Origin of the sequence: Rhodanobacter sp. OR92 (genome assembly GCF_000427545.1) — a bacterium.
In the GTDB taxonomy this organism is placed as follows: domain Bacteria; phylum Pseudomonadota; class Gammaproteobacteria; order Xanthomonadales; family Rhodanobacteraceae; genus Rhodanobacter; species Rhodanobacter denitrificans.
In genome coordinates this window covers 55,209-112,879 of the sequence record NZ_ATYF01000014.1, presented here as the reverse complement: position 1 = coordinate 112,879, position 57,671 = coordinate 55,209, and the positions used below count along the sequence as shown (strand labels likewise).

Genomic DNA, 57,671 nt, shown 5'->3' with positions numbered 1-57,671 from the left:
AGCGCACTGGCGCGGCGACACCGACGCACGGGCCCTAAAGGACGCCGCCCGCACCCTGCGCCTTCGCCACTGGCAACTGGCGCACGCTGCCGGCGCCGATGTCGTGCCGTGCAACGATTTCAGCCTGTACGACCACGTACTCGATACCGCCGTGCTGTTCGACGCCATCCCCGAGCGCTACCGGCCGGTGTTTGCGGAAAACGCGCTGGACGGCTACTTCGCGATGGCCCGCGGCCACAAGCGTGGCGGCCACGACCTGCACGCGCTGGAGATGACCAAGTGGTTCGACACCAACTACCACTACCTGGTGCCGGAGCTGCAGGCCGGTCAGCGCTTTGCACTCAACGGCGACAAGCCGCTGGCGGAATTCCGCGAGGCAAGGTCGCTCGGCCTGCATGCGCGGCCGGTGCTGCTCGGTCCGGTGTCGTTCCTGCTGCTCTCCAAGACGGTGGACGGCAGCGACCGGCTCGCCCTGCTCGATGCCCTGTTGCCACCCTACGCCGACCTGCTCGGGCAACTGGCCGACGCCGGCGCCGACTGGGTGCAACTGGACGAGCCCTGCCTGGTACTCGACCTGGAGGACGTCGACCGCGCGGCGTACCGTCATGCATACGCGACACTCGCCGCAGCGCGCACGCCGCGGTTGCTGCTGGCCAGCTATTTCGGCGCACTGGGCGACAACCTGGCCATGGCCGCCGCGTTGCCGGCCGATGGCCTGCACGTCGACCTGGTGCGCGCACCGGAGCAACTCGATGCCGTGCTGGATGCGCTGCCCGCCGACCGCATCCTCAGCGCCGGGGTGGTCGACGGCCGCAATATCTGGCGCAGCCATCCCGGACGCGTGCTGCCGTTGCTGCGCAAGGCACGGGCGCGGATCGGCGACGAACGCCTGTGGCTGGCGCCATCGTGCTCGCTGCTGCATGTGCCGATCGACCTTGAGGCGGAAACCGGGCTCGACCCGCAGCGACGCGCGTCGATGGCGTTCGCGCGGCAAAAGATCGAGGAGCTGCGCGTGTACGCCGATGCCCTCGCCGGCCAGCCCGAAGCCGATGCCGCGCTCGCCGCGCAACAGGGGCTGCTGGACGCGCAGGCGAATGCGCCCGGCGTGGTCGTTGCCGGCGTGCGTGGCCGCCTGCACGCGCTCGGCCCGCAGGCCTGCCTGCGCCGATCCGCCCACGCGGTGCGCCGGGCGTCCCAGGCCGAAGTCCTCGACCTGCCACCGCTGCCCACCACCACGATCGGCTCGTTTCCGCAGACCGACGACCTGCGCAAGGCACGCGCCGCGCATCGCGCCGGCAAGCTCGACGACGAGGCCTACGAGCAGCGGCTTCGGGCGGAAATCGAACGCGTGGTGCGCTTCCAGGAGCGCCTCGGGCTGGACGTGCTGGTGCATGGCGAGCCCGAGCGCAACGACATGGTCGAGTACTTCGGCGAACAGCTGGACGGCTACCTGTTCACCCGGCTCGGCTGGGTGCAGAGCTACGGTTCGCGCTGCGTGAAGCCGCCGGTGATCTGGGGCGACGTGGCCCGGCCCGCACCGATGACGGTGCGCTGGTCGCGCTATGCGCAGTCGCTCACCGACAAGCCGATGAAGGGCATGCTGACCGGCCCGGTGACGATGCTGCAGTGGTCGTTCGTGCGTGACGACCTGCCGCGCGAAACCGTCTGCCGGCAGATCGCGCTGGCCTTGCGCGACGAGGTGCACGATCTGGAAGCGGCCGGCATCGGGCTGATCCAGATCGACGAGCCGGCCCTGCGCGAAGGCCTGCCGCTACGTCGCGCCGACTGGCCCGGCTACCTGGCGTGGGCGGTGGAGTGCTTCCGCATCGCCGCCGGCGGCGTGCGCGATGCGACCCAGATCCACACCCACATGTGCTATTCGGAGTTCAACGACATCATCGAGGCGGTGGCGGCGATGGATGCCGACGTGATCTCGATCGAGACCAGCCGTTCGCGGATGGAACTGCTCGACGCCTTCGCCCGCTTCCGCTACCCGAACGGCATCGGTCCCGGCGTTTACGACATCCACTCCCCGCGCGTGCCCGGGCAGGAGGAAATCCTCGACCTGCTGCACAAGGCGCTCGACGTGCTGCAGCCCGGGCAGCTGTGGATCAACCCCGACTGCGGCCTGAAGACCCGCGGCTGGCCCGAAGTGGAGCAGGCCCTGCGCCATATGGTCGACGGTGCGCGGCAGCTGCGCGCCGAGCTGGAAGCCATTCCCGGATAGCGCGTCGCCGGCGATCGTCCGCTCCCGCCGGAGCGGACGGTCCTGCGGCCGTCCAAACGGCTGAACCCGGAACCAACCCCGCAGGACCCGGAATCGCCGCGGGCTGCAAAACCGGAGGCAGCGATGTATCATGCCCGACTTCTTTTATCTTTCTATCCGAACGAAAGGATATAAACCGCGATGTCCAACTACCTGTTCACCTCCGAATCGGTCTCCGAAGGCCATCCGGACAAGGTCGCCGACCAGATCTCCGACGCCGTGCTCGACGCGATCATCGCGCAGGATCCGCGCGCCCGCGTGGCCTGCGAAACCATGGTCAAGACCGGCGTGGCGATCGTCGCCGGCGAAATCACCACCAGCGCGTGGATCGACCTCGAAGCGATCACCCGCAAGGTGATCGTCGACATCGGCTACGACTCCAGCAACGTCGGCTTCGACGGCGCCACCTGCGGCGTGATCAACCTGATCGGCAAGCAGTCGCCGGACATCAACCAGGGCGTGGACCGCAAGAACCCGGAAGACCAGGGCGCCGGCGACCAGGGCCTGATGTTCGGCTACGCGACGAACGAGACGAAGGACATGATGCCGGCGGCGATCTACTACTCGCACCGCCTGGTCGAGCAGCAGGCGAAGGTGCGCAAGAGGAAGAATTCGCCGCTGCCGTGGCTGCGCCCGGACGCCAAGAGCCAGGTTACCCTGCGCTACGAGCACGGCGTGGCCACCGCGATCGACGCCGTAGTGCTGTCGACCCAGCACGACCCGGGCGTGAAGCAGAAGGATCTGATCGAGGCCGTGCGCGAGCACATCCTGAAGCCGGTGCTGCCCGCCAAGCTGCTGCACAAGGGCACCAAGTTCCACATCAACCCGACCGGCAAGTTCGAGATCGGCGGCCCGGTGGGCGACTGCGGCCTGACCGGCCGCAAGATCATCGTGGACACCTACGGCGGCTGGGCCCGTCACGGTGGCGGCGCGTTCTCCGGCAAGGATCCGTCCAAGGTCGACCGTTCGGCCGCCTACGCCGCGCGCTACGTGGCCAAGAACATCGTGGCCGCCGGCATCGCCGACCGCTGCGAGGTGCAGGTGAGCTACGCGATCGGCGTGGCACACCCGACTTCGATCTCGGTCACCACCTTCGGCACCGGCAAGATCAGCGACGAGAAGATCGAAAAGCTGATCCGCAAGCACTTCGACCTGCGCCCGTACGGCATCCTGCAGATGCTCGACCTGATCCACCCGATGTACCAGCAGACCGCCAGCTACGGCCACTTCGGCCGCACCCCGCACCAGATGAAGGGTCCGGACGGCAAGGCCTTCACCGCGTTCTCGTGGGAAAAGACCGACCGCGCCGAGGCGCTGCGCAAGGATGCGAAGCTGAAGTAGGCAGGCATCGCACGCTGTACCGGAATCGGGCCGCCTCGCGCGGCCCGTTTCTTTTTGGATGGCAACGCGGGTCGCAGCGTTGCTGCCGCTACAATGCGCGGATGTCCCTTATCCAACTGCAACGCGTCGACTTCAGCATCGGCGGCCCGCTCCTGCTCGAGCACGTCGATCTGTCGATCGAGGCGAACGAGCGCGTGTGCATCGTCGGCCGCAACGGCGAAGGCAAGTCCACCCTGATGAAGCTGATCGCCGGCGAGCTGCACGCCGACGACGGCGAGGTGCGGGTGCAGAACGGCGTGGTAATCGCGCGGATGGCGCAGGAAGTGCCGCACGGCACCGAAGGCAGCGTGTTCGACGTGGTCGCCGAGGGGCTGGGCGATCTCGGCCGCCTGCTGGCGCGCTACCACCATCTGCTCAATGAAGGCGACTTCGACGCGCTCGGCGACGTGCAGCACCAGATCGAGGCGCAGCACGGCTGGGACCTGGACCGCCGCGTCAGCGACGTGCTGACCCAGCTGGAACTGCCCGGCGAGACCGACTTCGCCGCGCTGTCCGGCGGCATGAAGCGGCGCGTGCTGCTGGCCCAGGCGCTGGTGCGCAAGCCGGATGTGCTGCTGTTGGACGAGCCGACCAACCACCTCGACATCGAAGCGATCGGTTGGCTGGAAAGCTTCCTCAAGCAGTTCCCCGGCAGCATCGTGTTCGTCACCCACGACCGCAGCTTCCTGCGCGCGCTGGCCACGCGCATCGTCGAGATCGACCGCGGCGCGCTGACCGACTGGCCCGGCGACTACGACAACTACCTGCGCCGGCGCGAGGAACGCCTGCACGCCGAGGCGCAGGCCAACGCGCTGTTCGACAAGAAGCTGGCGCAGGAGGAAGTGTGGATCCGCCAGGGCATCAAGGCCCGGCGCACCCGCAACGAAGGCCGCGTGCGCGCGCTCAAGGCGCTGCGCAACGAGCGCGCGCAACGCCGCGAACTGGGCGGCAACGTGAGGATGACGGCGGCCAACGCGCAGGCTTCGGGCAAGAAGGTGATCGAGCTCAAGCACGTGCACCACGCCTACGACGGCCGCGTGCTGATCGACGACCTCACCACCACCGTGATGCGCGGCGACCGCATCGGCATCATCGGCCCGAACGGCGCCGGCAAGAGCACGCTCTTGAAGATCATGCTGGGCGAGCTCAAGCCGCAGCGCGGCAGCGCGGAGCTGGGCACCGGCATCCAGGTCGCCTACTTCGACCAGCACCGGCTGCAGCTCAACGACAACTTGAATGCACTGGACAACGTGGCCGAAGGCCGCGAGTACATCGAGCTCAACGGCCAGCGCAAGCACATCATCGGCTACCTGCAGGATTTCCTGTTCTCGCCCGAGCGCGCGCGTGCGCCGATCACCCGGCTGTCCGGCGGCGAGCGCAACCGCCTGCTGCTGGCCAAGCTGTTCGCACAGCCGTCGAACCTGCTGGTGATGGACGAACCGACCAACGACCTCGACGTCGAGACGCTGGAGCTGCTGGAAGAACTGCTGACCGACTACCAGGGCACCCTGCTGCTGGTCTCGCACGACCGCGCCTTCCTCGACAATGTGGTCTCCAGCACCCTGGTGCTGGAAGGCGAAGGCCGCATCGGCGAATACGTGGGCGGCTACAGCGACTGGCTGCGCCAGCGGCCGGCTTCACGCAGCACGGCCACCGCCGGCAAGCCTGCCACGCCGTCACCGGCACCGGCCGCGGCGGCCGCGCCGAAGCGCAAGCGCAGCTTCAAGGAGCAGCACGAACTGGAACAGCTGCCAAAACGCATCGAGCAACTCGAAGGCGACATCGTCGCACGCACCGCGGCGATGAACGAACCCGCGTTCTTCCAGCAGGACAGCGCCGCCATCGTCAAGGCGAACGAGGCGCTGGTGGCACTGCAGGCGGAGCTGGATGCGGCGTATGCGCGCTGGTCGGAGCTGGACGGCTGAGAAGAGGAGCGAGTGGAGGGAGTGGGAAGCGAGAGGGAGCCAAAGCAGGCGCACTCCTGCCTTCTCTCACTTCCCACTCCGCTCCTCGCACTCCTGCTGCAACGCCCCGGCGTATCATTCGTGGATCATCCCCGCGGACAACCACCCATGTACACGCTCTACTACGCTCCCGGCTCGGCCAACCTGCTGGTGCACCTGGCCTTGCTGGAAATCGGCGCGCCGCACACGCTCAAGCGCATCGACATCGAGAAGGGCGAGCAGCGCAGCGCGGAGTACCTGGCGATCAACCCGAACGGCGTGGTGCCGACCCTGGTGGTCGACGGCGTGCCGCATGGCGAGGCCGCGGCGCTGGCGATGCTGCTGGCCGAACGCCATCCCAAGGCGGTGCTGACGCCGGCCGCGGGGAGTGCCGGGCGCGCAGACTACCTGCAGTGGATGCTGTACCTGGCCAACAACCTGCAGCCGCTGTTCCGGCAGTGGTTCTACCCCGGCGACCACCTGCCCGAAGGCGCCGACACGATCAAGCAGGCCGCCCGCGCCGGCATCGAGAAATGCTGGACGAAGGTCGATGCGCACCTCGCCGCCCACGGTCCGTACCTGCTCGGCGACCACTTCAGCGTGGTCGACCTGTACGCGCTGATGCTGATGCGCTGGTCGCGCAACATGCCCAAGCCCGCCACCGAATGGCCGCAGCTGGCAGCGCTGGCCACGCGCCTGAAGGCGCGCCCATCGTGGAAGCAGGTGTGCGCGGCCGAGGGCCTGGTCGAGTGGGCCTGAACGCATGAGCGACGGCGCCGGCGCCTGGGCCGTCTACCTGCTCGAATGCGCCGACGGCCGCGTCTACACCGGCATCGCCCGCGACCCGGAGCAACGCTACGCCAAGCATCTCAGCGGCAAGGGCGCCCGCTTCACCCGTTCCAACCCGCCGCGGCGGTTGCTGGGCTGGGTGTGGGTCGCCAGCCGCAGCGAGGCGCTCAAGCTGGAGATCAGCTGGAAGCGACTGCCGCGCGACGAACGGATTGTCGCGCTACGCGCGAGCCTCAGATTGTAGAAGCGCACTCTACAAGGCTGGATCCAGCGGCAACCACAGTTGTGCGATGGCACCGGGCATACCATCACGGGCAAGCAGGCTAACGCCGCCCTCATGGGCTTCGGCGATCTGCCGCACCAGGGCGAGGCCGATGCCTGACCCACCCGGCTTGGTGGTGAAGAACGGCACGAACAGGTTGTCGCTGCTGGGCAGGCCGGGGCCGTCGTCAAGAATCTCGATCAATGCACGCTCACCTTCGCTGCGCCAGCGCATCCGCACATGGCCATCACCGGGCAGGCTCGCTTCGACAGCGTTGCGCAGCAAGTTGATCAACGCCTGCTCGAGTTGGTCGGGATCGGCCTGCACGGGCAGCGGTGTGCCCGCCTCCACTTGCACGGCCACACGTTGCTCCAGCCGCGCCACCGCCGGCACCAGTACGGCCAGGTCGAGTTCGCGTTTCTGCGGCGCCGGCAACGCGGCGAGTCGGCTGTAGCCGGCGAGGAAGCGCGTCAACGATTCGGCACGGTTGCCGATCACCTGCAAGCCGCCGCGCGCATCCTCGCGCCAGTCCTCGGCCAACGGCTCGCGCGCGATCACGGTGGCCAGCGTGTTGGCCAGCGAATGGATCGAGGCCAGCGAGTTGTTGACCTCATGGCCGAGCACACGCAGCAGGCGCTGCCAGGCCTGGCGTTCTTCCTCGCGCAGCACGCGGCCGACGTCGTTGATCACCAGCAATCGACCGCTGCGGCCCTCATTGCGCAGCGGGGCGTGGCGGATGTCGAAGCGGCCGCTGCGGCCGGGGAACGTGTGCCTGATGACGCGCGCGCGCGGTGCTGCCAGCAGTACATCGAGCGCAAGCTCGCAGGCCTGTCGACCGATCAAGCTGCTCCGGTCACCGGCGAACAGACGCTGTGCCGCCGGATTGAGCAGACGCAGCCGCGTGTCGTGATCAAACACCAGCACGGCGCTGTCCAGCGCGGCCAGCGTCTTGCCGAGCAAGCGTGCGGAATCCTCGAATTGCAGGCGCTCCTTCTGCAGCCGGTCGGCCAGCGCATTGACGTCGTAGATCGCGTCACCAAGCACCCCGCCCTGCACCCCGCGCATGCTGTAGTCGCCCTCGCGAAGCGCTTCCAGCAAACCGGCCAGGGTGTACAGCGGATGCACCACGCGGCGGTGCTGCCAGCGTGCGATCAGGGCGGTGGTCACCACGATGGCAACGAGCAGGCTCCAGCACAGCATGCGGTCGGGAATGCCGGTCAGCAGAAAAACCACGACGCCGAGCAGCGCCGGCAGCGCCACCAGCCAGCCGCCGAGCAGCACGCGCCGCTCGAACACCGGCATCCGGGCACGATGCCGACGCGCAGGTGGCGTGGAGGAATCAATCGGCATCGTCGGACGAAGGGTCGCGCAGTGAATGTTTCTCCAGCCGTCGATACAACGTCTGCCGTGTGATGCCGAGCGCGTCGGCGGCGTGCTGCAGGTTGCCGTCGTAGCGCTCCAGCGCACGCCGCACCAGATGCGCCTCGGCCTGATCGATGGTCATGTCGTCGATGTCCTGCGCGGATGCCGTTGCCGCCGGGCCAGGCCCAAACGCAAGTGCGGAATCGCTGACCAGGTCGTGCTCGGCCAGCAGCGCGGCGCGCTCCATCAGGTGACCCAACTCGCGCACGTTGCCCGGCCAGAGCCACGCCAGCAGTGCGCGTTCGGCCGACGGCGCCAGCCGCAGGCCATGGCGGCCGTAGCGCGCCGCGCTGCGTTCGAGAAAGCGGCGCGCCAGCGGCAGGATGTCGTCACGGCGCTCGCGCAGCGGCGGCAGGCGGATCTCCAGCGTGTTGAGGCGGTACAGCAGATCCTTGCGGAAACGGCCCGCTTCCACCTCGACGGCAAGATCGGCATTGGTGGCCGAGACCAGCCGCACGTCCACGCTCTGCGTGCGCGAGGAACCGAGCCGTTCGAATTCACCGTCTTCCAGCACACGCAGCAACTTCGGCTGCTGCGACGGCGGCACGTTGCCGACTTCATCGAGAAACAGGGTGCCTCCATCGGCCAGCTCGAAGCGGCCAATGCGCTCGCTCTTCGCATCGGTGTACGCGCCGCGCACGTGGCCGAACATCTCCGACTCGAACACGTTCTCGGCGATGCCGCCCATATTGACCTTGACCAGCGCCCGCGCCGCCCGGCGCGACTGCGCATGCAACTGCTGCGCGATGACGCCCTTGCCGGTGCCGTTCTCGCCCAGCACCAGCACGTTGGCATCGCTGGGCGCGATCCGCGCCACCAACTCCATCACCCGCCGCATCGCCGGCGACTCGGCGATCAAGGCCTCGTTGCCGCCGCGCAGCAGCGCATTCTCCGCCTCCAGCCGGCGCTGCCGACGCGCGCCTTCGCCCAGCGCGATCTGTGTGCGCACGATGCTGAGCAGGCGCGTGTTGTCCCACGGCTTCTCGATGAAATCGCCGGCACCGCGGCGCAGCGCATCCACCACCAGCGGCACGTTCCCCCACGCCGTCATCACCACCACCGGCAACTCCGGCGCGTGCTGGCGCAACTGATCGAGCAAGGCCAGGCCCTCCTCGCCCGAGGTGGTGTCGCGGGTGTAGTTGAGGTCGATCAGCGCGCAACTGAAATCGCGCTGACGCACGGCATCCAATGCCGCGACCGGGTCGTTCACGCCGACGCTGGCGATGCCCTCAGATTTCAGCAGCAGGCGCAAGGCCTCGCGCACATCGGCCTGGTCGTCGACCAGCAGCACGGTGGGATGGGATTCGCGCGTCATATCGTTCCGTTTATCCAATGGCCCTCGCCAGGCTGCGCCACATTGTAGGAGCCCGCTGGCGGGCGATGCGTTTGATCTGAATCCCTAAACCCAGCCATTAAAGCAAGAGCATCGCCCGCGAGCGGGCTCCTACTCGTATCTCAAGGCAATCGCCGGGTCGACGCGCAACGCCCGGTACAGCGGCACCAGCGCAGCCAGCAGCGCGATGCCAAGCACCAGCAACAGTACCGGCACGAACACCGCCGGATCATGCGCCTGCGTATGCAAACCGGGATCGGCCAGCAGTTGCGACCACGGCCATGCCAGGACAGTGCCGACGAGCAGGCCGATGCCGAGCTGCCACGACAGTTGCCGCCCCACCTCGCGCACGATCGCGCCGTTGCCCGCGCCGATCGCGCGACGGATGCCGATCTCGCGTGTGCGCTGCGCCACGGAGAAGGCCAGCACGCCATACAGGCCGGCCGCCGCCAGCAGCAGCGCGATCAGGCCGAGCGCGCTGAATATCTGCGTCAGCACCATCAGCTTGACGCGCTCCATCGCCATCGCCTTCGTCTGGCTATACACCGCTGTCACGGCTGCCGCGGGGTCAACGCCGCGTATCACCTGTGCCAGTCGTTGGGCATAGGTTTCGGCTGCCGCATGCGTGCGTACGGCCAGTCGCAATCCTCGCAGAGGCGAATTCCCGGCCGCTTGCCGCAAGGGCATCAACAGCCTCGGCAGCACCCTCTCCAGCGGGCCATCGAGCTGCAACGGCTCGATCACCCCGATCACCGTCACCGTGCGCGCCCACGATTTGCCGGGATACAGGGTCAGGGTGCGGTTGAGCGGATCGTCGTGCGGCCACATCGCCGTAGCCATCTTGGCGTCGATGACCGCCACGGAGACGCTGTCGGCGCGCTCGCGTGCGTCGAAGAAACGACCCGCGGTGAGACGCACGCCATAGGTGTCGAGAAAGTTCGCATCGACGATGCCCACCTGCGCCCGTGGCCAGCCCCCGGCCGGGCGCGGCTGGCCCGGCAAGGCCACGTCTTCGTGACTGCCGAGCCGCGCACTGGGAATGGTGTTGGACGCCGTCGCCGCCACCACGCCCGGCTCGTGGCGCAGGCGCTCGACGGCGGTCTCGAAGAAACGGATGCGCTGTTCATCCTGCGGGTACAACAAGGGCGGCAGCGACACATACGCGGTGAGGACATGCGCGGCGTGGGCGGCGCCTGCGGAGCGTTGATCCAGCAGGCCGCCCAGCGCTCGGACGAAGGTGCCGGCCCCGACCAGCAACAACACGGTCAGGGCGACCTCGGCGATCACCAGGATCTTCGTCACCTTCACGAAGCCGCCGCCGGAACCCTTGCCGCCGTCGCGCAAGCTGTCCTGCAGGTCGGCACGCGCGGCGCGCCACGCTGGAATCAAGCCGGCCAGGCCGGTGCTGAGCACGGCGATGCCGACCGCGAACAGCGGTACCCAGCCATGCGCACCGAACCGATAGAACGCATTCGGCGGATCGCCGTTGGCGATGAAGGTTGCCACCAGCCAGCGATTGCCCCACTGCATGATCGGCCAGGCGGCAGCGAGCGCACCCGCGCTCAACAACAGACTCTCCATCAAGGCACCGGTCATCAGGCGAACACGGCTGCAACCCAGCGCGCTGCGTAGTGCCAGTTCACGGCGGCGGTTCAAGGTCTGCACCAGTTGCAGGTTCGCCACATTGACGCAGGCCAGCAGCATCACCAGCGCCGTGGCCGCGAACATCATCCAGACCCAACTGCGCGTGTCCTCGGGGATGAAGCTCAGCGCCAGCGGCTTGATCGTCAGCGGGCGGGCCGGTTGTCCGACGGGAAGCACGCGTTGCAGGTCGTCTGCCCGCGCTGCCAGTTCCGCCCGCGCCTGCGCCACGTCCGTCAAGGGCCGCAACCGCGCCACCCCCGACAGGCCGCGGTGCTGGCCCTCGGCCAGACGCAGCGGCATCCACAGCTGACTGACCTGCGGAAAGCTGAAATCCGCTGGCAGCACGCCGATCACTGTGGCCCACGCACCGTCCACCCGCACGGCTCGACCGATCACCCGCGGATCGGCCTGAAAATCGTTCCGCCACAGCGTCTCGCCCAGCAACAGCACCGGCGCCGCGCCGGGCGCGTCGTCACCGGCACTGAAGCCACGCCCCAGGATCGGTTTGACTCCAAGCAGATCCATCATCGACGCCGTGAACAACGAGCCCCGCCGATAACTCGCCCCGTTGCCGCTGTCGACATTGAACCCGCCGTCGACGTAGGCGCCGAGTTTCTCCACGTTGCGCAAGCGCCCCCGCAACAGCAGATACTGGTCGCTGTCGAGATCGCCGATGCCGTAGCCGTTGCTCGACTGCGCGCCGATCGCCATCAACCGCTCCGCCTGCGGATACGGCAGCGGCTGCAGGATCAGCGTATTGATCAGGCTGAACACGAACAGCACCACCCCCAGCCCAAGCCCCAGCACACCCACCGACAGCGCCGCGTACCCCGGCGGCCGGGCCAGGCGCCGCCACGCATGGCGCAATTCACGTAGCAACATCATCTACTCCCCTCGCAGCGCGCGCATCGGCGACACACGGCTCGCACGCCACGCCGGCACCAGACAAGCCAGCAACCCGACCGTGCCCAATATCACGCACGCGCCCAGCAGGGCGACCGAATCCAGGACGGCGGTGTGACCAAGCAAAGACATGAGCAAGTGTTTCAACGCGCCCGATGCGGCTACAACGACGCCAACACCAAGCATCAGCCCCACCCCAATCTGAAAAAAACCACCGCGCAACACCCATCGCACCAGCCGCGCCGGCGAAGCACCCAATGCCATGCGCACGCCGAATTCGCGTTCGCGCGCAGCGACCGCCACGGCCATCACCGCATATATGCCGGCTGCTGCAAGGAGCAATGCCAGCGAGGCGAATACACCGATCAACAACAGATTGAGGCGTGCATCCGCCGTGGTCGTATGCACGATGCTGCTCATCGTCCGCAGATTCGCAATGGGCTGATCAGGCGCCATCTCCGCTACCGCCGCACGTACCCCCGCGCGCCAGTCGTCCGAACTGCCATGGCCGCGCAGGACAAAACGCAAGGGCTCAAAGCGGCGAAAAACCGCCAGCAAGGGCTCGGGCATCTGCTCCAGCGGCACGTACAGCACGGGTTGCTTCGGCTGCAACGGACCGTTCTGCCAGGTGTCATCCACCACACCGACGATGCGCACCGGCCACACGACGTTGTCGCGGCTTTCCACTTCGATGATCTTGCCCAGTGCCCGTCCGCCGTAGTTCGCATCTGCCAGATCCTGGCTGACGATGGCCACCGGCTCGCCACCTCGCACATCATGGCGGGTGAAGTGACGGCCTTCACGCATAGTCATGGACAGCAGTTTCATGAAGTCGGGACCGACGCCGTGATACTGCGCATTGAACGTCGTGCCGCCCGGCACATGCATGGCCGAGCTGAACTGCCCAAAGCTGCCAATGCTGTCCGTGCTAGTGGGCAGGTTGGTGGTGACAGCGGCATCGGTAACACCAGGTATGGCGCGCAGTCGCTGCACCAATCGCTGCGTCAGGTGCTTTACCGCGGTCACGTCCGGGTAGCTCGCCTCGACCGGTGCCAGCTCGAAGGCAAGAACGTTGTCGTCGACAAACCCCAGATGAAGTCGCGACGCGTCATGAAGCGCATGCGTGAACAGGCCCGCCGCACATAGCAGCACGGCCGCCAAAGCTACCTGCGCCACCACCAGGGTGCGACCGAGGCGACCGGCATGACGACCGATGCCGCTGCGACCACCTTCGCGCAGCTCATCCACCGAGGTCGCCGTGCGACTGCGCCACAGACCGAGCGCCGCAGCCAGGAGTGCCGCCAACACGCCGATGGCCAAGGCCAGCCCCCACGCGAATGCACCCACGTGGACGCGCCCACCCACCAGCCACTTGGCCGGAATGAATGCCTGCAACAGGCCCAACCCCGCCGCCGCCAGCGCCATGCCCAGCAAGGCGCCGCCCAACCCGACCAGCAGCCCCTCGCCCAGCGCCGGCAACATCAGCCGCAGCAAGGGCGCGCCCAGCGCACTGCGAACGGCGGCATCGTGGCTGCGCGACAACGTGCGCAGCAGCATCAGATTGGTCAAGTTGACCAACGCAATCAGCAACACGAGCAACGCACTGATCAGGAACAGAACCAGGATCGGCCGCGAACCGTGGTGTTGCCACGCGTGGAGGCTTTCAACGCCATAACGGGTTCGCGCCATGGTGTCACCGCTCCCCGCCGTGGCCAGATCCAGCGCATGCAGGCGCCCATCGACTTCCGCCGACACGGCGCCCATGCCGGCTCCGTCAGCAAGCCGCGCAACGACCATGTAATTGGCGCCATCGTCGTTGCTTGCCGCTGGCAACGCCATCGGCACCATAATGTCGCCGGCCCCGGCCAGCTCGTCAAAGCTGGCCGGCAAAACGCCGACAATGCTGCGCACCGTGCCTTCCACCCGCATGCTGCGGCCGATGACGCCCGCGTCGCCGCCATAACGGCGTTGCCAGAAGCCATGGCTGAGCATGACCGCCTGCGGCCCGCCCGGGTGATCTTCCTGTTCGTTGAAGTTGCGTCCGATGATCGGCTGCAATCCCAGCGTGGGCAACAGGTGCCGGTCCGCATAGAGCCTCGGCACCTGCTCCGGCACACCGTCGCTGACAATGTTTGCCACCGAGCCGGCCTGCTTCAGCGCCATGGATTTCACGCCCTTGAGTGCGGCCAGTTGCTGATACTGATGCGGGGAAATCGTGCCGACGTCGCTGCCACGCATACGCCCAACTACCACCAGCCGCGACGGCTCCGGCGCCGGCAACGGCCGCAGCAAAGTACTGTCGATCAGCGCGAACACCGCCACGCTGGCGCCCACGCCCAGCGCCAGCACGCCGGTCGCCAGCAGCAGGAAGCCGGGGCGGCGCAGGCTAGCCCGCCAGGTGCGCCAGATTTCTGCCAGCCACACGTTCATGCACCCGCCTCCACTCGCGACACCATGCGGCATTCACGCAGGATCATCGACCTACTCCCCGCGCAACGCGCGCATCGGATGGACCCGTCCGGCACGCAGCGCCGGCAGCAGGCAGGCCAGCAGGCCGGCGATGGCCAGCAGTACGCAGACGCCGACAAGCGCCACGGGGTCGACCGCACTGCGGCCAATGTCTTCCAACACCGCACGCAACACACCGGACAGTGCCAGCGCCAGGCCGACGCCAAGCGCAAGACCTAGCGTGATTTGCCACAGGCCACTGCGCAGCACCAGCCGCGTCAATCGCGACGGCGCGGCGCCGAGCGCGCTGCGCACACCGAACTCGCGTTCGCGTGCGGCTACCGCCACCGCCATCACCGCGTACATGCCAGCGGCCGCAAGCAACAGCGCCAGCGCGGCGAAAATGCCGACCAGCAACAAATTGAGGCGCATGTCGGCAGTAGTGCTGCGCACGATGTCCTGCATGGTGCGCAGGTTGGCGATCGGCTGGTTCGGCGCGACCTCCGCCACTGCTTCGCGCAGGGCGTCGCGCCAGGCGTTCGGGTCGCCATGTCCGCGCAGCGCGAAGCGCATCGGTTCGAAGCTGCGGAAGACTCCCATGGCGTTGTCGGTCATCTGCGCCAGTGGCACGTACAACACTTCCGGCGGCTCTTCCAGCGGGCCGTACTGGTTGGTGTCGCCGACCACACCGACGATGCGCGCCGACCACATGCCGGTGCCGTCGCCGCGCTGGATCGTCTGGCCGAGAGCATGGCCGCCGTAGTGCTGCCGCGCCATCGCCCGGTTGATGATCGCCACCGTCTCGCCACCGCGGATGTCGTTGCGGCCAAACGCGCGTCCTTCGCGCATGGCAATGCCGAACAACGCGAAGAAATCGGGGCCGACGCCGTGATACTGTGTGCCGAACTCTTCCCCGTTGCCTGGCACGTGCAGGCCACCGAGGTTGAACTGTCCGCTACGCAGATCCGCCGGAAGATTGGTGGTGGAGGTGACGGCGGTCACGCCGGGAATGGCGCGCAGACGTTCCAGCACGCGCGTGGACAGGCCGTCCACCGCCGCGGCATCGGGATAGTCGGCAAGCACCGGCGCCAACTCGAAGGTGAGGATGCCACCGCTGGTGAAACCCAGCGGCGTGCGCGCGGCGTCGTACAGCGTGTGCAGGAACAGGCCGGCGGAGCTGAGCAGCGCCGTCGCCAGCGCCACCTGCGCCACCACCAGCACGCGGCCCAGCCGTCCGCTGTGCCGGCCGAGTCCGCTGCGCCCGCCTTCGCGCAATTCGTCGATCGCCGTCGCCCGGCGGCCGCGCCACAGGCCGAGCGCCGCAGCCAGCAGGGCACCACCCAGGCCGATCAGCAACGCCAGCAACCATGTCGCGACACCGAAATGCAGTTGACTATCCGGCAGCCACTCCGCCGGCATGTGGCTTTGCAGCGCGCCCAGGCTAACCCTTGCCAGCAGCATGCCAGCCAGGGCGCCGAAGATACCAACCAGCAACCCTTCGGCCAACGCCGGCAGCGCCAGCCGCAACATCGGTGCGCCCAGCGCACCACGCACCGCGGCATCGTGGCTGCGCGACAGCGCGCGCAGCAGCATCAGGTTGGTCAGGTTGACCAACGCGATCAGCAGCACGAACAGCGCGCTGGTGAGAAACAGCATCAGCACGCGCCTGGCATCGCCACGCTGCCACGCACTGAACTGCTGCGCGCCAAAGTGGGCACGCTTCCAGTAGTCGTTGCCCATCGCGACGTACATCGCGTGCAGGCGCGTGTTGACCTCGGCGGCCACCGTGGCGGCGGCAACGCCTTCGTTCGGTCGCAGCAGCGCCATGTAGTTAGTGCCGTCATTGACACTGTTCACCGGCAGCGCAGTCGGCAACATGATGTCGCCATCGAAACCCAGCGCGGCGAAACCCTGCGGCAGCACGCCGATGATGGTGCGAGGCGTGCCTTCCACCTCGATGCTGCGGCCGATCACGCTGGCGTCGCCGCCATACCGACGCTGCCAGAAACCGTGGCCAAGGATCACCACGTGCGGCCCGTACGGCCGATCCTCCTCCACGCTGAAGCCGCGACCCAGCCGCATCGGCAAACCGATCGTCGGCAACAGGCCGCGGTCAGCGTAGAGCGCCGGCACCAGTTCCGGCTGACCATCGCCGGCGACGTTCAACTTCGGGCCGTCCTGTATCAAGCCGATGGATTGCACGCCACGCAGCGACTGCATGTGCTGGTACTGCTGTGGCGACACCGCGCTGACGTGGTCGCGATCCCAGGGACCGGCCACTAGCAACCGCGAGGCCTGCGGCACCAGCAGCGACCTCAGCAGCACCTGGTCGATCAGCGTGGACACCGCCGCGGTGCAACCGACGCCAAGCACCAGCACGCCGGAGGCCAGCAGCAAGAAGCCCGGGTGGCGCAGACTTGCGCGCCAGGCGCGCCAGATCTCTGCCAGCCACACGCTCACTCGCCCATCTCCAGCCGCGCCGCCAGCAGCCCGTCGAGCCGCTGCTCATCTTCGTGGCGCAGGCGCTCATAGGTTTCCTCATCGACCACGCGACCGTCGAACAGGCGGATCTTGCGCTGGGCCAGTTCGGCGTAGCGCGCGTCGTGGGTGACCATGCAGATGGTGGCGCCGCCGTTGTGCAGTTCGTCGAGCAGGGCCATCACCGCTTCGCCATTGCGCGAGTCGAGGTTGCCGGTAGGTTCGTCGGCGAGCAGGATCGCCGGCTTACCGACCAGGGCGCGCGCCACCGCCACGCGCTGCTGCTGGCCGCCGGACAACTGCGCCGGGTAATGCCGCATGCGATGGGCCATGCCGACGCGCTCCAGCGCTTCCTGCACGCGCTCGCGCCGTTCGCCGGCGCCGATGCCGTTGCGATAGGTCAGCGGCAGTTCGACGTTCTCCTGCACGTTCAAGTCGCCGATCAGGTTGAAGGCCTGGAAGATGAAACCGATCTCGGCATTGCGGATGCGGGCACGCGCGGCGGTGTTGAGCGCGGCCACGTCGTGGCCGTTCAACACGTAGCTGCCGGCGCTGGCGGTGTCGAGCAGGCCGAGGATCGACAGCAAGGTGGTCTTGCCGCAACCGGACGGGCCGGAGATGGAGACGTACTCGCCGCGCGCGATATGCAGATGCACGTCGCTCAATGCATGGGTTTCCACTTCGTCGGCCTGGAACACCTTGCGGATGCCGCCGAGGGCGATGACGGAGGTCGTTTCGTTCATGCGGTTGTCCTTGCTCGAAGTGGATGGTGGATCAGCGGATCGGTGCCGTCAGCGCACACGCAGGCGGTCATATTTATCCCATTGGCTGGTCTCGGAAAGGATGACGCGGTCGCCCGGCTGCAATCCCTGCAGCAGTTGCACCCGGTCTACCGAGATGGCGCCCACGCGCACCTTGATGCGGGTGGCCGTGGCACCGGAAGCATCCAGACGGAACAGGCTCACCTCGCTGTTCGCCTCGACCTGGGCGGGACGGCCCAGCGACAGCACCTGGTCGAGTTTTGCGATGCGGATGCGGCCGTCCACCGACAGGTCGGGGCGGGCACCGGCCGGCAGCGACCCGGTCGGGGTCACGTCCACTTGCACGCTGCCGTCGACCACGGCCGGATCGATCCGCGTGACGGTGCCGTCGATCATGCCGTTATAGGTATTCACTTGAACCGGCATGCCTTGCGCCACGTCCTTGGCCTGCACCTCAGGCACGCGCAGCCGTGCGATCAGCACGTCGCCGCGCGCGACCCGTGCCAGATTGGTGCCGGCGGCGACCTGCTGGCCTTCCTGCACGGCCATCTGCTGCAGCGTGCCGGCGATGCCGGCGCGCACGTCGAGCGCGTCAGACTGGCGCTGGCGCAAGGTCAGGTTGCTGCGCTGCAGTTGCAGCTCGGCCTGCACGGCGGCCATCTGCGCCTTGATGCCGGCATCGAAGGTCTGCACCCGCTGCTGCTCGACCTCGATGCGGTGCTGCAACTGCTTCAGCGCGATCTGCTCCTGTTCGTATTGCACGCGCGGAATCAGGTTCTTCGCCATCGCCTTCGCATCGGCCTCGCTCTTCACCTGCGCCGAGGCGTATTCGGCCTGCGCCTGCGCCAGCGAGGAGCGCTCGTCCAGCAACTGCGATTGCAGTTCCGCGTGCTTGGCCGCCACCCGCGCCTCGGCCGCCACAACCTGGGCCTGCGCGTTGCGCAAGTCGTTTTCCACCTGCGGGCTGGCCAGTCGCAGCAGGATGGTATCCGCCTCGACATGGGTGCCGGGCCACACTTCGATCTTCGCCACCTGCGCGCTGGTTTCCGCCGCCAGCCAGTGGATGTCACGCGGTACCAGGGTGCCCGGCGCGCGCACCTCGCGCAGCATGTCGCCGCGTTGCACGGTGTCGATCCACAGGCTCGAGCGCTCGACCGCGGGCAGCGCCGGGCCGAGGTTCATGGCGCCGATGGCCAGAGCGGCGAGTAGCAGGGCCGCGGCAACGACGGCGATGCGTCGGCGTCGGCGTTTACGTTGGGCGGCGAGGGGGTTGGCAATATCCATGAGTCTGCTTGAGCAAAGCCCATGCCAGGCATGCAAACGCCTGTTTCATAACGTTTGCACCGACTTCGGTCGGCCGACCGCGATGCATACCCGGACACCGCCGTCCGCTGGCGTACACGCTCCCTTGCCGGAGAAATGGCCCGCGGCAATCAGCCGGTGTTCTGCAGCCCTTGCGCCACGCCGTTGACGCAGGCGACCAGGGCCTGCAGCACGGCGTCGTCCTGGCGCTCGCTGGCGCGCCAACGCTGCAGCAGGTCCACCTGCAGCAGGCTCATCGGATCGACGTAGGGGTTGCGCAGGCGGATCGAGGCGGCCAGGCGCGGCTCATCACGCAGCAGCACCTCGCTGCCCTTGAGCCGCAGCAGCCAGTGGCGGGTGCGCGCGAACTCGGCGCGGATCAGTCCGAAGAACTCCTCGTGCAACGGGCCGGACAGTTTCGAGAACGCCTCGGCGATGGGCAGGTCGCACTTGGCCAGCACCATTTCCACGTCGTCGAGCAGGTTGCAGAAGAACGGCCAGTCGCGCGCCATCTCCGCCAGCGCCGCTTCGCCGAACTGCTGCACGCCCTGCTCCAGCGCGCTGCCCAGGCCGTACCAGCCGGGCAGAATCGAGCGGCACTGGGTCCACGCGAACACCCACGGGATCGCGCGCAGGTCCTGCACGCCGCGCATGCTGCGGCGGCTGGCCGGGCGCGAGCCCAGGGTCATCCGCTCGATCACGTCGACCGGCGTGGCAGTGCGAAAGTAGTCGACGAAGCCATCGTGCTCGACGAACGCGCGGTAGGTCTTCCGGCTGGCGGCCGCCAAGGCGTCCATCTGCTCGCGCCAGCGCGCTTCGCGTGGCTCGTCTACGCGCGGACGCAGGCTGGCGCGCAGCACCGCACCCACGGTCTGCTCCAGGTTGCGCAGCGCCAGCGCACGGATGCCGTACTTGCGATGGATCACCTCGCCCTGCTCGGTCACCCGCAGCACGCCGGCCACCGCGCCGCGCGGCGAGGACATCAGTGCCGGCGTGATGCGCGCGCCGCCGCGGCTGGCCGAGCCGCCGCGGCCGTGGAAGAACGCCAGCTGGATGCTGGCCGCATGCGCCACCTCGAGCAATTCCACCTGGGCGCGCTGCAGGCCCCAGCGCGAGGCCAGCGTGCCGCCGTCCTTGCCGCTGTCGGAATAGCCCAGCATCACCCACTGCTGGTCGCCGCGCGCCGCGAGGTGGCGGCGGTAGACCGGGTCGTCGAGCAGGGCGCGCAAGGTGGCCGGCGCATTCTTCAGGTCGTCGACGGTCTCGAACAGCGGCGCGATGTTGAGCGGCACGTTGTCGTCCTGCACCAACCCGCCGTAGCGCGCCAGCGCCAGCACCGCCAGCACGTCGGCGGCGCTGCGCGCCATGCTGATGATATACAGCCCCACCGCCTCGCCGCCGTAACGCCGGCGGGTGTTGCCGAGGGTGGCGAACACGTCGTACAGCGCGACGACCACCTCGGCATGGCTGATCGCGAAGCGTGCGCCGCCGCTGGCGTAATCGCGCAATTGCCGCGCGCGCTCGTCAGCCGGGCGCGCGGCCCAGCCATCGTCGGCCAGCAGCGCGGCCAGCGCGTCGTCGTGCACGCGCGAATCCTGCCGCACGTCGAGCCGCGCCAGGTGGAAGCCGAAGCTGCGCACGCGGCACAGCAGGCGTTCCACCGCGTAGGCGCCGGCGTGCACGCCGCGGTGCTGGAACAGGCTGTCGGCGATCAGCTGCAGGTCGTCCAGCAGTTCGCCACTGGACGGATAACCGTCCGAAGATTCGTCGCCGGTCAGCGCCAGCCGCGCGCCGACCAGCTGCAGCAGGCAGCGGTACGGCATGTCGGCGTGGCGCGGGCGGATCTGCGCCGCGGCGGCCGGGAAGCGGGCGCGATAGTCCGCCAGCCGCGCGCGCAGCGCCGCGGACGCCGCCACGCGACCCTCGGTCTGGCTGAGCAGGCGCGCCAGCGTGGCGACGTCCTCGCGGTAGCGCTCCAGCACCAATGCGCGCTGCGAGTCGAGGCAGTCGGCGATGGTGTCGGCGCCCACGTTGGGGTTGCCGTCCATGTCGCCACCGACCCAGCTGGCGAAGCGCAGCAGCCGCGGCAGCTTGATCGCCACGCCGTAGGTCGTCTGCAGCGCCTGCGCCAGCGATTCGTACAGCGCCGGCACGATGCGGTACAGCGGATGGGCCAGGTAGAAGTCCACGTGCTCGCGCTCGTCCTGCACGCTGGGCCGCACCGGCGAGGCCTCGGCGGTCTGCCAGCCGGCGGACAGCGCCATGTAGATGCGGTCGTCGTCCTCCTGACGCTCCTGCGGCGTGCGCTCACGGTCGAAGCCGTCGATCAGCGAGGCGACGATCGCCTGCTCCTTCTCCAGCAGCGAGCGGCGCACCGCCTCCGTCGGGTGCGCGGTGAACACCGGCTCGATCCACAGCCGATCAAGCCAGCCGACCAGCTCGTCGGCGCCCACGCCCGCAGCCTTCAGCCGGCCCAGCACGTCGAGCAGCGATTCCGGCTGCGGCGCGCTGCCCTCGCGCTGGTAGTCGCGACGACGACGGATGCGGTGCACCCGTTCGGCGGTGTTCACCGCCTGGAAGTAGGTGGCGAACGCGCGCGCCAGCGCTTCGGCGTCGTCGGCGTCGAGACCGGCCAGCGAGGCGGCCAGTTCCTCCACCGAGGCACCTTCGCGGCGACGGCGGATCGCCGCCGTGCGCACCTGTTCGACCCGCGCGAAGAATGCGTCGCCGCCCTGCTCGGCCAGCATTCGCCCGACCATCGCGCCCAGGCGGCTGACATCCTCGCGCAACGGGCCGTCGGGCGGCAGAAACTCGGGTTCGCGACTGGGTTCCACGCAACTACTCCACGGCAGGCCTGATCCCCAGCGTAACCAATCCCGACGCGGGCGACACCCAACCATGCGGCATAAGCTCATGTCTGCCGTTACAATGCCCCCTCTGCACTGCCCGCCGAGGGGCGCTGCGACCGTTGCCGTGAATGAACTTCACGGGAACCGGCCAGGCTCGGCGCGGCACGTTCCACAACGGCGCCCGGTTGTTTGTACGCGAGTCCCTTCGCGCAAGAACCGGCCATCCATGGCCGGACTCTTCACAGAAGCCTCGCCCTGACCGGAGATATCCATGAACGCCGCACTGAAAGAAAACACCCACGACTACAAGATCCGCGACATCGCCCTGGCCGACTTCGGCCGCAAGGAGCTGGACATCGCCGAGCACGAGATGCCGGGCCTGATGTCGATCCGCCGCAAGTACGCGCCGCAGCAGCCGCTGAAAGGCGTGCGCGTGACCGGCTCGCTGCACATGACGATCCAGACCGCGGTGCTGATCGAGACGCTGAAGGACATCGGCGCCGACGTGCGCTGGGCCTCGTGCAATATCTTCTCGACCCAGGACCATGCCGCCGCCGCGATCGCCGCCACCGGCACGCCGGTGTTCGCCTGGAAGGGCGAGACGCTGGAGGAATACTGGGACTGCACGCTGGACGCGCTGTCCTTCCCCGACGGCAAGGGCGGCTTCCTCGGCCCGCAGCTGGTGGTCGACGACGGCGGCGACGTGACGCTGCTGATCCACAAGGGCTACGAGCTGGAGAACGGCTCGAACTGGGTCGACGAGAAGGCCTCCTCGCACGAGGAGCAGGTGATCAAGAACCTGCTCAAGCGCGTGCACGCCGAGCGCCCGGGCTACTGGCACACCGTGGTCAGGGACTGGAAGGGCGTCTCCGAGGAGACCACCACCGGCGTGCATCGCCTGTACCAGCTGGCCGAGGCGAAGTCGCTGCTGGTGCCGGCGATCAACGTCAACGACTCGGTGACCAAGAGCAAGTTCGACAACCTGTACGGCTGCCGCGAGTCGCTGGCCGACGGCCTGAAGCGCGCGATGGACGTGATGCTGGCCGGCAAGGTGGCCGTGGTGTGTGGCTATGGCGACGTGGGCAAGGGCTGCGCACACAGCCTGCGCGCCTACGGTGCACGCGTGGTGGTCACCGAGATCGACCCGATCAACGCGCTGCAGGCGGCGATGGAAGGCTTCGAGGTCAACACCGTCGAGAGCACGCTGGGCCGCGGCGACATCTATGTCACCACCACCGGCAACAAGGACGTGCTGACGCTGGATCACCTGAAGGCAATGAAGGATCAGGCGATCGTCTGCAACATCGGCCACTTCGACAACGAAATCCAGGTCGATGCGCTGAATGCGATGGCCGGCGTGAGCAAGCTCAACATCAAGCCGCAGGTGGACAAGTACACCTTCAAGGACGGCCGTTCGATCTTCCTGCTGGCCGAAGGCCGCCTGGTCAACCTGGGCTGCGCCACCGGCCACCCGAGCTTCGTGATGTCCAACTCGTTCTCCAACCAGACGCTGGCACAGATCGACCTGTGGGCGAACAAGGACAGCTACGAGGCGAAGGTCTACATCCTGCCGAAGAAGCTCGATGAGGAAGTCGCCCGCCTGCACCTGGAGAAGATCGGCGTGAAGCTGACCACGCTCACCCCGACCCAGGCCGCCTACCTCGGCGTACCGGTGGAAGGCCCGTACAAGCCGGATCATTACCGCTACTGAGCCGCTAGCGGATCATCGGTCGGTTGCAGCAGAACGGGCGCGCAAGGCGCCCGTTCTGCTATCGCCGGCTCACCACCGGGCAGCGTGCACCGTGCGGCCTGCGCTGCGCTGGATCATACTTTCGTACCGATCCAACACGGTCGAATCCACGGGAGACGGCGTCGATGTCGCCAAAGCCAAGCAGCGCCGACCGGCGATTGTTCAGCCAGCTTCGCAGTGAAATGGACCGGATGACCGCGTCCGAACGGGTGATCGCGAACTTCCTGCTCACCAACCGGCAGGCGGTGCCGTTCGAGACCGCCAACTCGCTCGCCGCCAAGCTCGCCATCAGCGCCGCGACGGTGGGCCGGTTCTGCCGTCGCCTCGGCTACCGGAACTTCCGCGAGCTGAAGGCGGCTTTCAAGTTCGACGTGGCCGTCGCGCCATGGCCGATCGGCGAAGGCCTGCGCTCGATGCTGCAGACCGGCGGCGGCGAACCGGCGCTGCAACGCGACCTGGACCTGACCATCGCCGGCATCATCGAGGTCTACCGCCGCGCGGAAACGCGCGAATGGCAGGATATCGTCGCGCTTCTGGCGCACTGCTCGACACTGCACATCGTGGGATTCCAGACCGAGCGCGGGCTTGCGGCCCACTTCGCCAGTTTCCTGCAGTACGTGCGCCCGCGGGTGCGGGTGGCCGATCTGGCTACCGGAAGCTTCTCGGAGGTGCTGCTCGACGGTACCGACAAGGATTGCGTCGTGATCGTGGAGACGCGCCGCTACTCGCGCCAGGCACAACTGCTCGCCCGTCATTGCCGGCAACGCGGGCTGCCGCTGGTGATGATCACCGACAAATATTGCCACTGGGCCGGCGAATACACGCCGCACATCCTGGCATTGCCGACGGAAAGCGGGATCTTCTGGGGCACCACCGTTCCGATCCACGCGGCGCTGGCGCTGCTGGTCAACGGCGTGGTTCTCGCGCTCGGCGACCGCGTGGAGCAACGCCTCGCCCACGTCTCCGACCTCTACCAGGAATTCGTCGGCCACGTCGGGAAACCCGCGCGCGGGCAGCGCAAGAGGGGCGGCGACATCGAGCCTTGAGCACGCAGCGCACCGTCGGGCCGAGGCCCGACGCTTCTGCGGAACCATGATCGCCGCTCCCGTTCAGCGCGACCGCACGTAAACCACGTAGATGACCAGGCCGGCCGCGAAATAGCCGCCGACGATCGCCAGCGGCAGCACGTCGCCGCGCGTTGCGCGCAGCACCATGTCGATCAGCAGCGGCAGGCCCATCAGCACGGCAAAAGCGATGCCGAGCGCCGGAATGATGCCGATCCACCAGCCACCTACACGGATGCCGCCCAGCGGCACCCGGAACGAACGCGGGCGATCGGGCTCGACCACGCGCAGGCGCATGACCGCCGCACAAACGATCGCGAACGCGACCGCCGTGCCGAGGCTGATCAGGTCGCCGAGCAGGCTGATCGGCAGGCACGCCGCGAGCAACGCCATGGCCACGCCGGTATAGATGGTACCGACCTGCGGCGTGCGCGTTCTGCCGTCGATCCGCGCGAACACCGGCGGCAGCATGCGATCGCGCGCCATCGCGTAGAAGATGCGGGTCTGGCCGTAGATCGACGTCAGCAGCACCGAAAGCAGGCCGATCACCGCGGCGGACTTGACTGCGATGCCGAACATCGGCAACTGCATCGCGTCGACGGCGACGGCGATCGGGTCGGCGACGCCGAGCCGGGTGTAGGGCACGATGCCGGTCATCACCGCGGCGACGGCCATGTACAGTACCGTGCAGACCGCCAGCGTCATGAAGATGCCGATCGGCAGGTCGCGCTGGGGGTTGCGCGCCTCGGCTGCGCTCGTGGACACGGTCTCGAAGCCAACGTAGGCGAAGAAGATCGCCGAGGCGCCGCGCAGCACGCCGGGCCAGCCGAACTCGAAATCGCCCCGCGCCGGCGGCACGAACGGCGTGAGGTTGGCCGGGTCGATGAAGGCGATGCCGACCAGCACGAAGGCGACCAGCGCAGCAATCTTGAGCAGCACGATGGCCGTGTTGAACGCGAACGACTGCGTCACCCCGCGCAACAGGACAGCCGTCACCACCAGGATCGCGCCGGCGGCGACGAGGTTGATGCCGCCGCCGAACTGCAGGCGGTTGGTGCCCCCATCGGTCCGAAAGTCGAGCATCGGCGTGGTGATCGACGCCGGCAGGTGCAGACCGAACTGGTCGAGCAACGCCACCGCGTAGCCGGCGAAGCCGACCGCGACAGTCGCCGCGGCAATGCCGTACTCGAGCAGCAGCAGCCAGCCGGCGCACCACGCGGTGAAGCGGCCAAACGTGAGCAGAGCATACGAATAGCTCGAACCGGACAACGGCATCGTGCCGGCAAGCTCGGCATAGCAGAACGCGGTGAATCCGCAGGCGATCGCCGCCACCACGAACGACAGCACCACCGCCGGCCCGGCATGGGTCGCCGCCGCGGTGCCGGTCATGACAAAGATGCCGGCGCCGATGACGCAGCCGACACCGATCATCGTCAACTGGAGCGGGCCGAGCGTGCGCGCCAGCCCGGGTTCGTCATCATTCACTGGTTGCAAGTTTTCTTTCATAGGAGTTACTATGATATAAATTGTGCATACACGTCCAGAGGCCGGCTTGCATGCAGACCGAGGTTCGCCACGAACGCTGGGAGCTCGCCGCGCCATTCGTCATCGCGCACGAGACCTACCTGCATGCCGATGTCATCGTGGCAACGCTGTCGTGCGATGGTGCCGTCGGCCGCGGCGAATGCACGCCCACGGCGTTCTACGGCGAGAGCGTGGACGGCGTGATGGAGACCGTGCGCGAACTGCTCGCCCGCCTCGCCCGCGGCGAGTCCTGGGACCGCATCCACGATCGCGTGCCGGCCGGCGCCGCGCGCAACGCGGTCGACTGTGCGTGCTGGGATCTGCGCGCGAAACTGGCGAAGCGGCGTGTCTGGGAACTGGCCGGAGTCCCCGCCCCGGGCCAGGTGCGCACCGCGCAGACCATCAGCGTGGGCGAAGCGGCGCAGCAGGCGGACAAGGCGCGCGCGATCGTCGTCACCGACGGCGATGGCGCCCTGATCAAGCTGAAGCTCGATGCGCACGACGTCGTCGCCCGCGTCGCGGCCGTGCGCGACGCCGCTCCGGCCGCGACCCTGGTCATCGACGCGAATGAATCCTGGGACCCGGTGCTGCTCGATGGCGTCATGCCTGCGCTGCAGGCCGCACATGTCGCGATGGTCGAGCAGCCGCTGCCCGTGGGCAAGGACGACGCGCTGGCGCGGATCGAACGCCGCGTGCCGGTCTGCGCCGACGAATCGGCACACGTCGGCGCAGACCTCGACGCGCTGCGCGGCCGCTACGACCTGGTCAACGTGAAGCTGGACAAGACCGGTGGCCTGACCGAGGCGCTGCGCATGACTGCCCGCGCGCGCCAGCTCGGCTTCGGGTTGATGGTGGGCTGCATGGAGGGGACGTCGCTCGGCATGGCGCCGGCGACGCTCGTCGCCGGCGCTGCACGCTTTGTCGACCTCGATGGCCCGCTCCTCATCGGCCGCGACCGCGACCCGGGCCTGCACTACCAGCGTGGCCTCGTCTCGCCGCCCAGCGCGGCGCTGTGGGGTTGAGCCGCATGTTTTCCAGGAGAACCGATTCCATGACGAGCCGAACACTGATCTCGCTGCTGCTGATCGCACCGCTGGTCGTGTTGCCAGCCGGCCATGCAGCGGCGGCCGATTTCATCGTGCGCCATGCCGTCGTCGTCGACGGCACCGGCGCCCCGGCGCAGCACGTCGACGTGCGCGTCGCCGACGGCCGCATCGCCGCCATCGGCGAACTCGAACCGCAACGCGGCGAACAGGTGGTCGACGCCCGCGGGCTGGTGCTCGCGCCGGGGTTCATCGACACGCACAGCCACCACGACCGCGGCCTCGACAGCCAGCTCGACGCGCTGCCGGTGACCAGCCAGGGCGTCACCACGATCGTCATCGGCCAGGATGGCTTCTCGCAGGGGCCGATTGCCGACCTGTTCCGCCGCTACGGCGCCAGGCCGGCGGCGATCAACATCGCCTCGTACGCGGGCCACAACTCGCTGCGCGCGGAGGTGATGGGCGCCGACGCCAGCCACGCGGCGACGCCAGCGCAGGTGCAGGCGATGCGCCACCTGCTCGCCGCCGACATGAAGGCCGGCGCGCTCGGCCTGTCGACCGGCCTTGAATACGACTCGGGCCTCTACTCCACGCGCGCCGAGGTGCTCGCGCTCGCCGACGCCGTCGCACCCTACGGTGGCCGCTACATCAGCCACATGCGCAGCGAGGACCGCAAGATCTGGGACGCGCTCGACGAACTGCTGACGATCGGCCGCGAGGCGAAGATCCCGGTGCAGGTCAGCCACGCCAAGCTGGCGATGACCGACTGGTGGGGCCAGGCCGACCGCTTCCTGGGCATACTCGACAAGGCGCGCGCCGAAGGCGTCGACGCGACGCTCGACGTCTATCCCTACGACAGTTGGCACAGCGAGTTGATCGTGCTGTGGCCCGAGCGCGACTTCGGGAACCGCGCGACCGCCGAATTCGTGCTCAAGCACCTCTCCCCGGCCGACGGCCTGCGCCTGTCGCAGTTCAAGCCCGAACCGGACCTGGTCGGCAAGAGCGTGGCCGATATCGCGCACCTGCGCGGCACCGACGACGCAGATACGGTGATGGCCCTGATCCGCGAATCGGAAGCGGCCCACAGCACCGCGCAGGTCATCAGCCGCAGCATGGACGAGCGCGACATCGCGAAGTTCATCGCCTGGCCGCAGGCGAACATCAGTTCCGACGGCAGCCTCGACGGCCTGCACCCGCGCGGCTACGGCACGTTCCCGCGCGTGCTGCGCATCTACGTGCGCGAGAAGAAGATGCTGACGCTCGAGCAGGCCGTGCACAAGATGACCGGACTGGCCGCGCAGCACATGAGCTTGCGCGACCGCGGCCAGATCCGTGTCGGCGCGGCGGCCGACCTCGTCCTGTTCGATCCGCGTACGGTGGCCGACCGCGCCACCTACGAGAAGCCGCACGAGCTGTCGGTCGGCATCGCGCGGGTATGGGTCAACGGCACCCTGGTCCTCGCCGACGGCAAGGCGACCGGCGCCCATCCGGGCCAGATGCTGCGCCGCCAGGAGGCAGGTTGACATGCAGATCGCCGCCCCCTACCTGCTCTTCCTCGGCAACACCCCGCACCGCCTCGACGCCAAGACGGCCAGCGGCATTCTCGACTGGCGCCCGCAACTGTGTGCCGGGCAATGCCGGCTCGATGCCGGCACGGTCGACCTCGGCCTGCCTGACATGACGCCGGCCGCCGCCGCCGCCGCCGGCGTGCGCACGCTGGTGATCGGCGTGGCCACCTTCGGCGGTGCGCTCGACGAGGCGTGGATCGACACTCTGCTGGCCGCGATCCACGCCGGCCTCGACATTGCCAGCGGCATGCATGCACGCCTCGGCGAGAATCCGCGGATCGCCGCGGCTGCGCGCCAGGCCGGCGTGCGGCTGTTCGACGTGCGCCACGCCGACGCGCGTTTCGACGTCGGCTCCGGCCGCAAGCGCAGCGGCCGCCGGATGCTGATGGTCGGCGTCGATTGCGCGGTCGGCAAGAAGTACGCCGCGCTGGCCATCCACCGCGCCTTGGCGCGACGCGGCATGGCCGCCGATTTTCGCGCGACCGGGCAGACCGGCATCCTCATCGCCGGCGCCGGCATCGCGATCGACGCGGTCGTCGCCGATTTCGCCGCCGGCGCGGCCGAAGCGCTGTCGCCCGACAACGAGCCCGGGCACTGGGACGTGATCGAAGGCCAGGGCTCGCTGTTCCACCCGGCCTATGCCGGCGTCAGCCTCGCCCTGCTGCACGGCTCGCAGCCGGACGCACTCGTGCTCTGCCACGACCCGCGGCGCACCCACATCGACGGTTATCCGGACTATCCGCTGCCGACGCTCGCCGCCTGCATCGCCGCCAACGAACAGGCCGCGCGCCTGACCAACCGCGCCGCACGCTGCATCGCCGTCGCGCTCAACACGCGCGACATGGGCGAAAGCCAGCGCGCGGACGCGTTCGCCCGCGCGCACGGGGAAACCGGCCTCGTCGTCTTCGACCCGATCGCGACCGGTGCCGACGCGGTCGTCGAAACGCTGCTCGCGGAAGCGCGCGAGCTTCCGCAAGCCAGTCCGCACACCCCGGGGGATCACCCATGAAACGCAAGACTGTGGCCATGACCACCGTGCTGGCCTGTTCCCATGGCGACGCGCCTGCCGGGCTCACGGGTCATTTCATCGGATTGAGGTGTTGCACGGCGGCGAAGGTGGCATGGATTCGGGGTGGGTCGGATGGACGTCCATATCATGATGAACGGCCAGCGTATCCCCGGACATCGTTGAGATGGCGACACTGACAGCGTGTAAACGCAGCGTTGAAATCGGCTGGTTTCCGCTACGTGCTCCACGTGAAGAGGCTCGGCAGGTTTGGTTGCTCCGTTACGGTCTGTGGGGAGGTAGCAGGTCATGTCCAAAGGACATTTCAAGTGTGGTGGCAAGGCGCAACGGGTGATTTTGGCGCGCTTGCCGCTCGCGGCGGCGATCAGTTTCGCCGTGGCCGCACCAGCGCTCGCTCAGGATGTTGCCGAGCAGCCCGCATCGGCCACGACGACCTCTGCGACAGCGCAAAAGGTCAAGACCTTGGGTACGGTCACGGTGACCGCGCAGAGGCGCACCGAGGATCTGCAGAAGGTGCCGATCAGCATCAACGTGCTGGCACAGGATCAACTTGAGGCCCTGCACGTCCAGAACTTCAAGGACTACGTGAAGTATCTGCCCAGCGTGTCCTTTCAGGACAACGGTGGCGGCAATGGCGCGCAAGGCTTTGCCATCATCTACATGCGCGGTGTCAGCAGCGGCAGCGGCGGGGACTATACCGGGTCGCGGCCGAGCGTCGGCGTGTACCTCGACAACCAGCCGATCACCACGATCCAGGGGCCGGTCGACATCCACATGTACGACATCGCCCGCATCGAGGTGCTGGCAGGACCCCAGGGTACGTTGTATGGCGCCAGCGCCGAAGCCGGCGCGTTGCGCATCATCACCAACAAGCCCGACCCCGGCGCTTTCGCGGCAAACTACGCGCTCGGCGTCGACAAGGTTGCACACGGTGGCATCGGCTCCACCGCCGAAGGCATGGTCAATATCCCGCTCAGCAAGAGTGCCGCCATTCGCCTCGTGGGTTGGCGCGAACACGACGCGGGCTACATCGACAACAAGCCCGGCACGCGTACCTACCCGTCCTCCGGCATTACCATCAGCAACGCCGACGACTGCTCCCCCGGCGTGCTGCTGCAATGCCACGGACACGCCCGCAAGCACTACAACGACGCCGACACCCAGGGCGCACGCGCCGCGCTGAAAGTGGACCTGAACGATAACTGGTCGATCAGCCCGACACTGATGGGGCAACAGACGATCTCCCATGGTTCATCTTCCAGCGATCCGAGTGTGGGTGATCTCGCCGTCACGCACTTCTTTCCCGAGCGCAACAACGATCGCTGGTGGCAGGGCGCGTTGACCGTGCAAGGCAAGGTCGGCAATTTCGATTTGACCTATGCCTATGCGCATCTCAAGCGCAACCAGGAGCAGCAGTCCGACTACACGGACTACTCATTCTGGTACGACACGCTGAACGGCTCCGGTGTCTATTTTTATGATAACGGCGGAAGCCTGATCGATCCGTCGCAGCATCCATTTTTCCGCGATCACTACACCGACAACAGCCACGAACTGCGTCTTGTCTCACCCAGCGACGATCGCCTGCGTCTGGTCGCCGGCGCGTTCTGGCAGAAGCTGAAGCACGACATCCAGTACCAGTACAAGATCAGCGATCTGGCCGATTCGCTGACGGTTACCGGCTGGCCGGACACCCTCTATCTGAGCCGGCAGATCCGCTACGACCGTGACCGGTCGGTGTACGGCGAACTGTCCTGGGACTTCATCCCCGACGTCCTCACCGGCACGATCGGTGAGCGCTATTACCGCGACAGCGGCAGCTTTTACGGCTTTTTCGGTTTCAGCGAGGGCTATTTCCCCGGTTCCAGTTACGGCGAGGCCGGCTGCATCTCGCCCGAGCCATTCGAGGGCGCGCCCTGTCTGGACTTCAACAAGCGGGTGAAGCAAAGCGGGTCGCTCAACAAGGTCAACCTGACCTGGCATGTCACGCCCCAAGCCATGGTCTATTTCACCCGGTCTGAGGGCTATCGCCCGGGTGGCATCAATCGCAACGCGTCGCTGCCGCCCTATCAGGCGGATTTCCTGACCAACGTCGAACTCGGCTGGAAAACCTCATGGTTCGACCATCGGCTGACCTTCAACGGGGCCGTGTTTCGCGAGACCTGGAACAATTTCCAGTTCGACATCACGGGTCCGAACGGCATTTCCGAAATCCTCAATGCCAATTCGGCCCGCATCAACGGACTGGAGTCGCAGCTGAACTGGCAGGCGACCTACAACCTGCAGCTGAGCGCCGGCATCGCGTTGTATGACGCCAAGTTGACCGCCAACTACTGCGGCTTCACCGGCAACGACAACCGCCCCGTCACCGACTGTCCGGCCGGCTCGATCAATACACAAACCGGCGACACGGTGGACGGACCGCTGGCACCCACGGGCACCCGCCTGCCCATCACGCCACGGTTCAAGGGCAACCTCATCGCGCGTTACACCTTTGATGTCGGCAACAAGAGTGGCTTCGTCCAGGGCGCATTGACCCATGTGGGGAACCGCACGACGAGCCTGCTCCTGCTCGATCGCAGTCTTTACGGCGGGCTGCCCGCCTACAATTCGGTCGACCTCTCCGCCGGCCTCCAGGGGGGCAACTGGTCGGTGAGTGTCTACATCAACAATGCGTTCGACAAGCGCGCCGCACTGTACAAGTTCTCCGAGTGTGCGGTAACGGTTTGTGGTGCGCACGGCGTGGTGCCGGAATACCCGAATGGGCAGGTGTACACGGGTTTCAGCCAGCCGCGCACGTTCGGCATCACCTTCACGCAGGATATCTAGTCGAGCGGTCGATTGCCGCACCGGATGAGCGCCCTGGCGTCAGCCAGGGCCTTTCGCTACCCGCCTGATGGCGAGCAACGTCTCTCCGACAGATGATCATTTGACGGGAGTGGTTCATGCCCATCTTCATTCGCACCGCCTGCATGTGGATTGTCGCGGCCATCGGGCTGTTGACAGCGACGCCATCTTCGGCTGCCGGCGTCGAGTACGACACGATCATCCGCAACGGTCACATCATCGACGGCACGGGTTCGCCCTGGTACGCGGCCGATGTCGCCGTGAAGGACGGTCGCATCGCCGCGATCGGCAACCTCGCCGACGCGCATGCCAGGCAGGTGATCGACGCCCACGGTCTGGTTGTGGCGCCGGGATTCATTGACATGCTCGGTCAATCAGAAATCACCCTGCTGGTCGATCCGCATGTGCCGTCGAAGATCTTCCAGGGCATCACCACCGAGATCACCGGAGAAGGCGAGTCGGTGGCGCCGCTCGACGCCGAGATGATCAGGCAACGCCAGGCGGCTTACGCGCATTATCAAGTAACGCCGGACTGGCGCACGTTCGAGCAATATTTCACGCGTCTGCAAAAGCAAGGCATGGGCATCAACGTGGGCACGTACGTGGGCGCCACTTCAGTGCGCGAGATGGTCATGGGTTACAAGAATCGCGCACCCACGCCGGACGAGTTGAAACAGATGCAGATGCTGGTCGCGGACGCGATGAAGCAGGGTGCGCTGGGGCTGTCCACTGCGCTGGAGTACACGCCGGCGCCTTATGCCGGAACCGACGAATTGATCGCCCTGGCGAAGGTTGCCGCACGCCATGGCGGCATTTACGCGACCCACATGCGCAACGAGGGCGACGCAGAGATGGCGGCGCTGGACGAAACCTTCCGGATCGGCCGCGAGGCGGATATTCCGGTGGAGATTTTCCATCTCAAGGCCACCGGCAATCTCAAGGGCAAGATGGCACAGGTGATCGCGCGCATCGACGCGGCTCGTGCCAGCGGTGTCGACGTGGCGGCGGACACCTACGCCTATACCGCGTGGCAGAATGATCTGTCGGCCTTCATCCCGCCTTGGGCCCATGACGGCGGCAACCTGAAACTGATCGAACGCCTGAAGAATCCAGCCACGCGTGCGCGCATCCGCAAGGACATGCTCACTCCCAGCGATGCCTGGGACAACGAGTGGCTCGCGGCCATCGAGCGGGCGCACGGCATCATGATCGGCAGTGTCGACAACAAGGCGTTGCAGAAGTACGTCGGCAAGCGGGTCAGTGAGATTGCGGCGGAGTGGCACGAGGATCCGATCGACACGATCTGCGACTTCCTGATCAAGGACAACGCCGCCACCAGTTCGGTGGTGTTCGGCATGCAGGAGTCTGATGTCGAGCTGGCGCTGAAGCAGTCGTGGGTTTCGATCGACACGGACTATGAGGGAACCTCGCCGGATGGCCTGCTCGGCAAGGATCGTCCGCACCCGCGCGCCTACGGCACCTTTCCGCGCATTCTCGCCAAGTACGTGCGTGAGCAGAAGCTGCTCACGCTTCCGGACGCCATCCGCAAGTTCAGCGCATTGGCGGCCCAGCGTGAGCATCTGACGGATCGTGGCGTGCTCAAGCAGGGCATGTGGGCAGACATCGTCGTGTTCGACCCGGAGACGATCCGCGATGTCGCCACCTTCACCGACCCGAACCAGCTGTCGGTCGGGATGCAATATGTGCTGGTCAACGGGGTACCGGTGATCGATGGCGGCAAGATGACGGACGCGCTGCCGGGGGCGGTATTGCGCGGCCCGGCTTACTCCGGCAAATAGCTGAATTCCGACAGGAACTGGTGTAGCGCCTTGCGGGGTTCCCGAATGGGATCAGCCTGTTGATTTCCACCGAAAACCGAGCCGTGCGCGCCGCGTCCTCCCCTGCTTGCGGGGGAAGGCCGGGATGCGGCTGTTCTTGATCTATCGCTCCATCGCGAAACGAAGATATATACTCGCCGGCACCGCCACCAGGAACCCGTGCGATGCCGTCGATCAGCTTCGAATTCTTCCCGCCCAAGACCGACGAGCAGCGCACGCAGCTGGACCGTGCCGCACAGGCGTTGAAGGCGCACCAGCCGGAATACGCCTCGGTCACCTTCGGTGCCGGCGGCTCCACGCTCAGCTACACCGGCGACACGGTGGCGCGGCTGCACACGCAGCATGGCCTGAACGTGGCGCCGCACCTGTCTTGCATGGGCGGCACGCGGGCGGAGATCGCCGCACTGCTGGACGGCTACCGCGCCGCCGGCTACCGGCGCATCGTGGCGCTGCGCGGCGACATGCCCTCGGGCATGGCCAGCGCGGGCGACTTCCGCTATGCCGCCGAGCTGGTGGGCTTTATCCGCGAGCACTGCGGCGACCACTTCCACATCGAGGTGGCGGCGTACCCGGAGACCCATCCGCAGGCCGACGATGCGCTGCGCGACCTCCAGCATTTCAAGGCGAAGATCGACGCCGGCGCGAACGGCGCGATCACCCAGTACTTCTTCAACCCGGACGCCTATTTCCGCTTCGTCGACGACGTGCGCCGGCTCGGCGTCGAGGTGCCGATCGTCCCCGGCATCATGCCGATCGCGAACTTCAGCCAGCTGAAGCGCTTCTCCGACCTCTGCGGCGCCGAGATCCCGCGCTGGATCGCCAAGCGCATGCAGGCGCACGGCGACGACGCCGATTCGATCCGCGCGCTCGGCGCCGAGGTGGTGGCGCAACTGTGCCGGCGCCTGCTCGATGGCGGCGCGCCCGGCCTGCACTTCTACACGCTGAACCGGGCCAGGGCGACGCAGGCGGTACTGCAGCAACTTTCCTGATCGGAGCGGCGGGTATGCTGGCGCGATGCACCGGTTGGCTGCCCCGCTGTGCCTGATCCTGCTGGCCTGTACCGCACCTGCCGCGGCGCAGTCGCCGATCCATCGCTGCATCGGCGCGAACGGCGGCGCGGTGTTCACCGACCAGCCCTGCATGGCGCTGCAGGCGACGCCGCTCGGCCCGAGCACCACCCCGTCCGCGCCGGCCTCCCCGCAGGCCGCACCACCGCCGATCCTGTGTGCCGCCAATGCCGGTGAACTGCGCCAGAGCGTGATCGACGCCTTCGCCAGCCGCGACGCCAACCGCCTGGCCGGCCTGATGCTGTGGGACGGCTACGGCCGCGGCGCGGCCATCGCGGACATCCGCTCGCTGGCCGAGCTGATGAAACAGCCGCTGCTGGGCGTGGACGTGCCAGGCGACGACGCGCCGGCCGCGCCCGCCAGCGCCGCCGCCCCGCCACCCATGGATGCCGCGCCGGCGACGCCGTCGCCCGGCCAACAGCTGGTGCTGCACACCAGCGGCAACGACGGCAGCGGCAGCCCGCGGGAACTGCGTTTCGACCTCGTGCGCCAGGCCGGTTGCCTGTGGCTGCGCAGCGCAAATTGACGCAGCCACTGACGCCGACCCGGCGGCCAGCAGTTATCATGGGCGGTCCCCAATGGAGAATCGACATGGCCCAGCAATACCCCGAGTGGATCTGGCAGAACGGCAGCATCAAGCCCTGGGCCGAGGCGACCACCCATGTGATGTCGCACGCGCTGCACTACGGCTCGTCGGTGTTCGAGGGCATCCGCAGCTACGTCACGCCGGACGGCGCGGCGATCTTCCGCCTCACCGATCATCTGAACCGGCTGTACATGTCCGCCAAGATCTACGACATGGCGCTGCCGTACACGGTCGATGAACTGGCCGCGGCCTGCCGCGAGGTGATCCGCCGCAACGGCCTGGGTGCTTCCTACCTGCGCCCGGTCGCCTGGCGCGGCCTGGGCGGCTTCGGCCTCTCTGCCGAAACCCCGATCGACATGGCCGTGGCCGCCTGGCCGATGGGCCCATACCTCGGTGCCGAGGCACTGCAGAACGGCATCGACGCCTGCGTATCGAGCTGGCAGCGCTTCGCGCCGAACACCATCCCGGCCGGCGCCAAGGCCGGCGGCAACTACCTCTCCGGTCAGCTGATCGCGCGCGAGGCGCGCCGCCTGGGCTTCGGCGAAGGCATCGCGCTGGCCTCCACCGGCCTGCTCAGCGAAGGCGCCGGCGAGAACCTGTTCCTGGTCTTCGACGGCGTGCTGCACACCCCGCCGGCCAGCGCCTCGCTGCTCACCGGCATCACCCGCAACACGCTGATGACGCTGGCCCGCGAGGACGGCATCGAAGTGGTCGAGCGCGACATCCCGCGCGAATACCTCTATCTCGCCGAGGAAGTGCTGATGTGCGGCACCGCCGCCGAGATCACCCCGATCCGCTCGATCGACGGCAAGCAGGTCGGCACCGGCAAGGCGGGCCGCGTCACGCTGCGCCTGCAGGAACTGTTCTTCGGCCTGTTCGACGGCCGCACTCACGACAAGTGGGGCTGGCTGGAGCAGGTGTGAGCAGGGAGCAACTGCACTGATTGGCGAAAACGCCCCGCGATGCGGGGCGTTTTCGTTTGTGCCCCGCCTTGATTTGCTCTCTCTCCCTTGCGCAGCAGGAAGGAGAGGTGTCAGCTGAACCTGATGCTGGCGATCGCGCCGTTGGCGTCGGTGCGCGGGCGCATCGAGACGTCCCAGCCGTAGAGTTCGCACAGGCGGCGCACGATCGCCAGGCCAAGGCCGGCGCCGCTGCCGCCGGCGCCTTCGCCGCGCACACCGCGCTGGAACAGCCGCTCGGCGTCCTCCGGCTTGATCCCGGGGCCGGTGTCGATCACCTCGATGCGGCCATCGCCCACTTCGACGCGCACGCTGCCTTCGAGGGTGTACTTGATCGCGTTGCCGATCAGGTTGGTCAGCGCCACCGACAGCACCGAGGCCGGCGCGTTGACGCTGACCGGTGCGTTGACGGCAAGCTCGATGCTCAGCGGCTTGCCGCGCATCTGCGGGCGCTGGCTCTCGATCACGTCGGCGGCGACCTTGCCCACCTCGGTGGTCTCGCCGCGGGTGGGACCGCGCCGCTCGGCGCGCGACAGCAGCAGCAGCGCCTCGATCAGCTCGGTGGCCTGGCGCGAGGCGCGCTCGATGCGCTTCAGCCGCTCGCTCAGTTTCTCGGTGAGGTCGGGCGAACCCTGCAGCAATTCGGTGGTGGAGGCGATGACCGCCAGCGGCGTGCGCAGCTCGTGACTGACGTCGGAATTGAACTCGCGGTCGCGCTCGACCATCGCGGTGAGCCGCGCCGAATACTCATCCAGCGCATGCGCCAGCTCGCCCACCTCGTCGTCGGCGAAATGCGGTGCCAGCGGCTCGGCCTTGCCGGCCTTGCGGAAATCGCGCAGGCGGTTGGCCAGCTCGCTGACCGGCTTGAGCACCTTGCGCGACAGCCACAGGCCGATCGCCAGCGAGAGCAGGCCGAACAGGAATACTGCACCGATGACGCTGAAGAGCAGTTGCTGCTTGCCGAGCTCTTCGCGCGACACGTCGTATTGCAGAAAGCTGATGATGCCGCCTTCGCGATAAACGGCCAGCTTGTAATGGTGTTCCTCGCCGTCCGGTCCCGGTTCGAAAATGTCGTGCACCCCGTTTTCGAGGCTCTGCCAGGTCAGCGGTGCCTTGTACAAGGTGCGATCACTGAGCACCGTGCCGGTGAGCAAGCGGGAGCCGCTGGGGGCACCGGGATGCTCGCGCGCCTGCTGATTCGCCCATTTGGCGTCGTCCATCAGGCTGGCGTTGACCAGCTGATCCTCCACCCGCGTGCGGATGTTCAACGCCGCAAATGCGAACAGCGCACTGAGGCCGAAGCCGAACAGCGCGAACGAGACGATGAGGCGGAACCGCAGCTTACGCCTGGACTGCATCCGGCTCGACCATCCGATAGCCAATGCCGTGCCGCGTGTGGATCAGCGGCTTGTCGAACGGCTTGTCGATCGCCGCGCGCAGGCCGTGGATGTGCACGCGCAGCGAATCGCTGTCCGGCAGCTCCTCGCCCCACACGCGCTGCTCCAGGTCCTGCCGGGTCACCACCGACGGGCTCGCTTCCATCAGCGCCTGCAGCAGCTTCAGGCCGATCGGGTTCAACTGGATCGACTTGCCCTCGCGGTTCACCGTCAGCGTGTCGAGGTTGAAGGTGAGGTCGGCCACCTTCAGCACGCGGCTCTGCGGGCCCTTGCCGCGGCGCGCCAGCACTTCCAGCCGCGCAGCCAGTTCCTGCAGCGCGAACGGCTTGGTCATGTAGTCGTCGGCACCGGACTCGAAGCCGGTCAGCTTCTGTTCCAGCGCGTCGCGCGCGGTCAGCATCAGGATCGGGGTCTGCTTGTGCGCCTCGTGGCGCAGCTTGCGCGCTACTTCCAGGCCGTCCATGCCGGGCAGCGTGAGGTCGAGCACGATCACGTCGAAATCGTGCACCACCGCCAGGTGCAGGCCGGTCACGCCGTCGCCCGCAAAATCGACCACGTTGCCGCGGTCCTCCAGATAATCGCCGATGTTGGTCGCGATATCGCTGTTGTCTTCGATCACCAGTACGCGCATGGGTTACTCCTGCGCAGCCGGCGCACGGGCCGGCTGGAGCTGCAAGCTTAACAATCTTGGGTGAAGCCGGTGCGCCGGCCGCGCCGTGAAACTGAATGGGGCGCCGCGCAGGCAAGAAAAAGGCCCAGATGCACGACTTGCCGTCGCCACCTGGGCCCAAGCTACTGCCCCGATACCATTGTCTGCCTCACCGGGCCGTGCCGGCCGCCGTGCCGCAAAAAACAGTGGCTGCTTTATAGGGGGTCCGGGGTTACGGTGCGGTTAACCCGGTCTCATCCCGCCGCGATGCCTCGCCATGGGAGAGCCGCTTCCGCGGCGCGCGGGTCCGCTCAGGCCCTGACCGGCCTGCGATGCGGACGGGTTTCCGCAGACCCCTCGCGCGCCTGCGCCTCCAGCAGGCCCATGATCGCGCCGGCCACGTCCACACCGGTGGCGGCCTCGATCCCTTCCAGCCCGGGCGAGGCATTCACTTCCAGCAGCAGCGGGCCGCGCTTCGAGCGCAACAGGTCGACGCCGGCGATGCCCAGCCCCAGCGCGCCGGCGGCGCGTACCGCGATGCGCTTCTCCTCGGCACTCAGCACGGCCGCCAGCGCGGTACCGCCGCGGTGCAGGTTTGCGCGGAAATCGCCCGGTATGGCGTCGCGCTGCATCGCCGCCACCACCTTCTTGCCGACCACGAAGCAGCGCAGGTCGCTGCCCTTCGCCTCGGCCACGAACTCCTGCACCAGGAAGTTCGCGTACAGCCCGCGGAACGCCTCGATCACGCTCTGCGAGGCGGCGCGCTTCTCGGCCAGCACCACGCCGGTGCCCTGGCTGCCCTCGTTGAGCTTGATCACGTGCGGCGGGTCGCCGAGCAGGGCCAGCACGTCGTCGGCGTCGTCCGGGTTGTCGCCGAACACCGTCACCGGCATGTCGATGCCCTGTGCGGCGAGGATCTGCAGGCAACGCAGCTTGTCGCGCGCGCGCAGCACCGCGTCGGACGGATTCGGCGTGTACACGCCCATCATCTCCAGCTGGCGCAGCACCGCAGTGCCGTAGAACGTGCTGGTGGTGCCGATGCGCGGGATCACCGCGTCGATGTCGCGCACCTCCTTGCCCTTGTAGCGGATCGACGAGGCGCCCGGCGCGATGCGCACGTAGCAGCGCAGCGGATCGAACACGCGCACCACGTGCCCGCGCACGCGCGCGGCCTCGACCAGGCGCTTGGTCGAATAGAGTCGGGTGTTGCGCGACAGGATCGCGATCTTCATGGAGTGGCCGTCATCGAAGGTCCGTGGCCGCCGTCACTGGCCGCGGCTGGGTGTAGGAACGCGCCGGGTCCACCGCAAAGCGCCCGCTCAGCGCGCTGCGGCCCAGCAACAGCGGAAACAGCATATGCCGGCGATCGGTCAGGTTGATGTCGACGCTGAACTGCTGCCCGGCCAGTTGTACTTCACTGCGGATGAACCAGCGCTCGGTGCGCCGGCCGCCGGTGTCGGTGACCGTGCGGCGATCCCATGCCGGCGCCTCGCAACGGGTTTCCACCGGCTGGCGCCGCCCGACATGCAGGGTGAAACGCAGCCAGGTCGCGCCGTCGCGCTGGAACTCCTCGAGGGTGTCCACATGCAGCGAACTGCTGCGCGCGCCGGTATCGAGCTTGGCCTTGAGCAGGCCGATACCCAACTGCGGCAACGCCAGCCGCTCCCGCCAACCGAGGGTGATCAGGTCCGCCATGAGGATTCGGGATGACTCGGGGGCCGGAAGTGGAGCGGGTGAAGGGAATCGAACCCTCGTCAGTAGCTTGGGAAGCTACAGCTCTACCATTGAGCTACACCCGCCTTGGCCGGCGGATGGTAACCCGGGATTCGCGTGGTTGAAAAGCTCGCGGGAACGAAGCGCACCCCTCCCCGGCCCTCCCCTGCCATGCCGGGGCGGGCGCAGAACTGCGGCGCGGCGCCCAACGCGTGCTGAACAGCCCTCTGCGCATACTCTGGCGATGGTCATCGCCGGCCCGACAATGCACGTTGACCGCACCATGACGAACACCCGCCCCGCTCCAGTCTCACACGCCCGCCCGAAGGAGAGCCGCATGCCCAGGTTTGCCGAGTCCCCTGTTTCGTGGCGCCGCCGCTGGCGAGCACTGGCGCTCGTGCTGCTGTGCATGGCGGCGGGACTGGCCCACGCTCAATCCGGCGCCGATGACCGCGCCGCCCCGCCGAGCCGGGTGGCGCGGCTGTCGTACATCGCCGGCGACCTCGGTTTCCTGCCTGCCGGCGCGAAAGACTGGAGCGACGCCAACATCAACCGGCCGCTGACCCGCGGCGACAAGCTGTCGACCGCCCGCGGCGCGCGCGCCGAACTGGAGTTCGGCGGCGGCACGTTGCGCATCGACGGGCGGACCGACCTCGGCCTGCTCGACCTCGACGACAACCTGGCCCAGATCGAGTTGACCCAGGGCACGCTCAGCCTCACCGTACGCCGCCTCGACGACGGCCAGAGCTACGAGATCGACACCCCGACGGTGGCGCTGGTGGCCGACCAGCCCGGCACCTTCCGCGTCGACGTCGACGACCGCGACGGCAGCACCCGGGTCACCGCGCTCGACGGCAGCGCCACCGTGTTCGGCGAGAACAATGCGCAGCGCCCGATCAACCCCGGCCGCAGCTACCGCTTCACCGACGCCAGCCTGGCGATGGTGACGATCACCGACGTCGATGGCGGCGACGCGTTCGACGACTGGGCCAGCCAGCGCGACCGCCGCTACACGCGCTCATCCAGCCGCCGCTACGTGTCCGAGGACGTGGTGGGCTACCAGGACCTCGACCGCTATGGCAGCTGGCGGGAAACCCGCGAGTACGGCGCGGTGTGGTATCCCTCCGACATCGGCGTCGACTGGGCGCCGTACCGCAGCGGCCACTGGGCGTACATCGCGCCCTGGGGCTGGACCTGGGTGGACGACGCGCCGTGGGGCTTCGCGCCCTACCACTACGGCCGCTGGGCCTGGATCGGCGGCGGCTGGGGCTGGATCCCGGGCCCGCTCGAGGTACGCCCTGTCTACGCGCCGGCGCTGGTGGCCTTCGTCGGTGGCGGCGGCTGGTCGATCGGCATCGGCAGCGCGCCGGTGGGCTGGTTCCCGCTCGGCCCGGGCGAGGTCTACAACCCGTGGTACCGCTGCGACCGCAGCTACTACACGCGCGTCAACGTCACCAACATCTACGTGCACAACACGATCAACCGCACCACGGTGATCAACAACATCAACCACCAGTACAACTACTACCGCACGGGCCGACCGCTCCGCGACGTCAGCTATGCCAACCGCATGGCGCCGCGCGGCTTCACCGCCGTGCCCGGCAGGAGCTTCGCCGAAGGGCGCCGCGTGCAACGCGACCGGCTCGATGTCGATCCGCGCAAGCTCGCCAGCGCACCGGTGCCGGTGCGCGGCATCGACCGCCTGCGTCCGCAGGACAACCCCAACCGGCCGCCGCGCAGCGCGCACGCGCGCGACCTGCCCGCCGGCGGCTTCGACCGCGAGGTAGTGGCGCGCCGCGCACCACCCGCGCCGGCCCGCGAGGCAGCCTTCACCGGCCGTGGCGACAATCGCTACGCCGCGCCGCGCAGCAACGTGCGCGTGCTCGACGGCGCGGACCGGCCCGAGCGCAGCCAGCGGCTGGAGGTGACCGATCGCAACGGCGCCGGCCCGCGCCGGCCGGCGACCATGCCCGGTCAGCTTCCGGTGGCTCCGCGCATCACCGCAGCCGGCCCCGGGGACCGACCGCAGCCGCCGCGCGACGCTGCCGAATTGCGCTCGGCCCGTTTCGCGCATCCGCGTGGCCGCGACGACACGAGCCGCCCCGAGGCGATGCCGCGCCCGGGCGTCAGCTACATCGCGCCCGCCGCCGAAGGGCGGCCGCGTGCGATCCCGGACAACCGCCCGCTGCCGTCGGAGCCGACGCCGATCCGCCGCGCCGAATCCCGCCTGCCGACGCCAGCGGACGATGGCCGCTTCCAGCGCTACCCGTCCGAACGTGCCATGCAGCAGCAACGACCGCAGCCGATGGAGCCGACGGTGCGCGAACCGGCCGCGTCGCGTTTCCAGCGGCCCGAACCCGCGCCGCGCGAATCCATGCGCGAATCACCGCGCCCGCTGCCCGCCCCGGACCGCGGCGAACCGATGCCGCGCTACCAGCCGCCGCAACAAGTGATGCCGCAGCCGCGCGCCATGCCGGAGCCACGCGCGATGCCGGAGCCGCGCGCCATGCCGGAGCCGCGCGCGATGCCGGAGCCGCGCGCCGAGGCGCGGCAGCCGCAGCGCAGCGATGCGCCCAACCGCAAGCGGCAGGTGGGTGAAAACCAGGGAGAGCACTGAGCCTGGCCGCCGCTCCCTTGCGTGCGCGGAAGAAGCAGCGCATGAAGCGGTTGCCCGCCCCTGCTGCAGGGGCGGGCTGGAGTGGGGCAAGGCTCTACAATGCACGGATGCCGACGACCGACGACACCACCCCCGAATACATGCGCCGCATCCGCAGCTTCGTACTGCGCGAAGGACGCATGACGCCGGCGCAGCAGCGCGCCTTCGACACGCTGTGGTCGCGCTTCGGCATCGACTACCGCGGTGCCCCGCACGACTTCGCGGCAAGCTTCGGTCGCGCCGCGCCGCGGGTGCTGGAAATCGGCTTCGGCAACGGCGAGGCGCTGGCCTGGGCCAGCGAGCACGATCAGGCACGCGACTTCATCGGCGTGGAAGTGCACGGCCCCGGCGTGGGCCGGCTGATGAACGCGCTGGCCGCGCGCGACGCGACCAACGTGCGGCTGTACAAGCACGATGCGGTGGAAGTGCTGCAGCACGAGATCGCTCCGGGCACGCTGACCGAGGCGCGCATCTGGTTTCCCGACCCGTGGCACAAGAAGCGCCACAACAAGCGCCGCCTGATCCAGCCCGAGTTCGTCGCCCTGCTCGCCTCGCGCATGGTTCCGAACGGCCTGCTGCACCTGGCCACCGATTGGCTGCCTTACGCCGAGCACATGCTCGAGGTGATGGAAGCCGCCCCGGGCTGGCGCAACGCCACCGGCCCCAGCCAGTACGCCGAAAAGCCGGAATGGCGCATCGAAACCCACTTCGAGCGGCGCGGACTGAAGCTGGGGCATGGGGTGTGGGATTTGTTGTACCGGAAGGTTTGAGCGAAGAGCGACCCCACCCCAACCCTCCCCTACTGCGCAGGGGAGGGAGCGATGTCAGCTGTTCTCCCTGCAAGCAGAGGAGGGAGCAATGCCAGCTGTTCTCCCTGCAAGCAGGGGAGGGAACGATGCCAGCTGTTCTCCCTCCCCTACGCAGTAGGGGAGGGTTGGGGTGGGGTCAAGCTTTTGATCTTTCCTCCAGCACCCGAAAAATCTCCGCCACCACATCATCGGTGCGCAGCAGCACGTCGTCATTCCAGAAGCGCAGCACGCGATAACCTTCGCGCTGCAAGGCCGCGGTGCGGTGCTGGTCGTACGCCAGCGCATCGAGATGCTGCCCGCCATCCAGCTCGACCACCAGCCTCGCCGACACGCAGACGAAGTCCGCGATGTAGCCAGCCAGCGGATACTGGCGGCGGAACTTGTGCCCGCCCAGCTGCTGCCGGCGCAGGAAGTACCACAGGCGACGCTCGGCATCGGTGCTTCCGTTGCGGAGCTGGCGGGCGCGGATCCACTTGAGGTGCATGGCGAGTCCTTCGCTGGGGTTGAGGGAAGAGCTTTACCCCTCCCAACCTCCCCCTGCGAGCAGGGGGAGGAGCAACGCGTCGTACTCCATCCACTACGTTCAAGGTAAGGGCCGAACGCCGTGCTCCCTCCCCTGCTTGTCCCAAAGGGACTTCCTTCGGTCGCAGGGGAGGGCCGGGGTGGGGGCGCTCTTGGCTCTTGATTCACCAGCAACCGCGCCGCGCCGCTTATACTCGCGCTCATCCGCCCAGGGACGAATCGACAGCAGCGTGAAGCTTCCACTGCCCCGCCGCATCCACCGCAAGCCGCTGCGCCGCAGGGACGTCGGCTGATGGCACTCTCGCTCACCCCCGAAATGATCCTGGTGCTCGGGCTGGTGGGCTTCACCATGCTGATGCTGGTGCTGGAGTGGATCCGCGCCGACATGGTGGCGCTGCTGGTGGTGGTGGTGATCGGGCTGACCGGGCTGATCCCGTCCGATCGCGTGTTCAACGGCTTCGCCGGCAACGCGGTGATCGCGATCATCGCGATCATGATCATGGGCGAGGGGCTGGACCGCGCCGGCGTGCTCAACCTCACCGCGAACTTCGTGATGCGCATGGCGCGCGGCATGGAATCGCGCCTGGGCGTGGTGATCAACCTGGTCGCCAGCCTGTTCAGCGCGGTGATCCCCAGCCAGGCGCTGGCGGCGCTGATGATCCCGGTGTCGAGCCGGCTGGCCGCGCGCACCGGCGTACCGCTGTCGCGGCTGCTGCTGCCGATGGCGTTCTGCATCCTCACCGCCACCAACACCACGCTGATCGCGAACTCGCCGCTGATCGTGCTGAACGACCTGATCGCCAGCGCCAACGTGAACCTGCCGCCGGGCGCGCACACGATCCCGAAGTTCGGCCTGTTCAGCGTCACCCCGATCGGCCTGACCCTGGCGCTGCTCGGCGTCGGTTACTTCTACTTCTTCGGCCGCAAGCTGCTGCCCGGGCACGAGGACGAGCGGCTGAAGGTGACGCCGGGGCGCACCGAGAGCTACTTCGCCGAGACCTACGGCATCGTCGGCGAGACCGCCGAGCTCACCGTCACCGCGGAAAGCCCGCTGGTCGGCATGAGCATCGGCGAGGTCGAGCAATTGCACGGCGCGCCGCTGATCCTGGCGATCAGGAGCGGCAACGACGCACGCATGGCGCCGCCGGCCGACCACGTGATCTGGGTCGGCTCGGTGCTCGGCGTGCTCGGCCCGCGCGAGCAGCTGAACCAGTTCGCCAACAACCAGCTGTGCCGGCTGTCCACCCGCATGCGCCAGCTCGGCGAGCTGTTCAACCCGACCCGCGCCGGCATTTCCGAGGTGGTGATCCCGCCGGTGTCGCGCTTCATCAGGCACACCGTGGGCGAGCTGCGCCTGCGCAAGCGCTTCGGCATCTCGGTGCTGGCGGTGAACCGCGGCGACCAGGTATTCCGCGACGATGTGCGCGCGGTCAGCCTGCGCGCCGGCGACACCGTGGTGCTGCACAGCAACTGGCGCGACCTGTCGCTCGCCGCGGAGGACCGCGACCTGGTCGTCGTCACCGACATCCCGAAGGAGCAGCAGCGCCCCGGCAAGATCTGGCAGGCGGTGGGTTTCTTCGTGCTGGCCAAGTGCCTGGCGCTGTTCACCAACCTCGACCTGTCGGTGGCGATGATGACCGGCGCGATCGGCATGCTGCTGTCCGGCGTGCTGAACATGGACGAGGCCTACAAGGCGATCAACTGGAAGACGATCTTCGTCACCGCCTGCCTGATCCCGCTGGGCTGGTCGATGGACGCCACCGGTACCGCCGCGTGGATCGCCCAGGTGGTGCTGGACCACCTGGGCAGCGCGTCGCCGTGGCTTCTGCAGCTGTGCCTGGCCGTGCTCACGCTGCTGTTCTCGCAGGTGATGTCCAACGTGGGCGCCACCGTGATGATGGTCCCGATCGCGATCAGCGTGGCGGTGGCCACCGGCGGCAACCCTTCGGCGTACGCACTGATCGTGGCGGTGTCCTCCTCCAACACCTTCCTGCTCAGCTCCGGCCACCCCGCGCTGATGATGGTCACCGGCCCCGGCGGCTACAAGGGCAAGGATTTCCTGCGCGTGGGCCTGCCGCTGACCTTGCTGGTCCTGATCGCCACCCTGGTGGCGATCAACCTGCTGTTCCATTGAACGCACGCCAGGCGCGGCGACAGCAACCCGCATCGCTGGTATTTTCTCCGCCGGATCGCGCATCGCTCGCCGCGCCGCCAGCCATAGGGATACACACTTGAACGAACCCAGAATTGCCATCATCGGGCTCGGCTACGTCGGGCTGCCGCTTGCCGTGGCGTTCGGCCGACTGCTCGACACCGTCGGCTTCGACACCAGCGTCGGCCGGGTCGACGAGCTGTGCCGGGGCCGCGATCACACGCTCGAAACCTCGGCCGAAGAGCTCGCCGCCGCGGACCGGCTCCGCTTCACCACCGACGTGCAGGACATCGCGCCGTGCAACGTCTTCATCGTCACCGTGCCGACTCCGGTCGACGAGGCAAACCGGCCGGACATGCGCCCGCTGGAAAGCGCCAGCGCCAGCATCGGCAGCGTGCTCAAGCGTGGCGACGTGGTGATCTACGAATCCACCGTCTACCCCGGTACCACCGAGGAGATCTGCGTGCCGGTGCTGGAGCGGGCTTCCGGGCTGCGCTTCAACCACGATTTCACCTGCGGCTACAGCCCGGAGCGGATCAACCCCGGCGACAAGCTGCACCGGCTGCCCACGATCATGAAGATCACCTCCGGCTCCACCGCGGAGACCGCCGACTTCGTCGACGCGCTGTACCGGCGCATCATCACCGCCGGCACGCACCAGGCGTCCAGCATCAAGGTGGCCGAGGCGGCCAAGGTGATCGAGAACACCCAGCGCGACGTCAACATCGCGCTGGTGAACGAGCTGGCGATGATCTTCAACACCATGGGCATCGACACCCAGGACGTGCTGGACGCCGCCGGCACCAAATGGAACTTCCTGCCGTTCAAGCCCGGCCTGGTCGGCGGCCACTGCATCGGGGTGGACCCGTACTACCTCACCCACAAGGCCACCATCCTCGGCTACAACGCCGAACTGATCCTCACCGCGCGCCGCATCAACAGCCGCATGGGCCTGCACGTGGCGCACCGGGTGATGCGGCTAATGGCGAACAAGCGCATCCACGTGGTCGACTCGCGCATCCTGGTGCTGGGCCTGACCTTCAAGGAGAACTGCCCGGACCTGCGCAATACCCGCGTGGTGGAAATCGTGCGCGAACTCGAAACCGCGCATGCCCGGGTGGACGTGTACGACCCCTGGGCCGATCCCGCCGAGGCGGAGGAAAAGCTCGGCATCCGCCCGATCGATGCCCCCACTGCCGGCAGTTACGACGCCATCGTGCTGGCCGTGGCGCACCAGGCCTTCCTCGACCTGGGCAGCGAGGGCATCCGCCGCTTCGGCCGCGAGCACTGCGCACTGTTCGACATCAAGAGCCTGTTGCCGGCCACCACGGTCGACGGCCGGCTCTAGACGCTCTCCGCTCGCGCCGATCAGGCCTTGTCCTGCAGCAACCTCACCTCGCCCGCCTCCACGCTTAGCGCCACCGCGCGCAGGTGTTCGCCGCGGCACGGTCCGCCGATGCACAGGCCGTCGCCCTGGCTGAAGGTGGCGCCGTGCACGGCGCAGGTCAGGGTGTCGTTCTTCAGCAGGAACTTGCCGGGGGCGTAGTCGAGGCGGCGGCCGGCGTGCGGGCAGACGTTGAGATAGCCACGTACCTGCGTGCCCTGCCGCAACAGGATCAGGCTGCCCTCGCCGTCGGGCAGGCGCGCATCGACCGCGGTGGCGCCGCCGTCGGGGATCTCGTCCAGCCGGCACAGCGCCTGCCGATCCGGCAATTGAACGGGACTGAATGTATCCATCGGCACTTGCCTCGCAGGCCGGATGGCCCCATGGTTGCTCGCGCAAGTCGTTGATTTTACCACACGGATTTTTAACACATGTACTTTGCCCTGCCTTCCCTTCGTCGTCCCCGCCACCCGTTGGCGCGCGCCCTGTCGTTGCTGCTGGGCGCGGCGGTGCTGGGCGTGCTGCTGGTGTTCGGGCTGGTGGTGGCCGGCGTGCTGCTGGTCGGCGGCCTCGTGCTGCTGGCCGTGCGCCAGTGGAAGCCGGCTCGCGCACCGGCGAGGCCGACGGCGTCCAGCGCCCAGCCGGCCGTGTTGGAAGGCGAGTTCGTGGTGATCCGTCAGGGCCGGCCCGTCGCGCACTGAGCCATCCGGCGGATAATGCGTCGCCCCCACGCGATTCCCCTCATGTCCGATACCCCTGCCCCCGTCGCGGCCGCAACGCCGCGCAGCCTGAGCGATCCCCGCTTCCTGATCCCGCTGGCGCTGCTCGCGCTGTACGTGATCTGGGGCTCGACCTACCTGGGCATCCGTTTCGCGCTGGAAAGCTGGCCACCGTTCCTGCTCGCCGGCGTTCGCTTCCTCGCCGCCGGCATGGCGCTGTACGGCTTCCTGCGCTGGCGCGGGATGGCCCCGCCGACACGACTGCAGTGGCGCAACGCGGCGATCACCGGCCTGCTGCTGCTCGGCCTGGGCAACGGCTTGGTGTGCTTCGCGGAGCAGCGGGTGAGCTCGGGCATCGCCGCGGTGGCGGTGGCCAGCATGCCGTTGTTTGCGGCGTTGTTTTCCGGCATGTATGGCGAGTGGCCGCACCGGCGCGAATCGATCGGCCTGGCCATCGGCTTCGCCGGCGTGATCGTGCTGAACCTGGGCAGCAGCCTGGCTGGCTCGTCGACCGGTGCGGTCGCCCTGCTGGTGGCCGCGGCGGCATGGGCGTTCGGCTCGGTGTGGAGCCGGCGCCAGGTGATGCCGCCCGGTCCGATGAACACCGCCGCGCAGATGATCTGCGGCAGCATCGCCCTGCTTGGTTTCGCCCTGCTCAGCGGCGAACGGCTGCCGCTGCACCCCAGCCTGCGTTCGACGCTGGCGATCCTCTACCTGGCGGTGTTCGGTTCGATCATCGCGTTCAGCGCCTACCTGTACGTGCTCAGGCACGCGCGCCCGGCGCTGGCCACCAGCTACGCCTATGTGAACCCGCCGGTGGCAGTGCTGTTCGGCGTGTTGCTGGCCGGCGAGCACGTGGGGCCGTTCGACCTGGCCGGCATGGCGATCATCCTGGCCGGCGTGGCGGTGATCACGCTGGCAAAGAGCAAGGGAAACACGGCAAAGCCATAGGAGCCCTCTCGCGGGCGATGCTCTTGCTTTCGCGAATCCCGGCCTTCAAAGCATCGCCCGCGAGCGGGCTCCTGCCTGGTGTTCTCGACCATGGTCGGCTTGCCCCTGCGGCCGCCGCAGCGCGACGATGGCGCAATTCACCGGCGGAGAGCAGCATGAACGCATCGCAGGACGGCTGGATGGCGCGCGCGGCGTTGCGCAGCGCGGCATGGGCGGAGCGCTGGTTTCCCGATGCCTGGGTGTTTGCCGCACTGGGTGTGGTCGTGGTGGCGCTGGCCGCCTTCAGTTTCGGCGCCACGCCGACGGCGACGGTCACCGCCTTCGGCGACGGCTTCTGGAGCCTGATCCCGTTCACCATGCAGATGGCGTTCGTGGTGATCGGCGGCTATGTGCTGGCCACCGCGCCGGTGGTGGCGCGCTTCATCGACGTGCTGGCGCGCGCGCCACGCACGGGACGCGGGGCGATCGTGTACATCGCGCTGGTCAGCATGCTGGCCTCGCTGCTCTCGTGGGGTTTCTCGCTGGTGTTCGGCGGCCTCTTGGTGCGCGCACTGGCGCGGCGCGGCGATCTGCACATGGACTACCGCGCGGCCGGCGCCGCGGCCTACCTCGGTCTGGGCGCGATCTGGGCGATGGGCCTGTCCTCGTCGGCGGCGCAGCTGCAGGCGAACCCGGCCAGCATGCCGCCGGGACTGCTGGCGATCACCGGCGTGCTGCCCTTCAGCCAGACGATTTTCCTGTGGCAGTCGATCGTGCTGACCGCGGTGCTGATCGTGGTGTCGCTGCTGGTGTGCTGGTTTACCGCGCCGTCGGACGCGAACGCGCGCACTTCAAGGGATTTCGACGTGGGCGAAACCTCGACGCCGGCGCTGCCGCCGCGCACGCGCCCGGGCGAGTGGCTGGAATACAGCCCGGCGCTGTCGATGGCGATCGGCTTGCTGGGCCTGGGCTAGCTCGGCCACGAGTTCGCCAGCAAGAGCGCGGTCACCGCGATCGCCAACCTCAATACCTACAACTTCCTGTTCCTGACCCTCGGCATCCTGCTGCACTGGCGCCCACGCAGCTTCCTCGACGCAGTGAGCCGCGCGGTGCCGAGCACGTCCGGCGTGCTGATCCAGTTTCCGCTGTACGGCGGCATCGCCGCGCTGCTCACCCACGTGCCAGGCGCCGACGGCGCCACCCTGGCGCACCGGCTGTCGAACCTGTTCGTGCACGTCGCCGGCACCGAGAGCTTTCCGGCGGTGATGGGCGCGTACTCGGCGATCCTGGGCTTCTTCGTGCCCTCCGGCGGCGGCAAGTGGCTGGTCGAGGCGCCGTACGTGATGCAGGCGGCGAACGACCTGCACGTGCACCTGGGCTGGGCGGTGCAGGTCTACAACGCGGCCGAGGCGCTGCCGAACCTGATCAACCCGTTCTGGATGCTGCCGCTGCTCGGCGTGCTGGGGCTGAAGGCGCGCGACGTGGTCGGCTACACCTTCATCCAGCTGGTGGTGCACGTGCCGCTGGTGCTGGGCATGCTGTGGCTGCTGGGGCTGACGCTGAGCTACGTGCCGCCGGTGATGCCGTAGAAGCGCACCCTGTGCGCGAACGGCGGGCGGGCCTCGCCCGCCCCATCGCCGACGCGCACGAGAAGAGCATCGTGCACCGAATGCGCTCCTACGACTCGCGCAGCGCCGTGGTCACCGGCAGCCGCGCCGCGCGCACGGCCGGAAACAGGCCGCCGACGAAACCGATCGCCAGCGCCCACTTGAGCCCGGTCCCCAGCAGCGCGGGGGTGACCGCCAGCTCGAAGCTGAGCTTGCCCACCGTGCCGGCGGCCAACGTCGAGGCGCCGTAGCCATTGAACACCAGCCATGCCAGCGCTCCGCCGATGACGCCGCCGAGCAGCGCCAGCAGCATGGTCTCCAGCATCACCGCCACCACCACCGGCAGGCCGCGGAAGCCGATCGCGCGCAACGTGGCGATCTCGCGGGCACGTGCCGCCACCGCGGCGAACATGGTGTTGAGTGCGCCGAACATCGCGCCGATCGCCATGATCAGGCCCACCGTGATGCCCATGACGCGGATCACCTTGCTCATGCCCTCGGACTGCTTGGCATAGTAATCGCGCGTGGTGTCCGCATCGATCTTGAGTTGCGGGTTCGCTTCCAGCGCAGCCTTGAACGCGCCGAACGCCTGCGGGTCGGCGAGCTTCGCCACCACCGAGGCGCGGCTGCTGCCGCGGCGGTAGGTGTCGGCGACCACGTTGGCGTCGCCCCACACTTCCGAGTCCAGCGCGTCGCCGGAGGCGAACACGCCGACCACCGTCCACAGCTGGCTGCCCAGGCGCACCTCGCGGCCCGGCGCCAGTCCGGCGAACTGCCTGGCCGCGCCCACGCCCACGTCCAGTTCGCGCATGCCCGGGTTGAACCTGCGCCCGGAGACGATCTTCACCTGCGGCCGCACCGCCCAGGCCTGCTCGCCCACGCCGCGCAATTGCACGCTGCCCTCGTCGTCCGCACCGCCGCCGATTATCGGCAGGTTGGCGGCGACCACCAGCTCCGGCGATGCCAGCGGCTGGCCCTTGGCATCGCGCACGATGCCCGGCGTCTGCACGACCTGGGTCACGCTGTCGTGGTCGAGCACCGACATCACCTCGGACGCCGAAGCGCCGCGCATCACGATGGCGGTGTCGGCGCTGCCGGTCTTGCGCAGGGTCTGGCTGTAGCCCTCACCCATCGCCAGCAGCGCCACCAGCACGGCAACCACGCCGGCGATGCCGATCACGATCACCGCCGCGGAACCGAGCCGCTGGCGCAGCGTGCTCAGGCCCACGGCGGCGACCGAGGCGGCCTGCCGGCCGCGGCGGCTGGCCAGCATCCACAGCGCGAACAGCACCGCCAGCGCCAGCACGCCCGGCCACGGCAGTTTCACCCAGATCGCCAGCGCCACGGCCAGCACGAGCAACAGCAGCAGGTTGGTCAGGAATCGCTTCATGGTTTTCTCCTCAGCGCCCGGCCAGCGCGTCGACGATATTCAGGCGCATCGCGCGCAACGCCGGCAGCGCACCCACCAGCAGGCCGATCAGCACCATCAGCACCAGGCCCAGGGCCCAGCTTCCGGCGCCTACCGTGGGCAGATTGAGCATGCCGCCGCTGCCGGCGCTGACCACCGGAATCAGCATCGCAGCCAACCCCAGCCCGAGCACGCCGCCGATCAGCAGCAACAGCACCGACTCGGCCAGCACCAGCGCCAGCACGCTGCGGCTGGTGAAGCCGATGGTCTTGAGCACCGCCAGTTCGCCGGTGCGTTCGCGTACCGCCTGCATCATGGTGTTGCCCGACAGCAGCAGCAGGGTGAAGAACACCGCGCCCATGATCGAACCCACGATCAGGCCGATGTCGGCCAGTTGCTTCATCCAGTTCGCGGTAGCCGCCGCCTCGGTCTGCGTGCGCGTCTCGTGGTCGGAGTTGGCCGAGAGCGCGTCGATGGCCTTGGCTACGCGGTCAGCCTGGTTCACGTCGGCCACGCGGGTGACGTACCAGCCTACGGTGCCGCGGTTGTACGGCGTGGTCTCGTCGAAGTATTTCCAGTGCAGCAGCAGCATCTGGTCGGCAAAGCCGTTCGACTTCTTGTCCTTCGATTGCATGATGCCGACGATGTCGAAGGTCCAGGTCTTGTTGCCGTTCTTGTCCGGAAAGATGGTGGACTGCAGCGGAATCCTGTCGCCCACCTTCCAGTGGAAGCGCTGCGCCAGCGTCTCGCCCACCAGCACGCCGGTGCGGGTGTCGTCGAAGGCCTTGCGCTGGGCCGGATCCACCGCGATCTCCGGATAGAGGTCGAGATAGTTCGGCTCCACCGCGAAGCTGAACACCTGGTTGTGCGGGTCCTGGTAGGCGCCGCCGAACCAGTTCGCCGAGGTGACCGCCTGCACGCCCGGTACCTGGGCGATCCGCGCACCGAGCGACGACGGCAGGGTCTGGATGAAGGACAGCCGCGAGCCGGTCTGCAGGCGTTCGGCGCCGTTCGCGCTCTGCCCGGCCTGGTCGAACGAGGTGCGCACTGCATCGAGCATGCCGAACAGCAGGAACGCGGCGACGATCGAGACCAGGGTGAGGAAGGTGCGGGTCTTGCGCCGGAACAACGCGGCCCAGATCAGATGGAGATATTTCATGGCGCCGTCCTCATGCCGTGGCTTGTTCGACGAGCGTGCCCTTGTCCAGATGCAGCGTATGGCTGGCGTACTCGGCGGCCTTCGGGTCGTGGGTGACCATCACGATGGTCTTGCCGTGCTCGCGGTTGAGCTGCTGCAGCAGGCCGAGCACGTCCTCGGCGCTCTGGCGGTCGAGGTCGCCGGTGGGCTCGTCGCAGACCAGCAGGGCGGGATCGGAGACGATCGCGCGGGCGATCGCCACGCGCTGCTGCTGGCCACCGGACAATTCGCTCGGCTTGTGGCCGGCACGATCGGACAGTCCCACCAACTGCAACGCGATTGCGGCGTTCTTCCGGCGCTGCGCACCGGACAGCTTCGTCAGCAGCAGCGGCAGCTCCACGTTGCGCTGCGCCGACAGCATCGGCATCAGGTTGTAGAACTGGAACACGAAGCCGACGTTCGACGCGCGCCACTTCGCCAGCGCGCCGCCGCCCAACTGATCGATGCGCTGACCGCCCACGCTGATGCTGCCGGCGCTCGGCGCATCGAGCCCGCCGATCAGGTTGAGCAAGGTGGTCTTACCCGAACCGGACGGCCCCATCAGCGCCAGGAAATCGCCTTCGGCAATGTCCAGGTTGACGTGGTGCAGCACTTCGACTTTCTGCTTGCCGCGCTCGTAGGTCTTGGCAAGGTCCTTGATCTCGATCAGCGTGGACATGGGTGGTTCTCCGATGATGGCGATGCCGCAGGAACCCGCTCGCGGGCGATGCTGTCGCCTTTGCGAATCCCGAATCCAGAGTCCTGAATCCCGGCTCCAAAAGCATCGCCGGCGAGCGGGCTCCTACATGGATGGAGTGAAGCAGTTACGGTTTCTTGGTCTGGACGTCCGAACCATCTTTCAACTCGGCCGGCGGCGACACCACCACGCTGTCACCCGGCTTCACCGCGGTCGGCAGCAGGCGCAAGTCGCCATAGGTCTGCGTGGCGGGAGCCACCGTGCGCTGGCGCACCCGGCTGCCGTCTAGCACGAACACCACGCTGTGGCCGTTGCGCTGCACGATCGCCGCGGCCGGCACCAGCACGCCCTGCGGCACGCTGACGGCGGCCTTCGGCTGCTGTTCCAGGAACGACACCCGCGCGCCCATGTCCGGCACCACGCGGGCGTCCTTCTTTTCCAGCGCCACGCGCACCTTGATGGTGGCCTTGCCGCGGTCGGCGGTGGGCACGATGGCGACCACGTGGGCGGGAATCTTCCAGTCCGGGTAGGCGTCGAGCACCGCGTCGGCCGGCATGTCCGGCTTGATCCGGCCGATGTAGGCCTCGTTGACGTCGACGTCGATCTCCAGCGAGTCCATGTCGACGATGGTGCCCACCCCGGTGCGGGTGAAGCCGCCGCCGGCGGACAGCGGCGAGAGGATCTCGCCGACCTGCGCGTCCTTGGTGGTGACCACGCCGCTGAACGGCGCGCGCACCACGCAATAGTCGAAGTTGACCTGCGCCACCGCGGCCTGCGCGTCGGCGGCGGCCACCTGCTTCTGCTGCGCGGCGAGCTGGGCGCGCGTGCCGTCGAGCAGGGTGCGCGCCTGTTCGGCCGCCTGTTTCGGCACCAGTCCGCGCGCGGCCAGTCCCTGCTGGCGCGCGGCGTCGCGCTCGTTCTGTGCCAGCTGCGCCTGGTACTGCGCCACCAGCGCGTGGGCGGCGGCGGCCTGCGCCCTGGCGGCATCGAGCGCGGCGCGCCAGGCGTGGTCGTCCAGCCGCGCCAGCACCTGGCCCTGCTGCACATGGTCGCCTTCCTCGATCAGCACCGCGGTGAGCGTGCCGGTGATCTGCGCCGACACCGTGGCCCTGCGCCGCGCGGTAACGTAGCCGGTGGCCTGCAGCACCGCGCCGGCCTCGCCGCCGGCGCTGGGCGCCACCGCGGTGGCGGTCTGCACGGTGACCGCATGCCGGCCGAAAAACAGCTGCGCAAGGCCGCCGAGCAGCAACAGCAGCACCACCGCAGCGCCGCCGATCCACAGCCAGCGACCCGGATTGCGCCCATGGTCCTCGCGCTGATGGCGCTCGATGCGCAGTTCCTTCAACAGTTCCGCGTTGTCCACATCCACTCCCGCTTCAACGGCCATGTTCGAGGCATGGGTACATCATGGACGCCCTACCGGCGCGCTGCCAGAGCATGGCATCAACCATCGCCGATGACAGCTGTCACCCGCAGCCGGGCGTCCCCTGCCCACGACGAACGGGAGCGCCGCGGATCGACACGCCGCGGCGGACGGCATCCGGCGCCGCACCCGGCCCGGCTTTGCTACGCTTGCGGCCATGAACTACGCCTTCGTCCCGCCCGCCGTCCCCAGCCTGCCGATCACCGGCTCCGACCAGCGCTTCCCGATCCGCCGGGTATTTTGCATCGGCCGCAATTACGCCGAACACGCGCGGGAGATGGGCGCCAGCGTGGACCCGGCCGCGCCGATGTTCTTCTGCAAGCCGGCCGACGCGGTGGTCGCCGACGGCGCCGACGTGCCCTACCCGCAGGCCACCGCCGACCTGCATCACGAAGTGGAAATGGTGGTGGCGCTGGGTGCCGGCGGCCGCAACCTCGGCCCGGCCGAGGCCGCCGCGCTGGTCTGGGGCTACGGGGTGGGCCTGGACCTGACCCGTCGCGACCTGCAGGCGCAGGCCAAGGCGAAGAGCCATCCGTGGGACGTGGCCAAGGGTTTCGACCACTCCGCACCGGTCTCCGCGCTGCGCCCGGTCGGCACGGCGACGGTGGACGCACAGACCGTGTTGCGGCTCCACGTGAACGGCGAGCTGCGCCAGCGGGCCACGCTGGGCGAAATGGTGCACGACGTGCCGCACATCCTCGCGGCGCTGTCCACGCTGTTCGAGCTGAAGGCCGGCGACCTGGTCTTCACCGGCACCCCCGCCGGCGTGGCAGCACTGCAGCGCGGCGACCGCTTCCACGCCGAGCTGGTCGGCGTGGCGGCACTGGACGGGCGCATCGACTGACGCTTCCACGCCACCTTCATCTGTGCGCGTCTACGTTGGCGCGCTAAAGTCGCCCCGCCATCCGGCCCATCAGAGGGAGTACCCGCAGCATGAGCATGATCAGCGAGTTCAAGGCCTTCGCCATGCGTGGCAACGTCATCGACCTGGCGGTCGGCGTGGTCATCGGCGGCGCGTTCGGCAAGATCGTCACCTCCCTGGTCGACCAGATCGTCATGCCGCCGATCGGCTGGCTCACCGGCGGCATCGACTTCTCCGCCATGAAGTGGGTGCTCAAGCCCGGCGACGACAGCGATCCGAAGCACAAGATCGCCGAAGTGGCGATCCAGTACGGCGCCTTCATCAACACGCTGATCCAGTTCATCATCATCGCGTTCGCGATCTTCATGGTGGTCAAGGCGATCAACAAACTCAGCCGCAAGCAGGAAGAAGCACCCGCCGCGCCGCCGGCCGACGTGGCCCTGCTCACCGAAATCCGCGACCTGCTGAAGAACCGGCCGTAGTCCGTGCAGGAGCGCACCTTGTGCGCTCCTG

42 protein-coding genes, 1 tRNA gene, 1 pseudogene and 1 riboswitch (1 of these 45 only partly in view) are annotated in these 57,671 nt (G+C 68.1%); of the genes and pseudogenes, 24 read left to right on the top strand and 20 right to left on the bottom strand.

What is annotated here, in order from left to right; all coding sequences use genetic code 11:
* From metE to RHOOR92_RS0108755, 5 genes are all read left to right on the top strand, one after another.
* A protein-coding gene (gene metE / locus RHOOR92_RS0108775; RefSeq protein ID WP_027490078.1) for a 5-methyltetrahydropteroyltriglutamate--homocysteine S-methyltransferase crosses the window boundary here: on the top strand, positions 1-2,227 show its 3' portion. The gene continues 68 nt to the left of window position 1, outside the view; only the last 2,227 of its 2,295 coding nucleotides appear in the window; its start codon lies beyond the left edge, outside the window; it ends in the stop codon at positions 2,225-2,227.
* Between the two features lie 180 nt (positions 2,228-2,407).
* On the top strand, positions 2,408-3,607 hold the full coding sequence (gene metK, locus RHOOR92_RS0108770; RefSeq protein ID WP_027490077.1) for a methionine adenosyltransferase: 1,200 nt from the start codon (positions 2,408-2,410) through the stop codon (positions 3,605-3,607).
* Positions 3,608-3,708: 101 nt separating this feature from the next.
* A complete protein-coding gene (locus tag RHOOR92_RS0108765) occupies positions 3,709-5,571 on the top strand; it encodes an ATP-binding cassette domain-containing protein (protein WP_027484537.1) in 1,863 nt (620 codons plus the stop codon).
* 147 nt (positions 5,572-5,718) lie between these two features.
* Positions 5,719-6,348 (top strand): glutathione S-transferase family protein, encoded by a 630-nt coding sequence (locus RHOOR92_RS0108760; protein ID WP_027490076.1) that lies wholly within the window; start codon positions 5,719-5,721, stop codon positions 6,346-6,348.
* Positions 6,349-6,352: 4 nt separating this feature from the next.
* Positions 6,353-6,622 (top strand): GIY-YIG nuclease family protein, encoded by a 270-nt coding sequence (locus RHOOR92_RS0108755; protein WP_027484539.1) that lies wholly within the window; start codon positions 6,353-6,355, stop codon positions 6,620-6,622.
* Positions 6,623-6,631: 9 nt separating this feature from the next.
* Here RHOOR92_RS0108755 and RHOOR92_RS0108750 read toward each other — a convergent pair whose 3' ends face one another.
* From RHOOR92_RS0108750 to ppc, 8 genes are all read right to left on the bottom strand, one after another.
* The gene (locus tag RHOOR92_RS0108750; RefSeq protein ID WP_027484540.1) at positions 6,632-7,942 is read right to left on the bottom strand and encodes an ATP-binding protein; all 1,311 of its coding nucleotides are present in this window, start codon (positions 7,940-7,942) and stop codon (positions 6,632-6,634) included.
* Positions 7,943-7,979: 37 nt separating this feature from the next.
* On the bottom strand, positions 7,980-9,377 hold the full coding sequence (locus tag RHOOR92_RS0108745; protein ID WP_027490074.1) for a sigma-54 dependent transcriptional regulator: 1,398 nt from the start codon (positions 9,375-9,377) through the stop codon (positions 7,980-7,982).
* Between the two features lie 129 nt (positions 9,378-9,506).
* On the bottom strand, positions 9,507-11,924 hold the full coding sequence (locus tag RHOOR92_RS0108740; protein WP_231378354.1) for an ADOP family duplicated permease: 2,418 nt from the start codon (positions 11,922-11,924) through the stop codon (positions 9,507-9,509).
* Positions 11,925-14,372: an ADOP family duplicated permease gene (locus tag RHOOR92_RS0108735; RefSeq protein WP_027490073.1), complete on the bottom strand. Its 2,448-nt coding sequence runs from the start codon at positions 14,370-14,372 to the stop codon at positions 11,925-11,927.
* 51 nt (positions 14,373-14,423) lie between these two features.
* Positions 14,424-16,850: an ADOP family duplicated permease gene (locus tag RHOOR92_RS0108730; RefSeq protein WP_027490072.1), complete on the bottom strand. Its 2,427-nt coding sequence runs from the start codon at positions 16,848-16,850 to the stop codon at positions 14,424-14,426.
* Positions 16,847-17,611: an ABC transporter ATP-binding protein gene (locus RHOOR92_RS0108725; protein WP_027490071.1), complete on the bottom strand. Its 765-nt coding sequence runs from the start codon at positions 17,609-17,611 to the stop codon at positions 16,847-16,849. The genes RHOOR92_RS0108730 and RHOOR92_RS0108725 overlap by 4 nt, the downstream gene beginning before the upstream one ends.
* 48 nt (positions 17,612-17,659) lie before the next feature.
* Complete coding sequence (locus RHOOR92_RS0108720; RefSeq protein ID WP_027490070.1) at positions 17,660-18,913, bottom strand: HlyD family efflux transporter periplasmic adaptor subunit; 1,254 nt, start codon at positions 18,911-18,913, stop codon at positions 17,660-17,662.
* Positions 18,914-19,062: 149 nt separating this feature from the next.
* Complete coding sequence (ppc, locus tag RHOOR92_RS0108715; RefSeq protein ID WP_027490069.1) at positions 19,063-21,765, bottom strand: phosphoenolpyruvate carboxylase; 2,703 nt, start codon at positions 21,763-21,765, stop codon at positions 19,063-19,065.
* A gap of 111 nt (positions 21,766-21,876) precedes the next feature.
* Positions 21,877-21,970, top strand: a riboswitch (S-adenosyl-L-homocysteine riboswitch).
* Positions 21,971-22,051: 81 nt separating this feature from the next.
* Here ppc and ahcY point away from each other — a divergent pair.
* Positions 22,052-23,491 carry an adenosylhomocysteinase gene (gene ahcY, locus RHOOR92_RS0108710; protein ID WP_027490068.1) on the top strand — a complete coding sequence of 480 codons (1,440 nt, stop codon included), beginning with the start codon at positions 22,052-22,054 and terminating at the stop codon, positions 23,489-23,491.
* A gap of 23 nt (positions 23,492-23,514) precedes the next feature.
* Positions 23,515-24,576 carry a MurR/RpiR family transcriptional regulator gene (locus RHOOR92_RS0108705; protein WP_155950216.1) on the top strand — a complete coding sequence of 354 codons (1,062 nt, stop codon included), beginning with the start codon at positions 23,515-23,517 and terminating at the stop codon, positions 24,574-24,576.
* A 63-nt stretch (positions 24,577-24,639) separates the two neighbouring features.
* On the opposite strand, the gene RHOOR92_RS0108700 is transcribed toward RHOOR92_RS0108705, so the two are convergent.
* A complete protein-coding gene (locus tag RHOOR92_RS0108700) occupies positions 24,640-26,079 on the bottom strand; it encodes an amino acid permease (protein WP_231378357.1) in 1,440 nt (479 codons plus the stop codon).
* 71 nt (positions 26,080-26,150) lie between these two features.
* Between RHOOR92_RS0108700 and dgcA the strand changes: the two genes are divergently transcribed.
* The 8 genes from dgcA to RHOOR92_RS0108655 all read left to right on the top strand — a co-directional run bounded on the left by dgcA (position 26,151) and on the right by RHOOR92_RS0108655 (position 37,017).
* Entirely contained in the window at positions 26,151-27,140 is a 990-nt protein-coding gene (gene dgcA / locus RHOOR92_RS0108690) for an N-acetyl-D-Glu racemase DgcA (protein WP_027490066.1), read from the top strand.
* Positions 27,141-27,169: 29 nt separating this feature from the next.
* Complete coding sequence (locus RHOOR92_RS0108685) at positions 27,170-28,684, top strand: D-aminoacylase (protein ID WP_027490065.1); 1,515 nt, start codon at positions 27,170-27,172, stop codon at positions 28,682-28,684.
* A 1-nt stretch (position 28,685) separates the two neighbouring features.
* Positions 28,686-29,738, top strand: coding sequence for a DUF1611 domain-containing protein (locus tag RHOOR92_RS0108680; protein ID WP_027490064.1), 1,053 nt, complete (start codon positions 28,686-28,688; stop codon positions 29,736-29,738).
* A 306-nt stretch (positions 29,739-30,044) separates the two neighbouring features.
* Positions 30,045-32,585, top strand: coding sequence for a TonB-dependent receptor (locus RHOOR92_RS0108675; protein WP_027490063.1), 2,541 nt, complete (start codon positions 30,045-30,047; stop codon positions 32,583-32,585).
* 116 nt (positions 32,586-32,701) lie between these two features.
* Positions 32,702-34,402: a D-aminoacylase gene (locus RHOOR92_RS0108670; RefSeq protein WP_027490062.1), complete on the top strand. Its 1,701-nt coding sequence runs from the start codon at positions 32,702-32,704 to the stop codon at positions 34,400-34,402.
* A 203-nt stretch (positions 34,403-34,605) separates the two neighbouring features.
* A complete protein-coding gene (gene metF, locus RHOOR92_RS0108665; RefSeq protein ID WP_027490061.1) occupies positions 34,606-35,430 on the top strand; it encodes a methylenetetrahydrofolate reductase [NAD(P)H] in 825 nt (274 codons plus the stop codon).
* 25 nt (positions 35,431-35,455) lie between these two features.
* A complete protein-coding gene (locus RHOOR92_RS0108660; protein ID WP_027490060.1) occupies positions 35,456-36,034 on the top strand; it encodes a DUF4124 domain-containing protein in 579 nt (192 codons plus the stop codon).
* Between the two features lie 65 nt (positions 36,035-36,099).
* Positions 36,100-37,017, top strand: coding sequence for a branched-chain amino acid transaminase (locus RHOOR92_RS0108655; RefSeq protein ID WP_007509412.1), 918 nt, complete (start codon positions 36,100-36,102; stop codon positions 37,015-37,017).
* A gap of 110 nt (positions 37,018-37,127) precedes the next feature.
* On the opposite strand, the gene RHOOR92_RS0108650 is transcribed toward RHOOR92_RS0108655, so the two are convergent.
* From RHOOR92_RS0108650 to RHOOR92_RS0108630, 5 genes are all read right to left on the bottom strand, one after another.
* Entirely contained in the window at positions 37,128-38,411 is a 1,284-nt protein-coding gene (locus tag RHOOR92_RS0108650; RefSeq protein ID WP_007509414.1) for a HAMP domain-containing sensor histidine kinase, read from the bottom strand.
* On the bottom strand, positions 38,395-39,081 hold the full coding sequence (locus tag RHOOR92_RS0108645) for a response regulator transcription factor (RefSeq protein ID WP_007509416.1): 687 nt from the start codon (positions 39,079-39,081) through the stop codon (positions 38,395-38,397). Before RHOOR92_RS0108645 ends, RHOOR92_RS0108650 begins: the two co-directional genes overlap by 17 nt.
* Before the next feature lie 329 nt (positions 39,082-39,410).
* The gene (rimK, locus tag RHOOR92_RS0108640; protein ID WP_015448731.1) at positions 39,411-40,331 is read right to left on the bottom strand and encodes a 30S ribosomal protein S6--L-glutamate ligase; all 921 of its coding nucleotides are present in this window, start codon (positions 40,329-40,331) and stop codon (positions 39,411-39,413) included.
* A 10-nt stretch (positions 40,332-40,341) separates the two neighbouring features.
* Positions 40,342-40,794 carry a RimK/LysX family protein gene (locus tag RHOOR92_RS0108635; RefSeq protein ID WP_007509420.1) on the bottom strand — a complete coding sequence of 151 codons (453 nt, stop codon included), beginning with the start codon at positions 40,792-40,794 and terminating at the stop codon, positions 40,342-40,344.
* A gap of 30 nt (positions 40,795-40,824) precedes the next feature.
* Positions 40,825-40,898: transfer RNA gene (locus RHOOR92_RS0108630), tRNA-Gly, on the bottom strand.
* A 251-nt stretch (positions 40,899-41,149) separates the two neighbouring features.
* Here RHOOR92_RS0108630 and RHOOR92_RS0108625 point away from each other — a divergent pair.
* Entirely contained in the window at positions 41,150-43,429 is a 2,280-nt protein-coding gene (locus tag RHOOR92_RS0108625; protein ID WP_027490059.1) for a DUF6600 domain-containing protein, read from the top strand.
* A 107-nt stretch (positions 43,430-43,536) separates the two neighbouring features.
* On the top strand, positions 43,537-44,238 hold the full coding sequence (trmB, locus tag RHOOR92_RS0108620; protein WP_015448734.1) for a tRNA (guanosine(46)-N7)-methyltransferase TrmB: 702 nt from the start codon (positions 43,537-43,539) through the stop codon (positions 44,236-44,238).
* A 175-nt stretch (positions 44,239-44,413) separates the two neighbouring features.
* On the opposite strand, the gene RHOOR92_RS0108615 is transcribed toward trmB, so the two are convergent.
* Positions 44,414-44,761, bottom strand: coding sequence for a DUF559 domain-containing protein (locus tag RHOOR92_RS0108615; protein WP_027490058.1), 348 nt, complete (start codon positions 44,759-44,761; stop codon positions 44,414-44,416).
* 330 nt (positions 44,762-45,091) lie between these two features.
* On the opposite strand from RHOOR92_RS0108615, the gene RHOOR92_RS0108610 reads away from it, so the two are divergent.
* Together RHOOR92_RS0108610 and RHOOR92_RS0108605 are read left to right on the top strand one after the other, a co-directional pair.
* A complete protein-coding gene (locus RHOOR92_RS0108610) occupies positions 45,092-46,933 on the top strand; it encodes an SLC13 family permease (RefSeq protein WP_007509440.1) in 1,842 nt (613 codons plus the stop codon).
* Between the two features lie 97 nt (positions 46,934-47,030).
* A complete protein-coding gene (locus RHOOR92_RS0108605; protein WP_027490057.1) occupies positions 47,031-48,299 on the top strand; it encodes a nucleotide sugar dehydrogenase in 1,269 nt (422 codons plus the stop codon).
* 20 nt (positions 48,300-48,319) lie between these two features.
* Here RHOOR92_RS0108605 and RHOOR92_RS0108600 read toward each other — a convergent pair whose 3' ends face one another.
* A complete protein-coding gene (locus tag RHOOR92_RS0108600; RefSeq protein ID WP_015448737.1) occupies positions 48,320-48,688 on the bottom strand; it encodes a Rieske 2Fe-2S domain-containing protein in 369 nt (122 codons plus the stop codon).
* Between the two features lie 78 nt (positions 48,689-48,766).
* Between RHOOR92_RS0108600 and RHOOR92_RS0108595 the strand changes: the two genes are divergently transcribed.
* The 3 genes and pseudogenes from RHOOR92_RS0108595 (at position 48,767) to RHOOR92_RS18620 (ending at position 51,573) form a co-directional block, all read left to right on the top strand.
* Entirely contained in the window at positions 48,767-49,036 is a 270-nt protein-coding gene (locus tag RHOOR92_RS0108595) for a hypothetical protein (RefSeq protein WP_027490055.1), read from the top strand.
* Positions 49,037-49,078: 42 nt separating this feature from the next.
* Positions 49,079-50,005, top strand: a complete 927-nt coding sequence (yedA, locus tag RHOOR92_RS0108590; RefSeq protein ID WP_027490054.1) for a drug/metabolite exporter YedA — start codon at positions 49,079-49,081, stop codon at positions 50,003-50,005.
* Between the two features lie 179 nt (positions 50,006-50,184).
* Positions 50,185-51,573 (top strand): annotated as a pseudogene (locus tag RHOOR92_RS18620) (TIGR00366 family protein).
* An 88-nt stretch (positions 51,574-51,661) separates the two neighbouring features.
* Here RHOOR92_RS18620 and RHOOR92_RS0108575 read toward each other — a convergent pair.
* The 4 genes from RHOOR92_RS0108575 to RHOOR92_RS0108560 all read right to left on the bottom strand — a co-directional run bounded on the left by RHOOR92_RS0108575 (position 51,662) and on the right by RHOOR92_RS0108560 (position 56,260).
* Positions 51,662-52,981, bottom strand: a complete 1,320-nt coding sequence (locus tag RHOOR92_RS0108575) for an ABC transporter permease (protein WP_027484562.1) — start codon at positions 52,979-52,981, stop codon at positions 51,662-51,664.
* Positions 52,982-52,991: 10 nt separating this feature from the next.
* Entirely contained in the window at positions 52,992-54,158 is a 1,167-nt protein-coding gene (locus RHOOR92_RS0108570; RefSeq protein WP_015448741.1) for an ABC transporter permease, read from the bottom strand.
* Between the two features lie 10 nt (positions 54,159-54,168).
* Positions 54,169-54,855, bottom strand: a complete 687-nt coding sequence (locus RHOOR92_RS0108565) for an ABC transporter ATP-binding protein (RefSeq protein WP_007509457.1) — start codon at positions 54,853-54,855, stop codon at positions 54,169-54,171.
* 145 nt (positions 54,856-55,000) lie between these two features.
* Positions 55,001-56,260: an efflux RND transporter periplasmic adaptor subunit gene (locus RHOOR92_RS0108560; RefSeq protein WP_027490053.1), complete on the bottom strand. Its 1,260-nt coding sequence runs from the start codon at positions 56,258-56,260 to the stop codon at positions 55,001-55,003.
* 193 nt (positions 56,261-56,453) lie between these two features.
* Here RHOOR92_RS0108560 and RHOOR92_RS0108555 point away from each other — a divergent pair, with 193 nt between their 5' ends.
* Positions 56,454-57,140, top strand: a complete 687-nt coding sequence (locus tag RHOOR92_RS0108555; protein WP_027490052.1) for a fumarylacetoacetate hydrolase family protein — start codon at positions 56,454-56,456, stop codon at positions 57,138-57,140.
* Positions 57,141-57,229: 89 nt separating this feature from the next.
* The gene (mscL, locus tag RHOOR92_RS0108550) at positions 57,230-57,640 is read left to right on the top strand and encodes a large-conductance mechanosensitive channel protein MscL (RefSeq protein ID WP_027490051.1); all 411 of its coding nucleotides are present in this window, start codon (positions 57,230-57,232) and stop codon (positions 57,638-57,640) included.
* The last annotated feature ends 31 nt before the right edge of the window (positions 57,641-57,671 follow it).

Coding starts and splice junctions, on each gene's coding strand:
- metK (WP_027490077.1), top strand. CDS start 2,408: ATGTCCAACTACCTGTTCACCTCCGAATCGGTCTCCGAAGGCCATCCG.
- RHOOR92_RS0108765 (WP_027484537.1), top strand. CDS start 3,709: ATGTCCCTTATCCAACTGCAACGCGTCGACTTCAGCATCGGCGGCCCG.
- RHOOR92_RS0108760 (WP_027490076.1), top strand. CDS start 5,719: ATGTACACGCTCTACTACGCTCCCGGCTCGGCCAACCTGCTGGTGCAC.
- RHOOR92_RS0108755 (WP_027484539.1), top strand. CDS start 6,353: ATGAGCGACGGCGCCGGCGCCTGGGCCGTCTACCTGCTCGAATGCGCC.
- RHOOR92_RS0108750 (WP_027484540.1), bottom strand. CDS start 7,942: ATGCCGGTGTTCGAGCGGCGCGTGCTGCTCGGCGGCTGGCTGGTGGCG.
- RHOOR92_RS0108745 (WP_027490074.1), bottom strand. CDS start 9,377: ATGACGCGCGAATCCCATCCCACCGTGCTGCTGGTCGACGACCAGGCC.
- RHOOR92_RS0108740 (WP_231378354.1), bottom strand. CDS start 11,924: ATGATGTTGCTACGTGAATTGCGCCATGCGTGGCGGCGCCTGGCCCGG.
- RHOOR92_RS0108735 (WP_027490073.1), bottom strand. CDS start 14,372: ATGAACGTGTGGCTGGCAGAAATCTGGCGCACCTGGCGGGCTAGCCTG.
- RHOOR92_RS0108725 (WP_027490071.1), bottom strand. CDS start 17,611: ATGAACGAAACGACCTCCGTCATCGCCCTCGGCGGCATCCGCAAGGTG.
- RHOOR92_RS0108720 (WP_027490070.1), bottom strand. CDS start 18,913: ATGGATATTGCCAACCCCCTCGCCGCCCAACGTAAACGCCGACGCCGA.
- ahcY (WP_027490068.1), top strand. CDS start 22,052: ATGAACGCCGCACTGAAAGAAAACACCCACGACTACAAGATCCGCGAC.
- dgcA (WP_027490066.1), top strand. CDS start 26,151: ATGCAGACCGAGGTTCGCCACGAACGCTGGGAGCTCGCCGCGCCATTC.
- RHOOR92_RS0108685 (WP_027490065.1), top strand. CDS start 27,170: ATGACGAGCCGAACACTGATCTCGCTGCTGCTGATCGCACCGCTGGTC.
- RHOOR92_RS0108680 (WP_027490064.1), top strand. CDS start 28,686: ATGCAGATCGCCGCCCCCTACCTGCTCTTCCTCGGCAACACCCCGCAC.
- RHOOR92_RS0108675 (WP_027490063.1), top strand. CDS start 30,045: ATGTCCAAAGGACATTTCAAGTGTGGTGGCAAGGCGCAACGGGTGATT.
- RHOOR92_RS0108670 (WP_027490062.1), top strand. CDS start 32,702: ATGCCCATCTTCATTCGCACCGCCTGCATGTGGATTGTCGCGGCCATC.
- metF (WP_027490061.1), top strand. CDS start 34,606: ATGCCGTCGATCAGCTTCGAATTCTTCCCGCCCAAGACCGACGAGCAG.
- RHOOR92_RS0108660 (WP_027490060.1), top strand. CDS start 35,456: ATGCACCGGTTGGCTGCCCCGCTGTGCCTGATCCTGCTGGCCTGTACC.
- RHOOR92_RS0108655 (WP_007509412.1), top strand. CDS start 36,100: ATGGCCCAGCAATACCCCGAGTGGATCTGGCAGAACGGCAGCATCAAG.
- RHOOR92_RS0108650 (WP_007509414.1), bottom strand. CDS start 38,411: ATGCAGTCCAGGCGTAAGCTGCGGTTCCGCCTCATCGTCTCGTTCGCG.
- RHOOR92_RS0108645 (WP_007509416.1), bottom strand. CDS start 39,081: ATGCGCGTACTGGTGATCGAAGACAACAGCGATATCGCGACCAACATC.
- rimK (WP_015448731.1), bottom strand. CDS start 40,331: ATGAAGATCGCGATCCTGTCGCGCAACACCCGACTCTATTCGACCAAG.
- RHOOR92_RS0108635 (WP_007509420.1), bottom strand. CDS start 40,794: ATGGCGGACCTGATCACCCTCGGTTGGCGGGAGCGGCTGGCGTTGCCG.
- RHOOR92_RS0108625 (WP_027490059.1), top strand. CDS start 41,150: ATGCCCAGGTTTGCCGAGTCCCCTGTTTCGTGGCGCCGCCGCTGGCGA.
- trmB (WP_015448734.1), top strand. CDS start 43,537: ATGCCGACGACCGACGACACCACCCCCGAATACATGCGCCGCATCCGC.
- RHOOR92_RS0108615 (WP_027490058.1), bottom strand. CDS start 44,761: ATGCACCTCAAGTGGATCCGCGCCCGCCAGCTCCGCAACGGAAGCACC.
- RHOOR92_RS0108610 (WP_007509440.1), top strand. CDS start 45,092: ATGGCACTCTCGCTCACCCCCGAAATGATCCTGGTGCTCGGGCTGGTG.
- RHOOR92_RS0108600 (WP_015448737.1), bottom strand. CDS start 48,688: ATGGATACATTCAGTCCCGTTCAATTGCCGGATCGGCAGGCGCTGTGC.
- RHOOR92_RS0108595 (WP_027490055.1), top strand. CDS start 48,767: ATGTACTTTGCCCTGCCTTCCCTTCGTCGTCCCCGCCACCCGTTGGCG.
- yedA (WP_027490054.1), top strand. CDS start 49,079: ATGTCCGATACCCCTGCCCCCGTCGCGGCCGCAACGCCGCGCAGCCTG.
- RHOOR92_RS0108575 (WP_027484562.1), bottom strand. CDS start 52,981: ATGAAGCGATTCCTGACCAACCTGCTGCTGTTGCTCGTGCTGGCCGTG.
- RHOOR92_RS0108570 (WP_015448741.1), bottom strand. CDS start 54,158: ATGAAATATCTCCATCTGATCTGGGCCGCGTTGTTCCGGCGCAAGACC.
- RHOOR92_RS0108565 (WP_007509457.1), bottom strand. CDS start 54,855: ATGTCCACGCTGATCGAGATCAAGGACCTTGCCAAGACCTACGAGCGC.
- RHOOR92_RS0108560 (WP_027490053.1), bottom strand. CDS start 56,260: ATGGCCGTTGAAGCGGGAGTGGATGTGGACAACGCGGAACTGTTGAAG.
- RHOOR92_RS0108555 (WP_027490052.1), top strand. CDS start 56,454: ATGAACTACGCCTTCGTCCCGCCCGCCGTCCCCAGCCTGCCGATCACC.
- mscL (WP_027490051.1), top strand. CDS start 57,230: ATGAGCATGATCAGCGAGTTCAAGGCCTTCGCCATGCGTGGCAACGTC.